Annotated in this window: 50 protein-coding genes and 1 riboswitch (2 of these 51 only partly in view); of the genes, 29 read left to right on the top strand and 21 right to left on the bottom strand. The window is 70.4% G+C overall.

The window, feature by feature from the left end:
- On the top strand, nt 1–742 hold the 3' portion of the coding sequence (locus tag ABID77_RS13910; RefSeq protein ID WP_429596737.1) for an acyl-CoA dehydrogenase. Its footprint begins 458 nt before the window's first position; only the last 742 of its 1,200 coding nucleotides appear in the window; the start codon falls outside the window, past its left edge; it ends in the stop codon at nt 740–742.
- An 11-nt stretch (nt 743–753) separates the two neighbouring features.
- Nucleotides 754–2,007, top strand: coding sequence for a CaiB/BaiF CoA transferase family protein (locus ABID77_RS13915; protein WP_429596740.1), 1,254 nt, complete (start codon nt 754–756; stop codon nt 2,005–2,007).
- Between the two features lie 16 nt (nt 2,008–2,023).
- Here ABID77_RS13915 and ABID77_RS13920 read toward each other — a convergent pair whose 3' ends face one another.
- Nucleotides 2,024–2,497 (bottom strand): hypothetical protein, encoded by a 474-nt coding sequence (locus ABID77_RS13920; protein ID WP_429596743.1) that lies wholly within the window; start codon nt 2,495–2,497, stop codon nt 2,024–2,026.
- A gap of 72 nt (nt 2,498–2,569) precedes the next feature.
- Between ABID77_RS13920 and ABID77_RS13925 the strand changes: the two genes are divergently transcribed.
- Nucleotides 2,570–3,157, top strand: a complete 588-nt coding sequence (locus ABID77_RS13925; RefSeq protein WP_429596746.1) for a DUF427 domain-containing protein — start codon at nt 2,570–2,572, stop codon at nt 3,155–3,157.
- Between the two features lie 34 nt (nt 3,158–3,191).
- Here the strand turns inward: ABID77_RS13925 and ABID77_RS13930 are convergent, their stop codons facing one another.
- Genes ABID77_RS13930 through ABID77_RS13940 form a run of 3 tightly spaced genes read right to left on the bottom strand, consistent with a single transcriptional unit; the run spans nt 3,192 to nt 6,165 of the window.
- Nucleotides 3,192–4,184, bottom strand: coding sequence for a glutaminase (locus ABID77_RS13930; protein ID WP_429596750.1), 993 nt, complete (start codon nt 4,182–4,184; stop codon nt 3,192–3,194).
- A complete protein-coding gene (locus ABID77_RS13935) occupies nt 4,181–5,197 on the bottom strand; it encodes a DMT family transporter (RefSeq protein ID WP_429596753.1) in 1,017 nt (338 codons plus the stop codon). The genes ABID77_RS13930 and ABID77_RS13935 overlap by 4 nt, the downstream gene beginning before the upstream one ends.
- Before the next feature lie 11 nt (nt 5,198–5,208).
- Entirely contained in the window at nt 5,209–6,165 is a 957-nt protein-coding gene (locus ABID77_RS13940; RefSeq protein WP_429596756.1) for a LysR family transcriptional regulator, read from the bottom strand.
- A gap of 106 nt (nt 6,166–6,271) precedes the next feature.
- On the opposite strand from ABID77_RS13940, the gene ABID77_RS13945 reads away from it, so the two are divergent.
- The 5 genes from ABID77_RS13945 (at nt 6,272) to ABID77_RS13965 (ending at nt 11,261) form a co-directional block, all read left to right on the top strand.
- Nucleotides 6,272–7,387: an aryl-sulfate sulfotransferase gene (locus tag ABID77_RS13945; RefSeq protein ID WP_429596759.1), complete on the top strand. Its 1,116-nt coding sequence runs from the start codon at nt 6,272–6,274 to the stop codon at nt 7,385–7,387.
- Nucleotides 7,388–7,434: 47 nt separating this feature from the next.
- Entirely contained in the window at nt 7,435–8,400 is a 966-nt protein-coding gene (locus tag ABID77_RS13950) for an ABC transporter substrate-binding protein (RefSeq protein WP_429596762.1), read from the top strand.
- 164 nt (nt 8,401–8,564) lie between these two features.
- On the top strand, nt 8,565–9,311 hold the full coding sequence (locus ABID77_RS13955) for an ABC transporter ATP-binding protein (protein ID WP_429596765.1): 747 nt from the start codon (nt 8,565–8,567) through the stop codon (nt 9,309–9,311).
- A gap of 52 nt (nt 9,312–9,363) precedes the next feature.
- Nucleotides 9,364–10,242, top strand: a complete 879-nt coding sequence (locus ABID77_RS13960) for an ABC transporter permease (RefSeq protein WP_429596768.1) — start codon at nt 9,364–9,366, stop codon at nt 10,240–10,242.
- A gap of 62 nt (nt 10,243–10,304) precedes the next feature.
- Nucleotides 10,305–11,261 carry an isopenicillin N synthase family dioxygenase gene (locus tag ABID77_RS13965; protein ID WP_429596770.1) on the top strand — a complete coding sequence of 319 codons (957 nt, stop codon included), beginning with the start codon at nt 10,305–10,307 and terminating at the stop codon, nt 11,259–11,261.
- 43 nt (nt 11,262–11,304) lie between these two features.
- On the opposite strand, the gene ABID77_RS13970 is transcribed toward ABID77_RS13965, so the two are convergent.
- From ABID77_RS13970 to ABID77_RS13980, 3 genes are all read right to left on the bottom strand, one after another.
- On the bottom strand, nt 11,305–11,814 hold the full coding sequence (locus ABID77_RS13970; RefSeq protein WP_429596773.1) for a flavin reductase family protein: 510 nt from the start codon (nt 11,812–11,814) through the stop codon (nt 11,305–11,307).
- A 227-nt stretch (nt 11,815–12,041) separates the two neighbouring features.
- A complete protein-coding gene (locus ABID77_RS13975) occupies nt 12,042–13,271 on the bottom strand; it encodes a nucleoside recognition domain-containing protein (RefSeq protein ID WP_429596776.1) in 1,230 nt (409 codons plus the stop codon).
- 22 nt (nt 13,272–13,293) lie between these two features.
- The gene (locus ABID77_RS13980) at nt 13,294–14,100 is read right to left on the bottom strand and encodes a metallophosphoesterase (RefSeq protein ID WP_429596779.1); all 807 of its coding nucleotides are present in this window, start codon (nt 14,098–14,100) and stop codon (nt 13,294–13,296) included.
- Between the two features lie 153 nt (nt 14,101–14,253).
- Here ABID77_RS13980 and ABID77_RS13985 point away from each other — a divergent pair, with 153 nt between their 5' ends.
- Complete coding sequence (locus ABID77_RS13985; protein ID WP_429596782.1) at nt 14,254–14,430, top strand: hypothetical protein; 177 nt, start codon at nt 14,254–14,256, stop codon at nt 14,428–14,430.
- 31 nt (nt 14,431–14,461) lie between these two features.
- On the opposite strand, the gene ABID77_RS13990 is transcribed toward ABID77_RS13985, so the two are convergent.
- Nucleotides 14,462–15,451 carry a LysR family transcriptional regulator gene (locus tag ABID77_RS13990; protein ID WP_429596785.1) on the bottom strand — a complete coding sequence of 330 codons (990 nt, stop codon included), beginning with the start codon at nt 15,449–15,451 and terminating at the stop codon, nt 14,462–14,464.
- A 116-nt stretch (nt 15,452–15,567) separates the two neighbouring features.
- Here ABID77_RS13990 and ABID77_RS13995 point away from each other — a divergent pair, with 116 nt between their 5' ends.
- Nucleotides 15,568–16,113 (top strand): hypothetical protein, encoded by a 546-nt coding sequence (locus ABID77_RS13995; protein ID WP_429596788.1) that lies wholly within the window; start codon nt 15,568–15,570, stop codon nt 16,111–16,113.
- Between the two features lie 129 nt (nt 16,114–16,242).
- Here the strand turns inward: ABID77_RS13995 and ABID77_RS14000 are convergent, their stop codons facing one another.
- The 3 genes from ABID77_RS14000 to ABID77_RS14010 all read right to left on the bottom strand — a co-directional run bounded on the left by ABID77_RS14000 (nt 16,243) and on the right by ABID77_RS14010 (nt 19,869).
- Nucleotides 16,243–18,111 (bottom strand): phosphoenolpyruvate carboxykinase (GTP), encoded by a 1,869-nt coding sequence (locus ABID77_RS14000; RefSeq protein ID WP_429596791.1) that lies wholly within the window; start codon nt 18,109–18,111, stop codon nt 16,243–16,245.
- A 255-nt stretch (nt 18,112–18,366) separates the two neighbouring features.
- The gene (locus ABID77_RS14005) at nt 18,367–18,519 is read right to left on the bottom strand and encodes a hypothetical protein (protein WP_429596794.1); all 153 of its coding nucleotides are present in this window, start codon (nt 18,517–18,519) and stop codon (nt 18,367–18,369) included.
- Between the two features lie 147 nt (nt 18,520–18,666).
- Nucleotides 18,667–19,869: a threonine ammonia-lyase gene (locus ABID77_RS14010; protein WP_429596796.1), complete on the bottom strand. Its 1,203-nt coding sequence runs from the start codon at nt 19,867–19,869 to the stop codon at nt 18,667–18,669.
- A gap of 83 nt (nt 19,870–19,952) precedes the next feature.
- On the opposite strand from ABID77_RS14010, the gene ABID77_RS14015 reads away from it, so the two are divergent.
- Nucleotides 19,953–22,280, top strand: a complete 2,328-nt coding sequence (locus ABID77_RS14015) for an ATP-binding protein (RefSeq protein ID WP_429596799.1) — start codon at nt 19,953–19,955, stop codon at nt 22,278–22,280.
- A gap of 22 nt (nt 22,281–22,302) precedes the next feature.
- Here ABID77_RS14015 and recQ read toward each other — a convergent pair whose 3' ends face one another.
- Nucleotides 22,303–24,207 carry a DNA helicase RecQ gene (recQ, locus tag ABID77_RS14020; protein ID WP_429597326.1) on the bottom strand — a complete coding sequence of 635 codons (1,905 nt, stop codon included), beginning with the start codon at nt 24,205–24,207 and terminating at the stop codon, nt 22,303–22,305.
- A 242-nt stretch (nt 24,208–24,449) separates the two neighbouring features.
- Between recQ and ABID77_RS14025 the strand changes: the two genes are divergently transcribed.
- The 4 genes from ABID77_RS14025 to ABID77_RS14040 all read left to right on the top strand — a co-directional run bounded on the left by ABID77_RS14025 (nt 24,450) and on the right by ABID77_RS14040 (nt 27,550).
- A complete protein-coding gene (locus ABID77_RS14025) occupies nt 24,450–25,451 on the top strand; it encodes a M35 family metallo-endopeptidase (protein WP_429596802.1) in 1,002 nt (333 codons plus the stop codon).
- 31 nt (nt 25,452–25,482) lie between these two features.
- On the top strand, nt 25,483–25,860 hold the full coding sequence (locus ABID77_RS14030) for a hypothetical protein (protein WP_429596805.1): 378 nt from the start codon (nt 25,483–25,485) through the stop codon (nt 25,858–25,860).
- 91 nt (nt 25,861–25,951) lie between these two features.
- Nucleotides 25,952–26,227 (top strand): hypothetical protein, encoded by a 276-nt coding sequence (locus ABID77_RS14035; RefSeq protein ID WP_429596808.1) that lies wholly within the window; start codon nt 25,952–25,954, stop codon nt 26,225–26,227.
- 231 nt (nt 26,228–26,458) lie between these two features.
- On the top strand, nt 26,459–27,550 hold the full coding sequence (locus tag ABID77_RS14040; protein ID WP_429596811.1) for a homocysteine S-methyltransferase family protein: 1,092 nt from the start codon (nt 26,459–26,461) through the stop codon (nt 27,548–27,550).
- An 88-nt stretch (nt 27,551–27,638) separates the two neighbouring features.
- Here the strand turns inward: ABID77_RS14040 and ABID77_RS14045 are convergent, their stop codons facing one another.
- The gene (locus ABID77_RS14045; protein WP_429596814.1) at nt 27,639–28,526 is read right to left on the bottom strand and encodes a LysR family transcriptional regulator; all 888 of its coding nucleotides are present in this window, start codon (nt 28,524–28,526) and stop codon (nt 27,639–27,641) included.
- Between the two features lie 129 nt (nt 28,527–28,655).
- On the opposite strand from ABID77_RS14045, the gene ABID77_RS14050 reads away from it, so the two are divergent.
- The 3 genes from ABID77_RS14050 (at nt 28,656) to metH (ending at nt 34,377) form a co-directional block, all read left to right on the top strand.
- Nucleotides 28,656–29,090, top strand: coding sequence for a PACE efflux transporter (locus ABID77_RS14050; protein ID WP_429596817.1), 435 nt, complete (start codon nt 28,656–28,658; stop codon nt 29,088–29,090).
- Nucleotides 29,091–29,140: 50 nt separating this feature from the next.
- Nucleotides 29,141–31,426: an ATP-dependent DNA helicase DinG gene (gene dinG / locus ABID77_RS14055; protein WP_429596820.1), complete on the top strand. Its 2,286-nt coding sequence runs from the start codon at nt 29,141–29,143 to the stop codon at nt 31,424–31,426.
- Nucleotides 31,427–31,475: 49 nt separating this feature from the next.
- A riboswitch (S-adenosyl-L-homocysteine riboswitch) is annotated at nt 31,476–31,554 on the top strand.
- 108 nt (nt 31,555–31,662) lie between these two features.
- A complete protein-coding gene (gene metH / locus ABID77_RS14060) occupies nt 31,663–34,377 on the top strand; it encodes a methionine synthase (RefSeq protein ID WP_429597329.1) in 2,715 nt (904 codons plus the stop codon).
- Nucleotides 34,378–34,402: 25 nt separating this feature from the next.
- Here metH and ABID77_RS14065 read toward each other — a convergent pair whose 3' ends face one another.
- Complete coding sequence (locus ABID77_RS14065) at nt 34,403–35,296, bottom strand: gamma-glutamyl-gamma-aminobutyrate hydrolase family protein (protein ID WP_429596823.1); 894 nt, start codon at nt 35,294–35,296, stop codon at nt 34,403–34,405.
- A 486-nt stretch (nt 35,297–35,782) separates the two neighbouring features.
- Here ABID77_RS14065 and ABID77_RS14070 point away from each other — a divergent pair, with 486 nt between their 5' ends.
- From ABID77_RS14070 to ABID77_RS14085, 4 genes are read left to right on the top strand one after another with little or no spacing between them, the layout of a single operon-like run.
- Nucleotides 35,783–36,049: a hypothetical protein gene (locus ABID77_RS14070; protein ID WP_429596826.1), complete on the top strand. Its 267-nt coding sequence runs from the start codon at nt 35,783–35,785 to the stop codon at nt 36,047–36,049.
- Nucleotides 36,050–36,108: 59 nt separating this feature from the next.
- On the top strand, nt 36,109–36,378 hold the full coding sequence (gene infA / locus ABID77_RS14075) for a translation initiation factor IF-1 (RefSeq protein ID WP_429596829.1): 270 nt from the start codon (nt 36,109–36,111) through the stop codon (nt 36,376–36,378).
- Between the two features lie 19 nt (nt 36,379–36,397).
- A complete protein-coding gene (dbpA, locus tag ABID77_RS14080) occupies nt 36,398–37,807 on the top strand; it encodes an ATP-dependent RNA helicase DbpA (RefSeq protein WP_429596832.1) in 1,410 nt (469 codons plus the stop codon).
- A 37-nt stretch (nt 37,808–37,844) separates the two neighbouring features.
- On the top strand, nt 37,845–38,015 hold the full coding sequence (locus ABID77_RS14085; RefSeq protein WP_429596835.1) for a hypothetical protein: 171 nt from the start codon (nt 37,845–37,847) through the stop codon (nt 38,013–38,015).
- A gap of 143 nt (nt 38,016–38,158) precedes the next feature.
- On the opposite strand, the gene ABID77_RS14090 is transcribed toward ABID77_RS14085, so the two are convergent.
- The gene (locus tag ABID77_RS14090; protein WP_429596838.1) at nt 38,159–39,484 is read right to left on the bottom strand and encodes an Nramp family divalent metal transporter; all 1,326 of its coding nucleotides are present in this window, start codon (nt 39,482–39,484) and stop codon (nt 38,159–38,161) included.
- A gap of 143 nt (nt 39,485–39,627) precedes the next feature.
- On the opposite strand from ABID77_RS14090, the gene ABID77_RS14095 reads away from it, so the two are divergent.
- Nucleotides 39,628–42,069: a catalase gene (locus ABID77_RS14095; RefSeq protein ID WP_429596840.1), complete on the top strand. Its 2,442-nt coding sequence runs from the start codon at nt 39,628–39,630 to the stop codon at nt 42,067–42,069.
- A gap of 179 nt (nt 42,070–42,248) precedes the next feature.
- Nucleotides 42,249–43,049, top strand: coding sequence for a transglutaminase-like domain-containing protein (locus tag ABID77_RS14100; protein ID WP_429596844.1), 801 nt, complete (start codon nt 42,249–42,251; stop codon nt 43,047–43,049).
- Nucleotides 43,050–43,081: 32 nt separating this feature from the next.
- Here the strand turns inward: ABID77_RS14100 and ABID77_RS14105 are convergent, their stop codons facing one another.
- Complete coding sequence (locus tag ABID77_RS14105) at nt 43,082–44,389, bottom strand: YihY/virulence factor BrkB family protein (RefSeq protein WP_429596847.1); 1,308 nt, start codon at nt 44,387–44,389, stop codon at nt 43,082–43,084.
- 142 nt (nt 44,390–44,531) lie between these two features.
- Nucleotides 44,532–46,187: a CHAD domain-containing protein gene (locus ABID77_RS14110; protein WP_429596850.1), complete on the bottom strand. Its 1,656-nt coding sequence runs from the start codon at nt 46,185–46,187 to the stop codon at nt 44,532–44,534.
- Between the two features lie 124 nt (nt 46,188–46,311).
- Between ABID77_RS14110 and ABID77_RS14115 the strand changes: the two genes are divergently transcribed.
- The gene (locus ABID77_RS14115; protein WP_429596853.1) at nt 46,312–46,626 is read left to right on the top strand and encodes a hypothetical protein; all 315 of its coding nucleotides are present in this window, start codon (nt 46,312–46,314) and stop codon (nt 46,624–46,626) included.
- 170 nt (nt 46,627–46,796) lie between these two features.
- The gene (gene glgX / locus ABID77_RS14120) at nt 46,797–48,986 is read left to right on the top strand and encodes a glycogen debranching protein GlgX (RefSeq protein ID WP_429596856.1); all 2,190 of its coding nucleotides are present in this window, start codon (nt 46,797–46,799) and stop codon (nt 48,984–48,986) included.
- An 85-nt stretch (nt 48,987–49,071) separates the two neighbouring features.
- On the opposite strand, the gene ABID77_RS14125 is transcribed toward glgX, so the two are convergent.
- Nucleotides 49,072–49,305, bottom strand: a complete 234-nt coding sequence (locus ABID77_RS14125) for a DUF3606 domain-containing protein (protein WP_429596859.1) — start codon at nt 49,303–49,305, stop codon at nt 49,072–49,074.
- A 175-nt stretch (nt 49,306–49,480) separates the two neighbouring features.
- Between ABID77_RS14125 and ABID77_RS14130 the strand changes: the two genes are divergently transcribed.
- The gene (locus ABID77_RS14130) at nt 49,481–49,957 is read left to right on the top strand and encodes an FKBP-type peptidyl-prolyl cis-trans isomerase (protein ID WP_429596862.1); all 477 of its coding nucleotides are present in this window, start codon (nt 49,481–49,483) and stop codon (nt 49,955–49,957) included.
- Between the two features lie 154 nt (nt 49,958–50,111).
- Here ABID77_RS14130 and ABID77_RS14135 read toward each other — a convergent pair whose 3' ends face one another.
- The 3 genes from ABID77_RS14135 to moaC form a co-directional block, all read right to left on the bottom strand.
- A complete protein-coding gene (locus ABID77_RS14135; RefSeq protein ID WP_429596864.1) occupies nt 50,112–51,275 on the bottom strand; it encodes a polysaccharide deacetylase family protein in 1,164 nt (387 codons plus the stop codon).
- 8 nt (nt 51,276–51,283) lie between these two features.
- Entirely contained in the window at nt 51,284–52,312 is a 1,029-nt protein-coding gene (locus tag ABID77_RS14140) for a glycosyltransferase family 4 protein (protein ID WP_429596867.1), read from the bottom strand.
- A gap of 375 nt (nt 52,313–52,687) precedes the next feature.
- Nucleotides 52,688–53,188: a cyclic pyranopterin monophosphate synthase MoaC gene (gene moaC / locus ABID77_RS14145; RefSeq protein WP_429596870.1), complete on the bottom strand. Its 501-nt coding sequence runs from the start codon at nt 53,186–53,188 to the stop codon at nt 52,688–52,690.
- A gap of 188 nt (nt 53,189–53,376) precedes the next feature.
- Here moaC and ABID77_RS14150 point away from each other — a divergent pair, with 188 nt between their 5' ends.
- Both ABID77_RS14150 and ABID77_RS14155 read left to right on the top strand, forming a co-directional pair.
- A complete protein-coding gene (locus tag ABID77_RS14150) occupies nt 53,377–54,981 on the top strand; it encodes a M48 family metalloprotease (protein ID WP_429596873.1) in 1,605 nt (534 codons plus the stop codon).
- Between the two features lie 147 nt (nt 54,982–55,128).
- Nucleotides 55,129–56,176, top strand: partial view of an amino acid adenylation domain-containing protein gene (locus tag ABID77_RS14155; protein ID WP_429596877.1) — the 5' end (the start) only. 4,331 nt of this gene lie beyond the right edge of the window; the window shows 1,048 of its 5,379 coding nt (coding positions 1–1,048); its start codon is at nt 55,129–55,131; its stop codon lies beyond the right edge, outside the window.

The raw sequence follows: 56,176 nt of genomic DNA on the forward strand, positions 1-56,176 counted from the left end.
CCGCGCCAAGAAGGTGCCGGGCGGCTATTCGCTGTCGGGCAGCAAGATGTGGATCAGCAACTCGCCGCTGGCCGACGTCTTCGTGGTGTGGGCCAAGGAGGTCAGCGAGGCCGGCGCCGTCGGCCCGATCCGCGGCTTCGTGCTGGAGAAGGGCATGGCCGGCCTCAGCGCCCCGGCGATCCACGGCAAGGTCGGCCTGCGCGCCAGCATCACCGGCGAGATCGTGATGGACGGCGTCTTCTGCCCCGAGGAGAACGCGTTCCCCGAGGTGCAGGGCCTCAAGGGCCCGTTCACCTGCCTCAACAGCGCCCGCTACGGCATCTCCTGGGGCGCGCTCGGCGCGGCCGAGGACTGCATGCACCGCGCCCGCCAGTACACGCTCGACCGCAAGCAGTTCGGCCGCCCGCTGGCGGCCAACCAGCTGATCCAGAAGAAGCTGGCCGACATGCAGACCGAGATCGCGCTGGGCCTGCAGGGCAGCCTGCGCCTGGGCCGCATGAAGGACGAGGGCACGGCCTCGGTCGAGATCACCTCGATCATGAAGCGCAACAATTGCGGCAAGGCGCTCGACATCGCCCGCCTGGCGCGCGACATGATGGGCGGCAACGGCATCAGCGACGAGTTCGGCGTCGCGCGCCACCTGGTGAACCTGGAGGTGGTCAACACCTACGAGGGCACGCACGACATCCACGCGCTGATCCTGGGCCGCGCGATCACCGGCATCGCGGCGTTCTCGAACTGAGTCGCGCGCGGATGACGACGGACAAGACCGCGGGCGCCCTCGCGGGCATCAAGGTGCTCGACCTCTCCCGCGTGCTCGCGGGCCCGTGGTGCACGCAGATCCTCGCGGACCTGGGCGCCGACGTCGTGAAGATCGAGCGGCCCGGCGTGGGCGACGACACGCGCGCCTGGGGCCCGCCGTTCCTGAAGGACGCCGAGGGCCGCGACACCGACCAGGCCACCTACTTCACGGCCTGCAACCGCAACAAGCGCTCGGTCACCGTCGACATGGCCACGCCCGAGGGGCAGGCGCTGCTGCAGCGCATGGCCGCGCGGAGCGACATCGTGGTGGAGAACTTCAAGACCGGGGGTCTCGCGCAGTACGGCCTCGACTTCGAAAGCCTGCGCGCGGCCAACCCGCGCCTCGTCTACTGCAGCATCACCGGCTTCGGCCACGACGGGCCGCACGCCAACCGCGCCGGCTACGACCTGATGATCCAGGCCACCAGCGGGATGATGAGCATCACCGGCCGTCCGGACGACGCGCCCGGCGGCGGGCCGTTGCGCGTGGGCGTGGCGCTCACCGACCTGTTCACCGGCGTCTACGCCAGCACGGCCATCCTCGCCGCGCTGGAGGTGCGCCATCGCACCGGTCGAGGCCAGCACATCGACATGGCGCTGCTCGACGTCGGCATGGCGATCCTGGCCAACCAGGCCAGCGCCTTCCTCAACACCGGCGGCGTGCCGCAGCGCCAGGGCAACAGCCACCCGAGTCTGGCGCCCTACCAGGACTTCCCGACCCAGGACGGCGCGATGCTGCTGGCCATCGGCAACAACGGCCAGTTCGCCCGCTTCTGCGAGGCCGCCGGGCATCCGGAGTGGTCGGCCGACGAGCGCTTCGCCACCAACACGCTGCGCGTGACGCACCGCGCGGTGCTGATCCCGGCGATGCGGGAGGTCACGCGCACGCGCACCACGGCCGACTGGATCGCGCTGCTGGAGGACAAGGCCGTGCCCTGCGGGCCGATCAACGACATCGCGCAGGCCTTCGACGACCCGCAGGTGAAGGCGCGCGGCCTGGCCGTGGCGCTGCCGCGCGACGGCCGGGCGCTGGGCGACGGCATCGAGCGCATCGTCGGCGTCGCCAGTCCGTTGCGGCTGGCGGACAACCCGCCGGTGCTGCGCCACGCGCCGCCGGCCCTGGGCCAGCACACCGACGAGGTGCTCGCCGAGTTCGGGCTCGACGCCGCGCAACGCGCGGCATTGCGCGCGGCCGGCGCGATCTGAAAGTGTCGGCAGGGTCTCAGCGCGGCCGCTCGTAGCCGTTCTCGATCCACGCGGCGGCGGCGTCGGCCGTCAGCCTGAAGGTCGGCGGCACGCGGATCTCGGCGAGCGTGTCGCCGTGCGCGTCCTGGGCGCTGAGCACGGCGTGCGGGTTGTCCTCGTCCGGCACGATGCGCAGCGCCACGCGGATGCGCTCGGAACCGTCGCCCACGTTCACGTGCTTGTTCAGCCGCGCGTGCAGCTGCTGCTCGTGGCGGCGCAGGACCTCGTTGGCGGTTTTGACCAGGGTGTGGAAGGCGGGCGCGTCGAGCGGCTTGGGGTTCTTCTTGTCGCGGCCCATGGTCCAGGGGCCGACCAGCGCGGGCTCGGGGTCGCCGTGGCGCGTCATGGCCACGGCCCAGCCGTCGTCGTCCTCGTTCTTGATGACCTGCGCGGTCCAGGCTTCGTCGCGCCAGCGGGTGGCTTCCTGAATGGGTTCGAGTTCGTCGTTCATGGGGCGACCGTACTACGGGCCGGGGCCGATGTCGGCATGATGGGGTGGAAGTCCTCACAGGAGATTGCCGCCATGACCGCCGACGCATCCGCTTCCCGCGACGACGACGACGAACAGGAACGCCGCGCCTGGGCGCGCTCGCTGTGGCGCCACGTGGGCGACGTGCGCCCGCCGTTCGCCGTCGCGCCCGGTCCCGGCCAGGTGTCGGTCTGGGATTTCCCCCGCCCGCCGCGCATCGCGCCCGACGCGCGCGAGGTCGTCGTCCACGCCGGCGACGTCGAGATCGCCCGCACCCGGCGCGCCCTGTGCGTGCGGGAGACCGCCAGCCCGCCGACCTGGTACCTGCCGCGCGCCGACGTGCGCCAGGACCTGATCGTGCCGGCCGCCGGCGACTCGTTCTGCGAGTGGAAGGGCACGGCGCGCTATGCGTCGGTGCTGCTGCCGGACGGCCGGCGCTTCGAGGCCGTGGCTTGGTGGTATCCGGCGCCGCTGCCGCACTACGCCGCCCTGGCCGGCCACGTCGCCTTCTACCCGCAGCCGCTCGACTGCCGCGTCGACGGCCTGCGCGTGGTGCCCCAGCCCGGCCGTTTCTACGCCGGCTGGATCACGCCCGAGCTGGTCGGCCCGTTCAAGGGCGCGCCGGGGTCGGAAGGCTGGTGAGCGGGCTGGTCGCGCGGCAACGCGCGGCGCCGGCTCAGAACACCGACAACCCCGTCTTCCCCACGAACAGCTCCAGCGCCTTCAGCCCCAGCAGCGAGTTGCCGGCGGCGTCGAGCGCGGGCGACCAGACGCACAGGGTGAGCCGGTCGGGCACCACGGCGACGATGCCGCCGCCCACGCCGCTCTTGCAGGGCAGGCCGATGGAAAAGGCGACGTCGCCGGCGGCGTCGTAGGTGCCGCAGGTCAGCATCAGCGCGTTGATGCGGCGGGCCTGGCAGTCGGTGACGACGGCCTCGGCATCGGTGCCACCACCGTCGGCACGCTCGCCACTCAGCGGATGGATGCCGTCGCGGCAAAGGAAGCCGGCCGCGCGCGCGAGCTGCGCGCAGCTCATGCGGATCGCGCACTGGTGGAAGTACATGTCCAGCACGTCGGCCACGTCGTTGTCGATCTTGCCGAAGCTCTTCATGAAGTTGACCAGGGCGACGTTGCGGAAGCCCGTCGCCGCCTCGGACGCGGCGACTTCCGCGTCGAACGCGACCGCCTCGCCGGCGAGGTCCGACATCAGCGCCAGGATGTCGTCGCGGGCGTCGCGCGGTCCGCCGCCGGGACGGTCGCCGTCGCCCTCGCACGCGCCGGCGCGCGCCTGCGTGACCAGCCGGTCGGCCACCGCCAGCGCGCCGGCATTGATGAACGGGTTGCGCGGGCGTCCGGCCTCGAACTCCAGCTGCACCAGCGAGTTGAACGGGTTGCCCGAGGGCTCGCGGCCGATGCGTTCCCACAGCCGGTCGCCCAGGCAGCGCATGGCCAGCGTCAGCGTGAAGAGCTTGGACACGCTCTGGATCGAGAACGGCTCGCGCGCGTCGCCGGCGCAAGCCTCCTCGCCGTCGTGGGTGCGCAGGGCGATGCCGAAGCGCTCGGCCGGCACGCGCGCGAGTGCGGGGATGTAGCTGGCCACGGTGCCGGCGGCCCCCAGCAGCGGGCGGATCTCGGCGTCGATCTCGTCGAGGACGGTCTGGAAGTTCATCGGGGTCGGATGGTCGTGGGGGCGGGCGCGGCCGGGTCGGCGGGCGGCGCGGCCGAGGCGGGCATGACCGCCGTCGCCGTCGCCGTCGCCGTCGCCGGCGCCCCGGCCGGGCGCGGCGCCGTGCCGCGGTTGACCATCACCACGCCCAGGCCGACGCCGGCGAGCGCCAGCAGCAGTTGCAGGGTGAGCGGCTCGCCCAGCAGCGCGACGCCGAACACCAGCGCGAACACCGGCGTCAGGAAGGTGAAGGAGGCGATGCGCGTGGCCGGGTAATGGCGCAGCAGCCACATCCACGCCAGGTAGCTGGCGAAGGCGCCGATGCCGGTCTGCAGCGCGATGGAGCCCCAGGCGGCGGCCGAGTACGACAGGCCGCGCGCCTCGCCCGTCAGCAGCGACAGCACCGGCGTCACCGCCGCCGTGACGGCGATCTGATAGAAGAGCGTCTTCTCCGCACTGGCGGTCGCGAGGCGGGTGGTGCGGATCGCCAGCGTCGTCAGGCCCCACAGCACGCCGCCGGCGAGCCCGAGGGCGTCGCCGCGCCACCGGCCGGTGCCCGCGCCGTGGCCGAACAGGCTCTCGCCGAAGGCCACCACCACGCCGGCGAAGGCCAGCGCCAGCCCCAGCCACTGCACGCCGCGCAGGCGCTCGCCCGGCACGAAGCGCGGCAGCAGCAGCGCCACGACGAAGGGCGCGGTGTAGAGGAACACCGTCAGGCGCGAGGCGCTGGTGTGCTGCAGCCCGACGTAGATGCAGACGAACTCGCCCGCGAACAGCGATCCCACCAGCAGTCCGCCGGCGAGCGTGCCGTCGCGGCCGAACAGCGCGATGCCGCGCGCGCGGCACCACGCCATCAGCAGCAGCACCGCGCCGGCCATGCGCAGCGAGGCCTGCCACATGGGCGGCACCTCGGCCACGGTGGACTTGATGAGGATCTGCTGCAGCCCCCAGAACGCGCAGCAGGCGACCAGCACGCGGATGGCGACGGCGTCGAGGTGGGTCTTGCGTTCGGTCATGGCCGCCGAGCCTACCGCGCGAAGCCGTCCTGGCGCAGCGGCGGACCGAGGGCGTCGAAGCGCTGGCCGATGGCCATCAGCGCCGCCTCCAGGAACTGCAGGAACATGCCCATCGCCACCGACGTCGTCTGGCCGCTGCGCTGGTAGAGGCAGCTGAAGGAGCGCGAGCCGGCATCGGCCAGGGCGGTCCAGACGATGCGGCCCTGCGCCACGTCCTCGGCCACGTTCTCCGGGATCAGGAAGCCGATGCCGGTGCCGCCGGCCACCAGGCGCCGCACCATCGCCACCGAGCTGGTCTCCACCAGCGGGCGGGCGGCGCGGTGCTCGCGCAGGTCGATCTGGTCGACCATCGCGCGCAGCTCGGTGTCGGGCGTGAGCAGGATCAGCGGGTGGTCCAGGCAGTCGCGCAGGCGCGGCAGGCGGCCCGGCGGCGGCGCGAGCGGATGGCCCGGCGCCGTCACCAGGCCGAGCTGCTGCGGGAAGGCGCGCACCTCCTCGATGCCCGGCGGGGGCTTGCGGCGCAGGCAGAAGCCGAGGTCGGCCTCGCCGTTGGCGACCCACTTCAGGATGCTCTCGCCGTTGCCCGAGCGCACGCCGTAGGTCACGCCCGGGTAGCGCTTCATGGCCGCCTCGATCACCTCGGGCACCAGCTGCTCGGCCGACGAGTGCGAGACGGCGAGGTTGATGTGGCCGCGCCGCAGCGAGCGCAGGTCCTCGACCTGGGTCAGCGCGTGGTCGAAGTCGCGCTGGGCGCGGCGCACCGCCGCCACCATGATCTCGCCGGCGGTGGTCAGCTGCATGCCGCGCGGCAGGCGGTCGAACAACGGCGTGCCGACCTGCTCCTCCAGGTTGAGCACCTGCTGGTGCACGGCGGCGGCGGTGAGGTGCAGCGACTCGGCGGCCTTGCGGATCGAGCCGCGCCGGGCCACCTCGTCGAAGCAGCGGAAGTTCTGGGAAATCGAGCGCATCGGGGCACTGTACGGTTTTTGCTGACGCGCCGTTCGAAACAATCAGGTTTTACGGACGCGGACATCGGCATAGATTCGCCCCATCCCAGCTTCCCAGGAGCCCGTCTTGGCCACCACCGTCGACCAGATCACCCAGCGCCGCCGTGGCGTCGGCCTCATCGCCCACGATCCGGCGCTGTCCGCCGGCGGCTACACGCTCATCGCGCCGCAGACGGCCGGCGGCCGCGTCGTCCTGATCGACATCGAAGGCACCGTGGTCCACGAGTGGCGGATGCCGGTGCGCCCCGGTCGCCACGCGGTCATCCTGGAGAACGGCAACCTGGGCTACAACGGCAGCCACGCGAACTCGCCCGACCTCTACGCGGCCTGGTCGATGTGGCACGGCGGCGATTTCTCCGAGGTCACGCCCGAGGGCGAGGTCGTCTGGCACTACGAGGACCCGGCGCACCACCACGACGCGCGCTGGCTCGCCAACGGCAACCTGCTCTACGCCGCCTGCGCCCCGGTGCCGCCCGGTTTCGCCGAGCGCGTGCCCGGCGGCACCGCGCACGGCCCGGACGAGCCGATGGTCGGCGACGTGATCCGCGAGGTGAACCGCGCCGGCGAGCTGGTCTGGGAATGGAAGTCGTGGGAGCACCTCGATCCGGCCGACTTCCCGATCCACCCGGGTTTCGGCCGCTACCACTGGCCGCTGGTCAACGGGCTGGACGTCGACGGCGAGGGCCGCGTGCTCATGAGCCTGCGCACCACCGCCGGCATCATCGGCGTGGACAAGGCCACGGGCGACGTCGCGCTGCACATCCCGCCGAGCGTGGTGTCGCACCAGCACGCGCCAGTGGCGCTGCCCAACGGCCGCATCCTGGCCTTCGACAACGGCAACTTCCGCGCCGGCGCCCACGTCGCCTTCTCGCGCGTGCTGGAGATCGATCCGGCGACGAACGAGGTGACCTGGTCGTACGCCGACGAGATGGTCAACGCCTTCTTCACCGCCTTCATGGGCAACGCGCAGCCGCTGCCCAACGGCAACGTGCACATCACCGAGTCGGCCACGGGCCGGCTGTTCGAGGTCACGCGCGCGGGCGAGGTGGTCTGGGAGTACGTGATCCCCTGGTTTGCCGAATACCCCGACGCCGCCGCGCGCCGGACCGGCCCGGGCCGGCTCAACAGCGTGTTCCAGACCTGGCGCTACGCCGCCGGCCAGATCCCCTGGCTCGCGGCATGAATCCCGCATCGCCTCTTTCCCATCCCCCACGCTCCACGGAATCCGACATGACCGCAGCCCTTTTCCGCCGCACCGCCCTCGCGCTGGCGCTGGCCGCCGTTTCGCTCGCCGCGCTGCCGGCGGCGGCGCAGGACGTCCGGCCGGTGCGCATCCTCACCAACTGGTTCGCGCAGCCCGACCAGGCCGGCTACTGGCAGGCGCAGCAGGACGACCTGGGCCGCGCCGCCGGCCTGAGGATCAGCGTGCTGCAGGGCGGCCCGAAGATCCAGACCATCCCGCAGGTGGCCTCCGGCCAGGCCGAGTTCGGCATCGGCAACGCCGACGACGTGCTGCTCGCGCGATTGCGCGGTGCCCCGGTGCGGGCGGTGTTCGCGCACCTCGACCACGTGCCCTACGCGCTGGTCTATCACGCCGATCCGGCCGTGAAATCCATCGTCGACCTGCAGGGCCGCACCTTCGCGGTCAACGTCGGCAACGCCTACTGGGAATGGACCAAGAAGCAGTACAAGCTCGCCGGCACGCGCGAGATCCCGGTCAGCGGCGACCTGAGCCTGTTCCGCAACGACCCCAGGATGGTGCAGCAGGGCTACTCGCTCTACCTGCCCGCGCGCATGGCCGAGGCCGGCATCCCGGTGCAGTCGATCACGCTGGCCTCGCTGGGCTACCGGCCGTACAACGTCCTCTTCACCACCGACGACATGATCAAGAAGAACCCGGCACTGGTGAAGGCTACCGTCGCCGCCGTGCAGAAGGGCTGGGCCAACTACGTGCGCGACCCCTCGGGACTGAAGCCGATGTTCGCGGAGATGAACAAGCAGATCTCGCCGGCCGTCTACGACGCGGCCAACAAGGAGATGATCGAGAAGCTGATCTCCCACGACCTGGGCCGCATCGGCTGCATGAGCGACGCGCGCTGGAGCGAACTCGCCGGCCAGCTGCGCAGCGTCGCCTTCCTGCCGGCCGGCTTCGACGAGAAGCAGGCCTACGACCGCACGCTGGTCCCCGGGTGCTGAGATGAAGACCACCCCCAGTCTTCGCGCACTCCGTGTCGCTTCGCCAACCCCCTTGCAGGGGGCAACACCGGTGGCCCGGCGGAGCCGGTTCCACGGTGTTTCCGGTATCGCGTCGTGCCGGTTTCATCGGCCTTGGGTGGCGCGTTGCGCCATGGAGCACTGACATGTCCCGTGGTGCCGACATCCATCTGAAAGGCGTCTCCAAGCGCTTCGACAACGGCCTGCGGGCGCTCGACCGGGTCGACCTGGACCTGCGCGCGGGCGAGTTCGTGTCGATCGTCGGGCCGTCGGGCTGCGGCAAGTCGACGCTGCTGCGCATCGTCGCCGGGCTGGTCGCGCCCAGCACCGGCACCTGCGAGCGGCCGGCGGACGTCGAGACCGCCTTCGTGTTTCAGGAGGCCGCGCTGCTGCCCTGGCGCAACGTCGAGCGCAACGCCCAGCTGCTGATGGAACTGGAGGGCCACCCGCCGGACGAGCGCCGCGCGCGCGCCGCCGAGGCGCTGGCGCTGGTCGGGCTGGCGGGCTTCGAGAAGTCCTATCCCCACCACCTCTCGGGCGGCATGCGCATGCGGCTGTCGCTGGCCCGCGCCCTGGCGCTGCGCCCCGGTCTGCTGCTGCTCGACGAGCCGCTCGCCGCCGTCGACGAGCTCACGCGCGACATCCTGCAGGAGGAGCTCTCGGCCCTGTGGCGCCAGGCCGGCTTCACGGCCGTGCTGGTCACGCACAACGTGCACGAGGCGGTGTTCCTGTCCGACCGCGTGGTGGTGATGTCGCCGCGCCCGGGCCGCATCGTCGACGTCGTCGACGTGCCCTTCGCCTTCCCGCGCGCGCCGGAGCTGCGCGCCGCGCCCGAGTTCGCGCGGCTCACCGGCGAGGTCACGGCCGCGCTGCGCCGCCCCATCCCCGCCTGACGTCCGACCGACCCACCGACCGACCGCGCCCTGCGCCACGGAACCCCACGCCATGTCCTCCTCGCCCATCACCGTCATCTCCGGCGCGCGCAAGTCCGCCGGCCGCGGCCCCGCCGCCGACGCCGTCGTGCGGCCGACCTCGCGCGCGGCCGCCTTCGCGCAGGCGGCCTGGCCGGTCGGCGCCGTCGCGGTGCTCGCCATCGCGGCGTGGTGGCTGCTGACCGCCACCGTCTACCAGGGCAAGGGCTACCTGGTGCCGGCGCCGCAGGAGGTGGCGGCGGCCGTGGCCGAGAACGCCGGCGTGCTGGCGCTCGCCACGCTCACCACCCTGAAGGAGGCGACGCTGGGCTACCTGCTGGCGATCGTCGGGGGCATCGGGCTGGCGGCGCTGATGAGCCAGTCGCGCCTGCTCGAACGCAGCATCTACCCGTACGCGGTGCTGCTGCAGACCGTGCCGGTGGTGGCCGTCGCGCCGCTGATCGTGCTCTGGTTCGGCTACAACGACCTGTCGGTGATCGTCATCAGCTTCATCATGGCGCTGTTCCCGGTCGTCAACAACACGCTGCTGGGACTGCGCTCGACCTCGCGCAACCTCACCGAGCTGTTCGCGCTGCACACCACCAGCCGCTTCACGTCCTTCGCCAAGCTGCAGCTGCCCGGCGCGCTGCCGCACATCATCGCGGGGCTGCGCATCTCCGCCGGGCTGTCGGTGATCGGCGCCATCGTGGGCGAGTTCATCATCGGCTCGGGCAACGCGCAGGGCGGCCTGGGCGTGCAGATCGTCTTCGCCCAGGGCCGCATGTACACCGCGCTGCTGTTCGCCGAGGTCATCGCCGCGACGCTGCTGGGCTTCCTGTTCTTCATGGTGGTCAGCGGCATCGGTCGGCTGCTGCTGAAGAACTGGCACGAGTCGGCCGTCGGCAGGGGATGATGGCGGGGGAGGGCGCCGCCCGCGACCGGCACCGCCCGACCGAGATGGAAGGACTTCCCCGCATGACCGCTCCCGACCGCCTGCCCGCCGCGCCCGTCGCTGGCATCCCCCTCGTCGACATCGCCGGCCTGGCCGCGCCCGACGAGGCCGCCCGCCGCGCCGTCGCCGCGCGCATCGGCGCCGCCTGCCGCGACGTCGGCTTCTTCGCCATCGCCGGCCACGGCGTGCCGGCCGCGCTGGTCGAGGCGGCGTTCGCCCAGGGCGCGCGCCTGTTCGCATTGCCCGCCGCGGCCAAGCGTGAAATGGCGATCGACCGGCTCGGCAGCAACCGGGGCTACGTCGGCCTGGGTGTCGAGGCGCTCGACGAAAAAGCGGCGGCCGACCACAAGGAGGCCTTCAACCTGATCTGGAGCGACGACGGCCGCACCCGGCCGGCCAACGTCTGGCCGCCGCTGCCGGACTTCCGCGCCACGCTGCAAGCCTACTTCGACGCGGTGCTCGAGGTCGGCACGCGGCTGCACCGGGCGTTCGCGCTCGACCTGGAGTTGCCGGAGGATTTCTTCGCCGACCGGATCGACCGCCCGCTCGCCACCCTGCGCCTGCTGCGCTATCCGGCGCCGTCGCCGTCCACGGCGGCGGCCGAGGCGGACCGCCCCGGCGCCGGCGTCCACACGGACTACGGCAACGTCACGCTGCTGGCGACCGACGGCGTCGCCGGGCTGCAGGTGCGGCGGCGCGACGGCGGCTGGATCGACGTGCCCGCGCTGCCCGGCGCCTTCGTCTGCAACATCGGCGACTGCCTGATGCGCTGGACCAACGACGTCTACGTCTCGACGCCGCACCGCGTGCGCCGGCCGGCGGCCGAGCGGCATTCGATCGCCTTCTTCCTCGACCCGAACCCGGAGGCGCTGGTCGCCGCGATCCCCTCGTGCGTGCCCGCGGGCGAAGCGCCGCGCCACGCGCCGATCACGACGCACGACTACCTGCAGCAGCGCTTCGCCGCCACGTACGGGCGGTAGCGGGCCGGGTCGGGCCGCCCGGCGACGGCGCGGCGATCCGCCGCTAGATCAGCCGCTCGGTGTAGAAGCGCCCGCCGTGATAGAGCAGCGGCGCCGCGCCCTCGCGGTGCGCGCAGCGCTCGACCTCGCCGACGAAGATGACGTGGTCGCCCTCGTCGTAGCGGCTGCGGTTGAAGCACTCGAAGGTCGCGACGCAGCCGGCGATCACCGGCGCTCCGCTCGCGCCCTCGGTGAACGCGACGTTCAGCCAGCGATCGGTCTTCTTCTGCGCGAACTGCTCGGCCAGGTCCTTCTGATCGGCCGCGAGGATGTTGATCGCGTAGTGCGAACCCGCGCCGAGCGCCGGCATCGAGCTCGAACTGCGCGCCAGGCTCCACAGCACCAGCGGCGGTTCCAGGGAGACCGAGTTGAACGAGCTGGCCGTCAGCCCGACCAGCGCGCCCTCGGCCGTGCGCATGGTGACGATGGTCACGCCCGTGGCGAACATGCCCAGCGCCTGGCGGAATTCAGGGGCCGAGAAGGAGGGCGGCCGGGCCCGGGCGGGAGGTTTCACGGAGAAGCGGGGAGGGAAGAAGGCGGAGACACATTTTGGCCGATCGGGCGCGTCCGCCCCGTCGCGCGGATTTCCGATGACCGCCCCTTTTCCACCCACAGTTCACGAAACCGGCACGGCCCAGGTCAGGGACACCGCGGAACCGGCTTCGCCGGGCCGCCGGTGTCGCACCCGTAAGGGGAGGGCGTTGCTACGCGCAGCGAGCAAGCCTGGGGGCGAGGCCGGTCCTAGCCGAAGAACCAGTAGCAGACGGCGATCGCCGCCACCACGCCCGCCAGCTCGGCCAGCAGCGCGCAGGCCACCGCGTGGCGCGCGCGCTGGATGCCGACGGCGCCGAAGTACACCGCCAGCACGTAGAACGTGGTTTCGGTGCTGCCCTGGATGACGGCCGCGGCGAGCGCCGGGAAGCTGTCGACGCCCTGGGTCTTCATGGTCTCGATGAGCATCGCGCGCGCCGCGCTGCCGGAGAACGGCTTGACCAGCGCGGTCGGCAATGCGTCGACGAAGCGCGCGTCCCAGCCGGTCTGCGCCACCAGCCAGCGGATGCCGCCCAGCGCGACGTCGAGCGCGCCCGAGGCCCGCAACACGCCCACCGCGCACAGCATCGCCACCAGGTAGGGCAGCAGATGCCTGGCGACGTCGAAGCCTTCCTTGGCGCCCTCGATGAAGGCGTCGTAGACCCGCACGCGGCGCAGCGCCCCCGCGACCAGGAAGGCGACGATCATCCCGAACAGCGCCAGGTTGCCCAGCAGCGACGACAGCGCCGCCAGCGCCGCGGCCGACAGCGTGGCCAGCAGCGCCATGAAGCCGCCCAGCGCCAGCGCCAGCGGCAGCAGGTAGGCCAGCACCACCGGGTCCCACAGCCGCAGGCGCTGCACCAGCGCCACCGACAGCAGCCCGACCAGGGTCGAGGCGCTGGTGGCCAGCAGGATCGGCAGGAACACCAGCGTCGGGTCCGGCGCGCCCTGCTGCGCGCGGTACATGAAGATGGTCACCGGCAGCAGGGTCAGCGAGGACGCGTTGAGCACCAGGAACAGGATCTGCGCGTTGCTCGCGGCCTCGGGGCGCGGGTTGAGCGTCTGCAGCTCGCGCATCGCCTTCAGGCCGATCGGCGTGGCCGCGTTGTCCAGCCCCAATGCGTTGGCCGCGAAGTTCATGGTGATGAGGCCGAGCGCCGGATGGCCCGCCGGCACCTCCGGCATCAGGCGCCGGAACAGCGGGCCGAGCAGGCGCGCGAGCCACGCCACCAGCCCGGCGGCCTCGGCGATGCGCAGCAGCCCGAGCCACAGCGTCAGCGTGCCGAACAGCAGCACCATGATCTCCACCGCCAGCCGCGCCATCGCGAACAGGCTCTCGACGATGGCGGCGAAGACGGCCGGATCGCCACCGATCAGCCAGCGTCCCAGCGCGGCGAGCGCGGCGATCAGGAAGAAACCCAGCCAGAGGCCGTTGAGCATGTCGAAGTCTCCCGGGCGCGTTTCAGCGGATGTCGATCAGGCGGTCGGGCCGGAACGCGTCCTGCTCGCCCTTGGACGCGTAGCCCAGCGGGTTGGCGATCACGCGGCAACCGTCCTTCACGTAGTCGAAGGCGCAGTGCAGGTGGCCGTGGAACCAGAAGTCCGCGTGCGGCAGCAGCTCGTCGAACGAGTTGCAGAAGCCCGCCGTGCCCGGGCGCAGGCCGTAGCGTGGGTCGGCGCTGGCCAGCGTGGGCGCGAAATGGGTGACGACCACGGTGGTGCCGTCGAAGGGCGCCGCCAGCGCCTCGCGCAGCCAAGCCTCGCACGCCAGCGCGCGCTCGCGCAGCTGCTCGGCCAGGAAGGGCACGCCCGCGCGGGTGGCGGCGGCCTTCTCCAGGTAGAAGTTGGCCGCCCGCATCGCCTTGCCGCGCTTCTTCAGGCGCTGCGCCGGGTCGTCGCCGGGATCGGCCAGCGCGTCGAAGTCGGCCCACAGCGTGGTGCCGACGAAGCGCACGCCCTCGCGCACCACCGTCTCGCGTTCGAGCCAGCCGATGTCCAGTTCATCGCACAGCGCGCGCAGGCGACCGTCGCGCTCGTCGACGTCGGCGCCGTCGTACTCGTGGTTGCCCGGCACGTAGAGCACCGGCGTCGGCCAGCCGTGCCGGGGTGAGAAGCGTCCCAGGCCGAAGTCGGGCGTCTCCAGCCGCGAGCCCTGCTGGTAGGAGCCGATGTCGCCGGCCAGCACGAGCAGGTCGGCGCCCGGCGCGGGCGCGACGAACAGGTGGGGATGCGACTCCAGATGGAGATCGGAGAGGAGCTGGACCTTCATGGACGCAGTCTAGGGTGTGACGGAATGGGCATCGCGGCCGTTCGCGGAATGACGTTATGCAGGAAGCGCATCGAATGAGGCCCTTGTGGATTAGGGATAACCCTTAATCTAGGGATCTCCTCCACCACAGCGCAGCCCAGGGCTCGCCCGATCATGTTCTCCCGTCTGATGGCCCAAGCGGCCCGTTTCTTCGATGCTTCCTCCTCCGACGTGCCCGCCAGCCCGGCCGCCACGCTGATGGAGAACGCCGACTTCCGCGCCGGGCTCGACGCCCGGCACGCGCAGGACCTGCGCGTCGCCGCCAGCGCCTGGCTGCGCGTGGTGCGCTGAGCGCGCCACTTCCACCGCGAGCGTCGCCGCTTCATTCCGGCACGCCGGACACGTCGTCCGACAGCACCGAGCGCGCGAACGCCGCGCCCGCCGCCCGGATCAGCGCATCGCGCAGCCACTGGTGCGCGTGGCCGTGCTGGGCCCGGCGGTGCCACAGGGCGTCGACGTGCACCAACGGCTGGTCGAAGGGCAGGTCGCGCAGCACCAGTTGCTCGTCGATGCCCGTGACGCTCACGAAATGGCGCGGCAGCACCGTCAGCAGGTTCGAGTTGGCCACCACCCGGCCGGCCGTGAAGAACTGGTTGACCGTGATCACGATGCGCCGCGTGCGCCCCAGCGTGTCGAGCGTCTGGTCGATGAAGCCGTAGGGCCGGCCGGAAAAGCTCACCAGCAGGTGGCGCGCGGCGCAGAAGTCGTCGAGCGTGAGCGGCCCTTCCGCCAGCGGATGGCCGCGCCGCATCACGCACACGTACTGGCCCACGTACAGGCGCTGGGTCTCGAAGGGCACCGCCACGCCCGACTGGCCGCGCGCCGTCAGGCTGGCGATGACGGCCGGGAAGTAGCCCACCGCCATGTCGGCGCCCTCGTTCTCCAGCAGCTGGCGCGGATCGCGCGTGGTCAGCGGCACCACGCGCATCGAGATCGCGGGCGCCTCGGCCTGGGCGATCTGCACCAGGCCCGGGATCAGCTCGGCCGCGGTGGCGTCGGCCATGGCCAGCACGAAGGTGGTGTCGGCGACGGCGGCGTCGAAGGCGTTCGGCGCCAGCGTGTGCTGCAGCTGCAGCAGGGCGTCGCGCACCGCCGGCCATAGCGCGAGCGCGCGCGGCGTGGGCTCGATGCCCGCGCCCGCACGGCGCACCAGGTCGTCGCCCAGCACCTCGCGCAGGCGCCGCAGGGCGTTGCTCACGGCCGGCTGGGTCAGCGAGAGGTTGCGCGCGGCGCGGGTCAGGTTGCGCTCGGCCATGACCTCGTCGAAGACGCGCAGCAGGTTCAGGTCCAGCGTGCGAAAGTTGACATCCATCATCCTGGTGAATGATATCCATCATGAATCTAAAGTGGATAGGCACTAGGGTAACCCCTAATATCACCCCATCGGCACTCGCCAACCACCGTCTAACTCCACCGAAGGGACGCACCATGACCAGCTTTGTCCACGTCGACCAACCCACCGAACACCCCGGCGTCAGCCGCGCCGAGGCCGCCATCTCGGAAATCCGCAACACCCGCCTCGACACCGTCGGCGCCGCCGGCCTCGTGGCCCTGCTGCTGTCCGTGATCGTCGCCGCCCTCGTGGTGGGCGCCGACCACCTCGCCGACAGCCTCGAGGACGGCGGCCTGCTGGCCGGCTGGCTCGTGATGTGGGCCGTGGTCTTCGTCGTGCTGGCGCTCGTCGCCACCCGCGTCGGCGCCCAGGTCACCCGTGCCCGCGCCGGCTGGAACGCCTACGCGCAGCGCCGCGCCGCGGCCGCCGCCGACGCCAAGTTCCTGGCCTACGCCCGCTACGACACCCGCGTCATGCAGGAACTGCAGGCCGCCACGACGCGCCACGAAGCCTCGCAGAGCGCCGCCCTGGTGCCGGCCCGCGAACTGGCCCGCCAGCTCGTCGCCGAGCGCTCGGCCGCCGCCGAAGTGCCCACGCTGTACGAAGCCATGCGCCGCGTGAACCTCGGCAAGTACTACTGAGCCGAACCGCGACACGGGGACGCCGCAGCGCAGTGAGCCCCAACGCAAAAAGCCCCGCATCGCGGGGCTTTTTGCGTTGGGGCGTTCGTTCGAGCGAGGCGACCGCCCGGACGGTCGCCCCGGAGACGATCAGGCCGCCAGCCGTTCCTCGATCGCCGCCTTGGTGGCCGGCAGCTCGGCGGGCAGGTGGTGCGCCAGCTGCGCGAACAGCTCGTCGTGCAGCTTCAGCTCGGCCTCCCAGGCCGGCCGGTCCATGCTGGTGACGGATTCGAACTGCTCGGCGCTGAAGTCCAGGCCGGTCCAGGTCAGGTCGTCGTAGCGCGGCGAGACGCCGAAGACGTGGTCGGCGCCCGAGGCCTTGCCCTCGATGCGGTCGATCATCCACTCGAGCACGCGCATGTTCTCGCCGTAGCCGGGCCAGACGAACTTGCCGTCGGCGCCCTTCCTGAACCAGTTGGTGGTGTAGATCTTCGGCAGCGTGGCGCCGGCGGCCTCAAGCTTCTTGCCCAGGTCGAGCCAGTGCTGGAAGTAGTCGCTCATGTTGTAGCCCATGAACGGCAGCATGGCGAAGGGGTCGCGGCGCACCACGCCGGCCTGGCCGGTGGCCGCGGCGGTGGTCTCCGAGCCCATGGTCGCGGCCATGTAGACGCCCTCGACCCAGTCGCGCGCCTCCGTCACCAGCGGCACGGTGGTCGAGCGGCGGCCGCCGAAGATGAAGGCGTCGATCTTCACGCCGGCCGGATCGTCCCAGGCCTCGTCGAGCGCGGGGTTGTTGGTCGCGGCGACGGTGAAGCGGGCGTTGGGGTGCGCGGCCTTGGCGCCGGTTTCCTTGGCGATGGCGGGCGTCCAGTCCTTGCCCTGCCAGTCGATCAGGTGGGCTGGCAGCGCCTTGCCTTCGACATCCTGTTCCATGCCTTCCCACCACACGTCGCCGTCGTCCGTCAGCGCGACGTTGGTGAAGATCACGCCCTCGTCGAGGCTGCGCATGCAGTTCGGGTTGGTGGTGTGGTTGGTACCGGGCGCGACGCCGAAGTAGCCGGCTTCCGGATTGATGGCGCGCAGCGAACCGTCGGCCTGCGGCTTGATCCAGGCGATGTCGTCGCCGATGGTCGTGACCTTCCAGCCCTCGAAGCCGGCCGGCGGCACGAGCATCGAGAAGTTGGTCTTGCCGCAGGCGCTCGGGAACGCGGCGGCGACGTGGTATTTCCGGCCCTCGGGATTGGTCACGCCCAGGATCAGCATGTGCTCGGCCAGCCAGCCCTCGTCGCGGGCCATGGTCGAGGCGATGCGCAGGGCGAAGCACTTCTTGCCCAGCAGCGCGTTGCCGCCGTAGCCCGAGCCGTAGCTCCAGATCTCGCGCGTCTCGGGGTAGTGGACGATGTACTTGGTCTTGTTGCAGGGCCAGGCCACGTCCTTCTGACCCGGCTGCAGCGGCGCGCCCACGGTGTGGACGCAGGGCACGAACTCGCCCTCGGTGCCCAGCACGTCGTACACGGCGCGGCCCATGCGGGTCATGATCTTCATGTTGACGGCCACGTACGGGCTGTCGGAGAGCTCGATGCCGACGTGGGCGATGGGCGAGCCCAGCGGTCCCATCGAGAACGGCACGACGTACATCGTGCGGCCTTCCATGCAGCCGTCGAACAGCGGCTGCAGGGTGGCGCGCATCTGGTCGGGCGCCATCCAGTTGTTGGTCGGGCCGGCGTGCTCCTTCTCGGCCGAGCAGATGTAGGTGCGGTCCTCGACGCGGGCCACGTCGCTCGGATCGGACGATGCGAGGTAGGAGTTCGGACGCTTCGTCGCGTCGAGCTTCCTGAAGGTGCCGGCCTCGACCAGCTGGCGGCACAGGGCGTCGTACTCGGCATCGCTGCCGTCGCACCAGTGGATGCGGTCGGGGCGGCACAGGGCGGCCATGTCGGCCACCCAGGCGATCAGCCCGGCATGCTTGACGTAGGAGGGGGCCTGGAGGGTCAGGCCCCTCATCACGGGTTCGTTCATCGCTGGAATCTCCGGAGTTGAAAAATCGTCTTTTTCAGCGGGGCTCGGGCGCCGGGAGCGCGAAGGGCCGCTGGAGAAAACGTCTTTCCTACGGAAACGAGAACTGAAGCCTTTGGTTTTACCGACCTTACCCATCTCGGCGCGGTCGGTCACGCGGGATGGCCTGGGGTGTGCCTGTCCGGACGTGTGAAATTCCCGCAATCGGCGGGTGCCGCCGTGGCGCGGTCGGCGGGCGAGGGACCCGCCAGGGGGTCGTCAGGCCAGGAAGACGGCGATGGAGGCGAGCAGCAGCATCAGCACGCCGCCCACGATCGGCAGCACGATCGGCATCAGCGGCACGATCGACTCGACGGCGTCTTTCTCGACGATGGCGTCGTGGCCGGGCTCGACGGGGGTGGGGGTGGACATCGGGAGATTCCTTCGGGTTCGCAAGAGTCGGGGCATTCTAAGGAGCGATGCCGGCGCGCCGCCCCCGGGTATCGCCCCATGCCGGCACGCGCGACAAGGTCATCCGCTTCGGAGGAATCCGGAAGTCGTTCGACCCGGCGTCGCGCCTCAGTGCTGTTCCTCGGCCTCGAAACCGGCCGCGTGCAGGGCGTCCAGCACGGTGGCCAGGTGCGCGCGGCCGCGGGTCTGCAGCACCAGTTCGATCTCCACGTTCTGCGCCGCCAGCATGGTGAAGGCGCGCTGGTGGTGCACCTCGTCGATGTTGGCGCCGGCCTCGGCCACGGTGGCCGTGATGCGCGCGAGCATGCCCGGCACGTCGCGCGCGCTCACGCGCAGGCGGGCGAGGCGACCGGCGCGCACCATGCCGCGCTCGATGATGGCGGCCAGCAGTAGCGGGTCGATGTTGCCGCCCGAGAGCACCAGCCCGACCCGCTTGCCCCGGAAGCGCTCGGGGTGACGCAGCAGCGCGGCCAGGCCGGCGGCGCCGGCGCCCTCGACCAGCGTCTTCTCGATCTCCAGCAGCATCAGCACGGCCTGCTCGATGTCGCCCTCGTCGACCAGCAGCAGGTCGTCGACGTGCCCCCTGATGATGGCCAGGGTGCGCTCGCCGGGCGTGCCCACGGCGATGCCCTCGGCGATGGTGCTGGTGCCCAGGGCGTGCTGCGTGCCGTGCACGGCGTTGACCATCGTCGGAAAGCGCATCGTCTGCACGCCGACGATCTCGATGTCCGGCCGGCGCGAGCGTGCCGCGACCGCCATCCCCGCGATCAGCCCGCCGCCGCCCACCGACACCACCAGCGCGTCGAGGTCGGGCACGGCGTCGAGCATCTCCAGCGCCACGGTGCCCTGGCCGGCGATGATCTCGTCGTCGTCGTAGGGATGGACGAAGGCCAGGCCCTCGCGCTCGGCCAGCGCGAAGGCGTGGGCGCGGGCGGCGTCGAGGGTGTCGCCGTGGAGCACCACCTCGGCGCCGAAGCCGCGCGTGCGCTCGATCTTCACCCCCGGCGTGAAGCGCGGCATGACGATCAGCGCCCGCACGCCCAGGCGCTGCGCGTGGTAGGCCACGCCCTGGGCGTGGTTGCCGGCCGACATGGCGATCACGCCGCGCGTCGGGTTTTCCGTGGTCAGCTCGACGAGCTTGTTGCAGGCGCCGCGCTCCTTGAACGAGGCGGTGAACTGGAGGTTCTCGAACTTCAGGAAGACCTGGGCGCCGACGATGTCCGAGAGCGTGCGCGATTCGACACACGGCGTCGCCAGAATCTGTCCGCGCAGGCGCTCGGCGGCATGCTCGATGTCTTGGATCTGGATCATCCGGGACATTGTGGCGTCTCTTCCCGGAACCCATGGTCTGCGTTATGGTCGCGCTGAATTCCCTAATAGCTGGAGGTTGTCCGATGGTCAAGCGTTCCGGGGTCGACATGGCGGCCGCGCCTTCGCGCGGGCAGGCGCTGCCGTCGCCCGGCCTCAAGGAAGCGCCGGTGCTGGAGCTGATGTGTTCGCACTTCGTGCTCACGCTCGCGGCCAAGCAGGGTCCGCGCTTCAACGTGCGCCGCGACCTCAACGGCCTGCTGTCGCTGGCCGGCCGCCACCTGGTCTGGCCGGCGCAGGTGCTGCAGCGGCTGCGCGAGTTCCTGGGGCGGCGCTGCGCCGGCAACGAGGTCTGGAAGGGCGTCGAGCACTTCGACGGCCGCACGCTGCTGGAGCGCCACGGCGTCTGGCGCGGCCCCTACGAGGAAGGCACGCTCTTCTTCTATCTCGACGAATACGCCAAGGACCAGCCCAAGGACCTGCTGGCCGTGCTCTCGGTCACGCGCGACTGGCTGACCAACGCATTGCGCAAGCAGTCGACCCTGGTCGAGAAGAACATCGACGCGCTCGCCGGCCTGCTGCAACTCAACAAGGCCGAGCGGGCGCTGCTGCTCTACGGCACCCTGGCGCGCTACCAGCGCGACCTGCGCTCGCTGCTGGTGGAGTTCAAGGTCAACAACGCCCCGGAGGCCTACGCCGCCATCGCCGAGGTGGCCGGCGTGCCCGCCAGCGACGTGGGCGAGGCCCTGCGCGCGGGCTCGCGGCTCGAACGCATCGGGCTGATCGAGAACCTGATCTCCGAGCACAACATCACCGACCTGGCCGACCTGATGAAGGTCAGCGAGAAGCTGCCGCCGGTGCTCATGCGCGAGTACCGCGACCAGAGCGAGCTGATGGCCGTGTTCACGCGACCCTCGGCCAAGAGCACGCTCACGCCGGAGGACTTCTCCTTCGCCGCCGAGGACACGCACATGCTCGTCACGCTGCTGCGCGCGGCCGTCGCGCGCAAGGAGCCGGGCGTCAACGTGCTGCTCTACGGGCCGCCGGGCACCGGCAAGACCGAGCTGGCCAAGGTGGTGGCGCAGGCCGCCGGGCTCGACCTGTTCGAGGTCGAGTACGCCGACCGCGACGGCAACTCGCTCTCCGGGCGCGACCGCTACCGCTCGCTGCAGATCGCGCAGGTGTTCCTCAAGGGCAGCGCGCAGGCGGCGCTGCTGTTCGACGAGGTCGAGGACGTGTTCCCGCCGATCAGCACCGAGGCCGCGCAGTTCATGGCGCGCGCCGACCAGGTGCCCTCGCCGCCGAGCGGCAGCGTCAGCGGCAAGGCCTGGGTCAACCAGATCCTCGAATCCAACGCCGTGCCCACGCTGTGGGTCACCAACCGCATCGAGCAGATCGACCCGGCGTTCCGCCGCCGCTTCGCCTACCACCTGGAGTTGAAGTCGCCGCCGCCCGGCGCGCGCGAGCAGCTGGTGAAAAAGACGCTCGAGGGCGTGGTCGTCTCCGACGCCTTCACCGCCAAGCTCGCCGGCCGCAAGGGCCTGACGCCGGCGCAGATCCGTACGGCGGTGCGCTTCGCGGTGCTGGCGCGCACCGACGACGACGCCTCGGTCGAGGGCCTGATCGAGCGCCAGCTGCGCAACGCCGACCTCGCCCTGGGCACCACCGACCGCCAGGCCGGCGAGCGCCGCGCCGTGACGACCTACGACCTCGACATGCTCAACGTCGAGACGCGCTTCGAGATCCCGCGCATCGTCGAGGCGTTGCGCGCGCGCGGCCACGGCACGCTGTGCTTCTACGGCGCGCCGGGCACCGGCAAGACCGCGCTGGCCGAGCACATCGCGCGTGCCATCGACCGACCGCTGATCGTCAAGCAGGCCAGCGACCTGATGAGCAAGTACGTCGGCGAGACCGAGCAGAACATGGCCGCCATGTTCCGCGAGGCCGAGGCCGAGCGCGCCGTGCTGCTGCTCGACGAGGCCGACAGCTTCCTGCAGGACCGGCGCGGCGCGCAGCGCACCTACGAGGTCACCGAGGTCAACGAGATGCTCCAGGGCATGGAGCGCTTCGACGGCATCTTCGTGTGCACCACCAACCTGCTCGACCGCCTCGACCAGGCGGCGCTGCGCCGCTTCACCTTCAAGATCAGGTTCATGCCGCTGACCGCGCCGCAGCGCGAGCGCATGTTCGCCACCGAGGCGCTCGCGGGCGACGCGGCGCTCCTGACTGGCGAGCTGCGCGCCCGGCTGGCCAGGCTCGACCAGCTCTGCCCCGGCGACTTCGCCGCCGTCAAGCGCCAGACCGACATCCTCGCGGCCGAGTTCTCGGCCGCCGAATTCCTCGATCAGCTCGAGGCCGAGCACCGCATCAAGCCGGAGGTGCGGGAGGCGCGGGGGATGGGGTTCGTGCAGTAGCGCGTCGTCGCCGTGGCGATGCTCACTGGTTCGCGCACGCCCGCAGCACCTCCACCCCGTACTTCTCCAGCTTCGTCACCCCGATCCCGCTGACGCCCTGCAGGTCGGCCAGGGTGGCGGGGGCGCGCTGGGCGATGGCGGCGAGGGTGGCGTCGTGGAAGATGACGTAGGCGGGCAGGTTGCCTTCGCGCGCCACCTCGGCGCGCCAAGCCTTGAGGGCGGCGAAGCGCTGCTGGGCGGCGGCGTCGAGTCCTTCGGCCGCCGGCGACGGCGCGCCGCGCGCGATCCGTTCGCGGCGCACCCGACCGCCCGACGAAGCGCCGCGCCCGGCCGGCGCCGACACCGATTCGCGCAATGCGACGCGCGCCTCGCCCTTGAGCACGGCGCGCGAGGCGTCGGTCAGCCGCAGGGTGTTGAAGTGCTGCGTGTCGACCGCCACCGCGCCGATGGCGATGAGCTGGCGCAGCACGCCGCGCAGCTGCACCTCGCTGAATTCCGCGCCGATGCCGAAGGTGCTGACCTGCTCGTGATCGAACTGCTTGACCTTCTCGGTCGCCTTGCCGCGCAGGATGTCCATGATGTGCCCGGCGCCGAAGCTGATGCCGCTGCTCTGCTGCACCCGGTAGATGGTGGAGAGCAGCTTGCGCGCGGCGTCCGTGGCGTCCCAGACCGCCGGCGGCTCCAGGCAGTTGTCGCAGTTGCCGCAGGGCGTGCTGTGCTCGCCGAAGTAGGCCAGCAGCCGCACGCGCCGGCAGTCGGTGGCCTCGGCCAGCGCCAGCAGGGCGTCGAGCTTGCCGCGCATGACCTGCTTGAAGTCCTCGCCGGCCGGGCTCTCGTCGATCATGCGGCGCTGGTTCACCACGTCCTGCAGGCCGTAGACCATCCAGGCATCGGCCGCGGCGCCGTCGCGCCCGGCGCGGCCGGTCTCCTGGTAGTAGCCCTCGATGTTCTTGGGCATGTCGAGGTGCCCGACGAAGCGCACGTCGGGCTTGTCGATGCCCATGCCGAAGGCGATGGTGGCGACGATCACGATGCCGTCCTCGCGCAGGAAGCGGTCCTGGTGCTTCTGGCGCACCGCGGCGTCCAGGCCGGCGTGGTAGGGCAGGGCGTTGACGCCGGCGGCCGCCAGCGCCGCGGCCACCTCCTCGACGCGCTTCCTCGACTGGCAATAGACCACGCCCGCCTCGCCCGCGTGCTCGCGCTCGATGAAGCGCAGCAGCTGCGTGGTGGCGTCCTTCTTCTCGACGATGGTGTAGCGGATGTTCGGGCGATCGAAGCTGCTGACGAACTGGCGCGCCTCCTCCAATTGCAGCCGCTCGACGATGTCGGCGCGCGTGAGGTCGTCGGCCGTGGCGGTCAGGGCGATGCGCGGCACGCCGGCATAGCGCTCGTGCAGCACGGTCAGCGCGCGGTACTCGGGGCGGAAGTCGTGGCCCCACTGGCTCACGCAGTGCGCCTCGTCGATGGCGAACAGGCTGAGCCGGCCTTTCGCGTGCAGGGCGTCGAGCTGCGCCAGGAAGCGCGGCGTGGTCACGCGCTCGGGCGCGGCGTAGAGCAGCGTCACCTCGCCGCTGGCCATGCGCCGCTCCACGTCCTGCGTCTGCGGCCAGTCGAGCGTGGAGTTCAGGAACGCGGCGTCCACGCCGGCCTGGTGCAGCGCGCCGACCTGGTCGTGCATCAATGCGATCAGCGGCGAGACCACCACCGTCACGCCGTGGCCGGCGCGCTGGCGCGCGATCGCCGGGATCTGGTAGCAGAGCGACTTGCCGCCGCCCGTGGGCATCAGCACCAGCGCGTCGCCGCCGTGCGTCACGTGGTCGACGATGGCCGCCTGGGCGCCGCGGAACTGCTCGTACCCGAAGACCTGGTGGAGGATCTCGCGCGGGTCGGTGGAGGAAGAGGTGGAAGGCGAGGCGGACAAGGGAATCGTTGCGTGGCGTGGGGAACGGGCAGGCCGGCCGGGGCCGATTGTCGTCGCCCGTCCTTTCCTCGGGAGCGGGCCGGGTGACTTCGGCCCGATGGGCGCGCGGTCGAGCGCGTGCGGTCCAAAAACAAAATCCGATCCGAGTTTGACGAATCGGCGTTCGGCCCAAGGTCCGCCGAATGAAAAGTTGCGAAAGCAATTTCCCACTGCCCATTCAATTTCCTGTTTAGACAGGGAGCACGAAGATGATGCGGAAGACATGGGTGGTGGGCGACCGGCTTGTTCCGGGTGGCACGGTATTGCCCTATGAGGGGCCCATGATGGATATCCATGGACACCGCGCCGCGCTGATCGGCGGGCGCGTGTATTGCGAAGGTTGCAACAGCGTCGGTCTCATCGCCAAGGCGGGCGGGCCCTACAGGAGCCGGTTTCATGGCGCAGAGATGGCGTTGGAAGGCGACGTGGCGATCTGCCGCTGCCCGGTTCCGCCGCCGCTCGTCTCGATGCTGCCGCATTCGGTGAACTGCGACGACCGCCTGGACGCCGCCGTCGGGGTCTTCGACCCGAGCTTCACTGCGCTGCCCGGCTGGTTTTCCGGCGACATGGAACCGGTCCGGGCGAGCAGCAAGGTGGTCGACGGCTTGGTGAAGCATCCGCCCGAGGCCGAGCAGACGGAGAACATCTGTCCGAACATGACCAACAGGGAGTTCTGCGATCTGGTGCTCGGGCTGCGGGCTGAGGCTGTAAAGATGGTCGAACGACGCTCCAAAGATCTAGAACTCTGGGGTAAGCCTGAAAAGGCTCGAGTCAAGCAATGGTTTGGCACAGACGATGAAAAGACGAGGCAGTACTTGCAAAGCGGACTTTTCAAATGTCTGCACGTGCTTACGGCTCTCACCGGTGACAACTTCGTTCGCTATTCGGAGCAGCTGATGCGCAATGTCGGATGCACACCTTCAGGAAATAAAAAAGGACTGCTCGCCGAGGTCTGCAAGCCAGATATCGCAACCCACACGATCGGCATTGCAATCGAATTCTGTGGCCTTCGCCCTCGATCGGCAGAATCGGACTCGCAGTTGCAGACATTGATCCATGAGGTCACACATTTCGATGGCGTCTTTGGTTCAGTTGACGACATCTATAAAATGAAGGAAAGTCTGGCAATTGCCAATGATACGAGGAGGGCTCTTAAGAATGCGGATAGTTTAGTAGGCTATATCGCATATGGAGTCAGCTATGTTGGATAAACGACTGATTCCTCTTTGCATAGGAATACTGATGGCGGGTTCTGTGCATGCCTGCTCGAGAGCATTCGCCATCGACCTGGATTTTGCGGCAGGCTCCGCCGATCTCGAGAAAACCGAGATCGTGAGATTGACGGCATGGCTCGACAAGTGGCGAACCGTCTTCACTCGTTTCGAGCGCGTCATGGTCGACGGTATCGCGCTCGAAGGCACTCAGGACGCCAAGGCACTTTCGAGGCGTCGCGCGGAAGTCACGACGCGTGCCGTTCGTCAATTGCTCGAGAGCGTGCCGATCTACGAAAGCTCGCATTTGAATTCGCCATTCCCGGCCTTCAAGGGAGGAAACTATGCTGGGATCGATCTGGTGCCTTTTCAGGAGGATCTGCCCGAATGTGGCAAGCCGATCAAGTAGGCGGCCCATTGCACGATTTAAGGCTTTCACTCGGAATGCCAGTGCTGTGCGACGCGGGACAATTACCGCAGCCTGATCGGATAGGTGATGCATGACGAAAAGGCTTATTGCTTTGCTGCTTTGGCTCGCACTGATGCCGAGCGGTGCCCATGCATGTTCGATCGTGATTCAGATCACGCTCGATTTCCCCGCGCAATCTGCTGAACTCGATCGGACCCAGATCATTCGCCTCGCGAATTGGCTGGATCAAGCTCGGAGTTGGTACGAGTATGAGAGCGCTGAAGTCGAAGGTTCATCCAGCACGGAATCACCAGACAGCAAGAACTTGGCGCTGCGAAGGGCAGAGGCCACCGTTCATGCGTCGTAAAGTCTTTACGAGGGCTTGGCCACTCGATCCAGCGGCTATGCTTATTCGCCATCCATACAGTCCCAGCCTCACGCTGCCGTCGTCCAATTGATCATCTCGAATCCTCCGAAATGCGGAGCGACTCCGATCCCTGGCTTCAAACGCTGACGGCGTCGAATGGCAGAGGTAGCGGCAGCGACGGCAGTGGCACCCCCAAGGCAAGGCCATGACGGGCTTTTTACAATCGCGCCCATGAAGCCCGTCGTCTACACCCGCGCCCAGCAGCTCCCCGCCATCCTCGCCGAACGCATCGCCATCCTCGACGGCGCCATGGGCACCATGATCCAGCGCTTCAAGCTCAGCGAGGCGCAGTACCGGGGCGAGGGCTACGACGGTCCGGGCAGCACGGGCGAGCGGTTCACGGACTTCGAGCGCGACGTCAAGGGCAACAACGAACTGCTCTCGCTGACCCGGCCGGACGTCATCCGCGACATCCACGAGGCCTACCTCGCCGCCGGCGCCGACCTGATCGAGACCAACACCTTCGGCGCCACCACCGTCGCGCAGGAGGACTACAAGATGGCGCACCTCGCGCGCGAGATGAACCTCGTCTCCGCCCGGCTCGCCCGCGCCGCCTGCGACAAGTTCAGCACGCCGGACAAGCCGCGCTTCGTCGCCGGCGCCCTCGGCCCGACGCCCAAGACCGCTAGCATCAGCCCCGACGTCAACGACCCCGGCGCCCGCAACGTCGACTTCGAGACCCTGCGCGCGGCCTACTACGAACAGACCGAGGCCCTGGTCGAGGGCGGCGCCGACGTCATCCTGGTCGAGACCATCTTCGACACCCTCAACGCCAAGGCGGCGCTGTTCGCCGTCGACGAGTACTTCGAAGCCAGCGGCGAGCGCCTGCCGATCCTCATCAGCGGCACCGTGACCGACGCCTCCGGCCGCATCCTCAGCGGCCAGACCGTGACCGCCTTCTGGCACAGCGTGCGCCATGCCCAGCCGCTGGCCGTGGGCCTGAACTGCGCGCTCGGTGCCGCACTGATGCGCCCCTACATCCAGGAGCTCGCCCGCGTGGCCGGCGACACCTTCATCAGCTGCTACCCCAACGCCGGGCTGCCCAACCCGATGAGCGACACCGGCTTCGACGAGACGCCCGAGGTCACCTCGCGCCTGCTGCACGAGTTCGCGGCCGACGGTCTGGTCAACATCGTGGGCGGCTGCTGCGGCACCACGCCCGACCACATCGGCGCCATCGGACGCGCGGTCGCGCCGCTGCCGGGGCGCACGATCGGGCGCGGCGTGTTCTACCGCGAGCCGGACGAGGCACCGGTCGCCTGACTACCGGACACGGCGGTGGCGGCCCCGGCCGCCGGGCGCGTCGCGATGCGCCTCGCGCGGCCGTCGCCGGTGCGGCGTGCGAGGTCGTTCAATCCTTCCGCCGCGCGATCAACGCCACGAAGCGCTGCGCGCCCAGCCCCAGCGGCCGCTCGCGCGACCACACCACGTCGACCCACAGGTCGAGCCCGTTGCTGAGGTTCTCGAACGGGATCTCCACCAGCGCGCCGGCGGCGACGTGCGGCTGGGCGAACGCGCGCGGCAGCCAGCCCCAGCCGAGCCCGGCGGTGATCAGGCTCAGCGCCGCCAGCGCGTTGTCGGTGCGCCAGACGTGGCGCGCGAAGACGAAGCGCGGGTCGCTGATCGCGAGGTCGCGCCCGGCCACGACGATCTGGCGCGTGGTGCGCAGGTGCTCCTCGCGCAGGCGCCCGCCGGCGGCGGCGAGCACCGGATGGCCGGGCGCCATCACGGCCACCAGCAGGTCGCTGGCCACCTCCTGGAAATCCTCGCGGCCGTCCAGGCTCGGGCGTTCGAAGACCAGCGCCAGCTGCGCGCGCCCGGCGTGCAGCAGCGCCAGCGCGTCGCCCTGCGGCGCCGCCAGCACTTCCACCTCCAGCAGCGGATGCTCCTGCGCCAGGGCGGCCAGCGCGACGCTCCACGGCGCGGCCAGCAGTTCGGGCGCGATGGCCAGCGTCAGGCGGTGCTCGAGCCCCTGCGTGAGCGACAGCGCCTGCACCTGCAGTTGCCTGAGCTGCGCGGCGAGCAGTCGCGCCTGCGGTTCGAGCGAGCGCGCGGCGGCGGTCGGCTTCGGCTCGCGGCCGGCGCGGTCGAACAGCACCAGGTCTAGCTCGGCCTCCAGCCCGGCGATGGTCATGCTGACGGCCGAGGGCACGCGGCGCAACGCACGCGCGGCCGCCGAAAAAGAACCGTGGTCCAGCACGGCCAGGAAGACCTGCACGTTGTCGCTCGAAAACGCCATGGGAAAGGTTCCTCGTCGATCGCCGTGGCGGATCGACCTGTCTGAAAAACTGAAAGAAGCCGACTTTTTATATCAGCGCGTCGCACATAGAGTCATGGCTCGTCCATGACATCCCAGGAGAAGAGCACCATGCAAGGCATCAAGCGCCGCGTCGTCTACATCACGCTGTACGAAGGCATCGCCATCGTCGTGGCCAGCTTCGGCCTGGCGGCGATGTCGGGGCAGGGCGTGGGCCACGCCGGTCCGCTGGCGGTGCTGGCCTCGGCCATCGCGGTGGTCTGGAACCTGGTGTTCAACGCCCTGTTCGAGCGCTGGGAGCGCCGCCAGGCGGTGCGCGGGCGCGGCCTGGGGCGGCGCATCGCGCACGCCATTGGCTTCGAGGGCGGACTGATCGCCTTCCTGGTGCCGGCCATCGCCTGGTGGCTCGACATCAGCCTGTGGCAGGCCCTGCTGATGGACCTGGGGCTGGTGGTGTTCTTCCTGGTCTACACCTTCGTCTTCAACTGGGTGTTCGACGCCGTCTTCGGATTGCCGGCGTCGGCCGGCGCCGCGCAGCCGGCCTGACCGGACGCCGCACGGCCGGTCCGGCGGGCCGGCCGTGCAAGACTCGACGCATGTCCTCGCCGTCCGTTCCGCCGTCCGCCTCCGTTCCTCCCGTGTCCTCCACCGCCGATGCCCTGGCCGCGACCGCCTTGGCGGCCTTCGACCACGCGGTGCGCGCCGGCGCCGGCCTGCGCGGGCGCGAGGGCCAGCGGCGCATGGCGGAGAAGGTGGCGGCCACGCTGGCGCGGGCCACGCTCGGCAAGCTCGACGAGCCGGAACTCGACGCCGACGGCGGCGCGGCCGGTGCCGCCGCGCCGGACCCGGTGCGCGCCATCGCGGTGATCCAGGCCGGCACCGGCGTGGGCAAGTCGCTGGCGTACTGCGCGCCGGCCATCGCGCTGGCGCTGGCGCGCAACACGCGCGTCGTCGTCTCCACGGCCACCGTGGCGCTGCAGGAGCAGCTGGTGGCCAAGGACCTGCCGGCGCTGGCTGCGCTGATGCCGCAGCCGTTCCGCTTCGCGTTGGCCAAGGGGCGCGGGCGCTACGTGTGCCAGCTCAAGCTGTCGCGCCTGGCCGGCGAGGTCGTGCCGGCGCATGGCGACGAGGACGACGCCATCGACCCCACCGCCGACCTGTTCGCCGACGACGAGCCCACCGCCCGCGCGCCCCGGCCGCAGCACGAGATCGCCGCGCGCCTGCAGTTCTACGGCGGCATCGCGCGGGCGCTGGCCAGCGGCGCCTGGGACGGCGACCGCGACGCGCTGGACACGCCGCCGGCGCCCGAGGTGTGGTCGGCCATGGCCGCCGACGCGGCGTCCTGCACCGGGCAGCACTGTCCGGCGTTCAACGGCTGCGCCTACTACGAGCGGCGCAAGACGCTGGTCGGCGCGCAGGTCATCGTGGTCAACCACGACCTGCTGCTGTCGTCGCTGGGCAACCGGCTGCTGCCCGAGCTGGACAACTGCCTGCTGGTGCTCGACGAGGCGCACCACCTGCCGGCGACGGCGCTGGCGCAGTTTGCCTGCCGCATGGACCTGGGCCACCACGGCTGGATCGAGCGGCTGGCGCAGCGCGCCGTCGCCGTCGGCGTGCGGCTGGAGGTCATGGATGTGGCCGACATCCCCGGCCACGCGGCGCAGGTGCGCCAGGCGATGCAGCAGGTCGAGCGCCTGGTGATGGACCTCTATGGCGAGACCCTGCGCGCGACCGCCGGCAGCGGGCGCGGCCCGGGTTGCGCCCGCGTGCCGCGCGGCGAGCTGCCCGAGGCGCTGTGCGAGCCGCTCGAACGCGTCGCGCGCCACGCCGACGGCTTCATCGAATGCCTGCGCGCCATCGCCCGCGCCCTGCGCGCCGAGCTGCGCGACAACCCCGGCCAGGCGCGCGCGCTGTCGTCGATGTACGCGCAGCTCGGCGCGCTCGCGCCCCGGCTGGAGCAGATGCTCGACACCGCCCGGCTGCTGCTGCGCGAGACCGCCGCCGACGCCGTGCCGGCGGCCAAGTGGTTCACCCTCGAGGTCGAGGGCGAGCGGTCGATCCTGCAGGCCCACGCCAGCCCGCTGCTGCCCGGCGCCACCCTGCGCCACCACCTGTGGGGCCGGGTGCGCGGCGCGGTGCTGACCTCGGCCACGCTCACGAGCTGCGGCCAGTTCGACTTCTTCCTGCGCGAGTCGGGCCTGCAGGGCGACGACGCGGCCAGCACGCTGGAGGTCGCCAGCCCCTTCGACTACGCCGCGCAGGGCCGCCTCGTCGCCGTCGAGACCCGGGCCGATCCGCGCGACGCCGTCGCCTACGTCGCCGAGATGGCGCAGGCCCTGGCGCGCGACCTGGCCACGGTGCGCCACGGCGCGCTGGTGCTGTTCACCTCGCGCGACCAGTTGCGCCAGGCGGTCGAGGCGCTCACGCCCGTCCTGCGCCCGCGCGTGCTGACGCAGACGGCGCTGCCGCGCCAGGTGCTGCTGGCCACGCACCGCCAGCGCGTGGCCGACGGGCAGCCCTCGATCATCTTCGGCATGCAGTCCTTCGGCGAGGGGCTGGACCTGCCGGGACGGCTGTGCGAGTCGGTCTTCATCGCCAAGCTGCCCTTCGCGCCGCCGGACGACCCGGTGGGCGAGGCGCGCGCCGAGTGGCTGCGCGCCGTCGGACGCGATCCGTTCTCCGAGCTGGTGGTGCCCGCCACCGCGATCCGGCTGGCGCAATGGGTCGGCCGCGCGATCCGCAGCGAGGACGACCGCGCGAGCGTCTACTGCTACGACCGGCGGCTCGTTCGCACGGCCTACGGACAGCGGCTGCTCGCCGGCCTGCCGCCGTTCGCGCGCACGACCGTGGCCGCCGAGTCCCGCGCCGCGCTCGCGCCCTAGCCGGAGCGCCCGGCCGCGCGCGGCCCGGGCGATGCGCCTAAAATCGCCTCTCCCCGAGGAGCGTTGCAGCGGCCGGCTTGCGCCCCGCCAGGCTCGGGCCGCCTTTTTTGCAACGACGCTCGCCTGAACCTCCGTCCGCGAACCAGGTGAGCCCCATGTCGTCGTCCTCCGCCCCCGTCCCCGCCACTTCCCCTTCTTCCTCGCCCGCTCCCGCCGCCGGGCCGGACGTCCCGGCCATGAAGCTCTCGGGCCTGGAGCCGGTGCAGATCGGCGCGGGCACGCTGTTCGTCAACATTGGCGAGCGCACCAACGTCACCGGCTCCAAGGCCTTCGCGCGGATGATCCTCAACGGCCAGTTCGAGGAGGCCCTGGCCGTGGCGCGCCAGCAGGTGGAGAACGGCGCGCAGGTGATCGACATCAACATGGACGAGGCCATGCTCGACAGCAAGGCCGCGATGGTGCGCTTCCTCAACCTGATCGCCTCCGAGCCCGACATCGCGCGCGTGCCGATCATGGTGGACAGCTCGAAGTGGGAGGTCATCGAGGCCGGCCTGCGCTGCATCCAGGGCAAGGGCATCGTCAACTCGATCAGCATGAAGGAGGGCGAGGACGCCTTCCGCCACCAGGCGCGCCTGCTGCGCCGCTACGGCGCGGCGGCGGTGGTGATGGCCTTCGACGAGACCGGCCAGGCCGACACCTACGCGCGCAAGGTCGAGATCTGCCAGCGCGCCTACCGCATCCTGGTCGACGAGATCGGCTTCCCGCCCGAGGACATCATCTTCGACCCCAACATCTTCGCGGTGGCCACCGGCATCGAGGAGCACAACAACTACGCGGTCGACTTCATCGAGGCGACGCGCTGGATCAAGCAGAACCTGCCGGGCGCCAAGGTGTCGGGCGGCGTCTCCAACGTGAGCTTCAGCTTCCGCGGCAACGACCCGGTGCGCGAGGCCATCCACACCGTGTTCCTGTATCACGCGATCCAGGCCGGCATGGACATGGGCATCGTCAACGCCGGCATGGTGGGGGTCTACGACGACCTGGAGCCGACATTGCGCGAGCGCGTGGAGGACGTGGTGCTCAACCGCCGACCCGACGCCGGCGAGCGCCTGGTCGAGGTCGCCGAGACCGCCAAGAGCGGCGCCAAGGACGAGAGCAAGCGCAACGACTGGCGCGGCACGCCCGAGGCCCCCGTGAGCGTGGGCGACCGGCTCGCCCACGCGCTGGTCCACGGCATCACCGAATTCATCGTCGAGGACACCGAGGAGGCCTACCGCGCCATCCTGGCCGGCGGCGGACGCCCGCTGCATGTCATCGAGGGTCCGCTCATGGACGGCATGAACGTGGTGGGCGACCTGTTCGGCGCCGGCAAGATGTTCCTGCCGCAGGTGGTGAAGTCGGCCCGCGTCATGAAGCAGGCCGTGGCGCACCTGCTGCCCTACATCGAGGAGGAGAAGCTGCGCGACGAGGCCGCCGGGCGCGACGTGCGCACCAAGGGCAAGATCGTCATCGCCACCGTCAAGGGCGACGTCCACGACATCGGCAAGAACATCGTCACGGTGGTCCTGCAATGCAACAACTTCGAGGTCGTGAACATGGGCGTGATGGTCCCGTGCCACGAGATCCTGGCGCGCGCCAAGGTCGAGGGCGCGGACATCGTCGGCCTCTCCGGCCTCATCACGCCGAGCCTGGAGGAGATGCAGTACGTGGCCGGCGAGATGCAGCGCGACGACCATTTCCGCGTCAGGAAGATCCCGCTGATGATCGGCGGCGCCACCACCAGCCGCGTGCACACGGCGGTCAAGATCGCGCCGCACTACGAAGGCCCCGTGGTCTACGTGCCCGACGCCTCTCGCAGCGTGAGCGTGGCGCAGTCGCTGCTCTCCGACCAGGCCGCGAAGTACATCGACGAGCTCAACGTCGACTACGACAAGGTGCGCCAGCAGCACGCCAACAAGAAGCAGGTGACGCTGTGGCCGCTGGCCAGGGCGCGCGCCAACAAAACGCCCATCGACTGGAACACCTACGTGCCGCCGGTGCCCAAGTTCATCGGTCGGCGCGTGTTCCGCAACTTCGACCTTACCGAGCTGGCGAAGTACATCGACTGGGGTCCGTTCTTCCAGACCTGGGACCTCGCCGGGCCGTTCCCGGCCATCCTGAAGGACGAGGTGGTCGGCACCGAGGCCGTGCGCGTCTACGCCGACGGCCAGCGCATGTTGAAGCGCCTGATCGAGGGCCGATGGCTCAGCGCCAGCGGCATCGTCGGCTTCTGGCCCGCCAACACCGTGGGCGACGACGACATCGCGCTCTACACCGACGAGACGCGCGGCGAGGTCGCCATGACCTGGTACGGCATGCGCCAGCAGACCGAGAAGCAGGCGATCGAGGGCGTGATGCGCCCGAGCCGCTGCCTGGCCGACTTCGTCGCGCCCGCGTCGAGCGGTCTGAAGGACTACGTGGGCATGTTCGCCGTCACGGCCGGCCTGGGCGTGGAAAAGAAGGAGAAGTACTTCGTCGACGACCTCGACGACTACTCGGCCATCATGCTCAAGGCGCTGGCCGACCGCCTGGCCGAGGCCTTCGCCGAGGCCCTGCACCACCGCGTGCGCACCGACCTCTGGGGCTACGCCGCCGGCGAAGGCCTGAGCAACGAGGAGATGATCGCGGAGAAGTACCGCGGCATCCGCCCGGCGCCGGGCTACCCGGCCTGCCCGGACCACAGCGTCAAGCGCGCGATGTTCGACGTCATGCAGTGCGCCGACATCGGCATGACCCTGACCGAGAGCCTGGCCATGACGCCGGCGGCCAGCGTCAGCGGCTTCTTCCTGGCGCACCCCGACGCGACCTACTTCAACGTCGGCAAGATCGGCCACGACCAGCTCGCCGACCAGGCCGCGCGCCGCCATCGGCCCGAATCGGAGCTGGAGCGCCTGCTGGCGCCGAACCTGTAAGGGCGGGGCGGGGCGCCGCCGGGACTCAGCGCCGCCGCAGCAGCAGCGCCTGGCGCAGCATGCGCGCGGCGCGGTCGCGGATCTTGCCGGGCATGCCGCGATGCGGCCGCGCGGGCTGCACCTGGGCGCCGCGGCAGGCGGCGAGGAAGTCGTCGAGGATCGCGGTGTCGTCCACCGTGCTGACGGTGCTGCCCTGGCGATGGAATTCCGGATGCCACTGCGTCGCGGCGATGTAGCCGCCGCCCGCGCGCCCGGCGACGCGGCGGATCGCCTCGGGCACGCGGTCGGGGTAGCTCCAGGCCTCGACCTCGAAGCCCGGCGCCAGGTCCTTGATGCCCTGGTGATGGATGCTGTTGACGCGCGCGTGCGCCACGCCGGGGTACATCCGCGACAGCCGGGTGCCCTCGACCAGCTCGATGTCGTGGAAGTTCTGGTCGTAGCTCACCGGGTCGCGATGGCGCAGTGCGTTGGGGTGCTGGGTCTCGATGTCCTGGAACAGCGTGCCGCCGAAGGCCACGTTGATCAGCTGCAGCCCCCGGCAGACGCCGAAGATCGGCTTGCCGGCCTGCTCGAAGGCCTCCACCAGCGCCAGGTCGTAGAGGTCGCGGATGCGGTCGCCGACCCAGGCCTCGCGCAGCGGCACCTCGCCGTAGCTGCCGGGCCAGACGTCGGCGCCGCCGTGCATCACCACGCCGTCGAGCCATTCGGCGTAGTGCGACAGCTTGGTGTCGCCGCGCGCCGTCGCGCCGGTGGGGCAGGGCACCATCACGACCATCGCCCCGGCGGACATCAGCCAGTGCGCGATCGACTGCTCGACGTACTGCAGGGTCTTGTTGGTGAACAGCGGACGCGACGGGTCGGCGTGCTGGAAACAGGCGGAGAGGCCGATCTTGAGGCGGCCGGCGACGGTCTGTGGCATGGTGGGACGACCCGCCGGGCGGGCGCGAGGACAGCGAGGAAATCCATTGTGACGAGGTCGGGCCGGGCGCGGGTCGGACGGCATCCCCAATGTCTCCCGAGCGCGACAGCCGGGTCCCGGCGGTCTCCCGCATCGATTGACGGGATCGATGCGACCGGCACGATGGCTCGGTAAAAGCTATAATCCCGGGTTCGTTTCGATATCACGACGAAGCATTTCGTCTTTCTTGCTGGTCGGTCCGGCGATCCCGTCACCAGGGTCACCGGGCACCCTCTCTTTCAAGCCAGCCGCACAGTGTGTTGGAGCGCCACGGTCCTTGCGGATCCGGCGCCCATGTTTGCCACCACTGCCTTCGTTCCTGTTGAAGCGAACCGCGCGCTCGCAAAGCGCCGCGGCCGGCCCGTACCGACGCCCATCACGGCCGCCCGCGTCCCGTTCTCAACTGTATTTCAGCGCATTCGCGGCGTCGCGGTGCGCAAGGCTTTCATGGACATCATTCAACACAGCGTGGCGATGGGCAAGTACCTCGTCTCGCCCCTGATCAAGCACCTCGACGACGGCCGTTTCGCCGCCTCGGTCTCGATCCGTTCCGGCCGCGGCAGCGGCATGCACGACCGCGTGATGCGCTTCACGCCGCGCTTCGCCAGCCATTCGGCCGCCCTGCGCTATGCCGTCGACGAAGGACTGGGCTGGGTGCGCGAACGCACCGGCTCGCGCGTTGTATCGGCACTGCCGGCCTCCTGCGCCGCCTGAGCGCGACGCCCGCACAACCGTTCCCGTCATCACCGCCAACACACACACAGAGGTAATTCATGGCCAAGGAAGAACTCATCGAAATGAACGGCGCAGTGACCGAAGTCCTGCCCGACTCGCGCTACCGCGTCACGCTCGACAACGGGCACCAGCTGATCGCCTACAGCGGCGGCAAGATGCGCAAGCACCACATCCGCATCCTGGCCGGCGACAAGGTGTCGCTGGAGCTGTCGCCCTACGACCTGACCAAGGGCCGCATCACGTTCCGCCACCTGGAGCGCCGTGGCCCGCCGCCGGTCAATTCCGGCAACAACTCGCAGCGTCGCTGATCCACCGGTGACATCGCCCGTGACAGGTTCCGCCGCCGACGCCGCGGCGGGGTTCGGCACGCTGCCGCTCGCGCCGCAGACGCTCGCCAACCTCGCGCAGCTCGGCTATGCGCGGATGACGCCGATCCAGGCCGCCAGCCTGCCGGTGGCGCTGCTGGGCCACGACCTGATCGCGCAGGCCAAGACCGGCAGCGGCAAGACCGCCGCCTTCGCGCTGGCCCTGCTGGCCAACCTCAACCCGCGCCGCTTCGCCGTCCAGGCGATGGTGCTGTGCCCGACGCGCGAGCTGGCCGACCAGGTCACGACCGAGATCCGCCGCCTGGCGCGCGCGGAGGAGAACGTGAAGGTCGTGACGCTGTGCGGCGGCGTCGCCCTGCGCGGCCAGACCGCCAGCCTGGAGCACGGCGCGCACATCGTGGTGGGCACGCCCGGGCGGATCATGGACCACCTCGAGCGCGGCAGCCTCGACCTGCAGGCGCTCAACACGCTGGTGCTCGACGAGGCCGACCGCATGCTCGACATGGGCTTCCTCGAGGACATCCGGACCGTCGTGCGCCAGTGCCCGCCGCAGCGCCAGACCCTGCTGTTCTCGGCCACGTACCCCGAAGGCATCGCCGAGATCGCCGACCGTTTCATGAAGGCGCCCCGGCGCATCACGGTCGCGTCCCAGCACGAGGAAGGCCGCATCGTCCAGCACTGGTACGAGGTCCGCAACGACGAGCGGCTGCACGCCGTGTCGCTGCTGCTCGACCACTTCCGCCCGCAGAGCACCCTGGCGTTCTGCAACACCAAGCAGCAGTGCCGCGACCTCGTCGCCGTGCTCCAGGCGCAGGGCTTCAGCGCCATGGCGCTGTTCGGCGAACTGGAGCAGCGCGAGCGCGACCAGGTGCTGGTGCAGTTCGCCAACCGCAGCTGCTCCGTGCTGGTGGCCACCGACGTCGCCGCGCGCGGCCTGGACATCGCCCAGCTCGAGGCCGTGATCAACGTCGACGTCACGCCCGACGCCGAGGTCCACGTCCACCGCATCGGCCGCACCGGCCGGGCCGGCGCCGAGGGCCTGGCGCTCAACCTGGCGAGCATGGACGAGATGGGCTTCGTCGGGAAGATCGAGCAGCTCCAGGGCCGCGAATCGGCCTGGCGGCCGCTGTCGGACCTCACGCCCGGCGTCGGCGAGCCGTTGCGCCCGCCCATGTCCACGCTGCAGATCGTCGGCGGCCGCAAGGAGAAGATCCGCGCCGGCGACGTGCTGGGCGCGCTGACCGGCGAGGCCGGCTTCACCCGCGAGCAGGTCGGCAAGATCAACGTCAACGAGTTCTCCACCTACGTGGCGGTCGACCGGCGCATCGCGCGCGAGGCCGCCCACAGGCTGTCCACCGGCCGCGTCAAGGGCAAGTCCGTCAAGGTGCGGCTGCTCGACGATGTGGCCTAATCACGCCCTTCGCACATTTCCACAGCAGAGTCTCAAGATGCCCCAAAAGATCCGTACCGAAGCCGACCGCATGGCCACCCCGCGTCCTACGCCCGTCGCCGGCTACAACATCCCCAAGAGCGGTGGCGGCCAGAAGGTCAGCCTGGAGCGCGGCACCGCCACGCGCAGCAAGAAGAACCCCGGCAAGCGTCCCAAGAAGGGCGGCTGAAGCCCGCGGCGCCGCCTCTTTGGCGGCACCCGGCACCCCGTCGGCGACGACGAGAAAGCGCTCCACGGAGCGCTTTTTTCATGAGCGTGCTGCATGGCCATCGGTGCCTTCCCGCGCGCCGGTCATCCCGGCGGAGAGGCCGTTCAACCATTGCCGCCCAGCACGGTCCCCACCAGCCACACGTTGGCCACGGCGATCACGCCGAACAGGGCCCAGGCGGCGACTTTCATGGCGCGGCCGTTGGCGAACTCGCCCATCAGCGCGCGGTCGCTCGACAGCCGCACCAGCGGCCAGATCGCGAAGGGCAGCTGGAAGCTCAGCACCACCTGGCTGAGCACCAGCATGCGGCCGATGGCGTCGTCGCCGAACCACCAGACCCCCGCGAACGCCGGCACCAGCGCCAGGCCGCGCGTGATCAGGCGGCGCTGCCAGCACGGGATCTTCAGGTCGAGGAAGCCCTCCATCACGATCTGGCCGGCGATGGTGCCGGTGAAGGTCGAGCTCTGCCCCGAGGCCAGCAGCGCGATGCCGAACAGCGCGGCGGCGAAGGCGCTGCCCACCAGCGGCTCGATGAGGTGGTAGGCGTCCTCGATGCTCGTGACCTCGCGGTGGCCGCTGGCGTTGAAGGCGCTGGCCGCCAGCACCATGATCGCGGCGTTGACCAGCAGCGCCAGCGACAGCGAGACGATCGCGTCCCAGGTGCAGAAGCGGATCGCCTCGCGCCGCGCGGCGTCGGTCGGCGCCACCAGCCGGGTCTGCACGATCGACGAGTGCAGGTAGAGGTTGTGCGGCATCACCGTGGCACCCACGATGCCGATGGCCAGGTAGAGCGCCCCGGGCTGCTGCAGCCGCTCCAGGCTGGGCGCGAAGCCCATCGCGACGCCGAACCAGTTGGGCTGCGCCATCGCCAGCTCGACGGCGAAGCAGCCGGCGATGGTCGCCACCAGCGCCAGGACGATCGCCTCCACGCGCCGGAAGCCCGCGCCCTGCAGGCCCAGCACCAGGATCGTGTCGAAGGCCGTGATGGCGATGCCGGTGGTGACCGAGACGCCGAAGAGCAGGTGCAATGCCAGCGCGCTGCCCAGCACCTCGGCCAGGTCGCAGGCGACGATGGCGAGCTCGGCGCCCAGCCACAGGAAGCGGTTGACCGCGGGCGAGTAGCGCTCCCGGCACAGCCGCGCCAGGTCCTTCTGCGCCACCAGGCCCAGGCGCACGCACAGGGTCTGCAGCAGCATCGCCGCCAGGCTCGCGAGCAGCACGACGAACAGCAGCCCGTAGCCGAAGCGCGAGCCGGCCTCGATGTCGGTGGCCCAGTTGCCCGGGTCCATGTAGCCCACCGACACCAGCAGGCCGGGGCCGGCGTAGCGCCAGAGCTTGCGGTGGAAGGGGAGGGCGGGATCGACGGCGACGCTGCCCTTGACTTCGGAGGGACAGAACGGCGCCGTGGCGGTGCGCGGCAGGAACGACATGCGGCGGATGATAGGTGTCCGGATGTGTCGGACCGATGCGCAAGCCGCTCGCGGGGATCGTCGCAACGTCCTACATGGCGACGCCGGGGAGCTCCTTAGCTTGTCGTGAAACCCCGTCCCACGACACATTCGAAAGCTCCTTCATGGCTCCCTCCAGCAAGGCGTCCGCGCCTTCCTCCGTTCCCGCCTCGGTCGCGACCGCCGCCCAGGCCGCGGCCCGCAACACCGACAGCGGCCCGGCCCATCCCGCACCGCCCGGCGCCGCCGCCGGCGACCTGCCGGCCCAAAAGGCCGCCGACACGCAGGCGCTCGCCGCCGCCATGCCCGCCAACACCAACAAGGCGCTCGAGCACGGCCTGGACAACGCCGTCGCCGCGCCCCAGGGCCTGACCGCCACGCCGCCCTCGCGCCTGCCCACCGGCAGCACGCTGTCGGAGAGCAACGCGTCGGCCAAGGTCGGCACCGTCGCCACCGAAGGCGTCAACGCCACCATCGGCACGCTCGACCGCGTGCGCGTCGATTCGTCCGGCCAGGCGCTGACGACCAACCAGGGCGTGAAGATCGCCGACAACCAGAACTCGCTCAAGGCCGGCCTGCGCGGCCCGGCGCTGCTGGAAGACTTCATCCTGCGCGAGAAGATCACCCACTTCGACCACGAGCGCATCCCCGAGCGCATCGTGCACGCCCGCGGATCGGGCGCGCACGGCTACTTCGAGGCCTACGAGTCGCTGGCCAAGTACACCAAGGCGTCGCTGTTCGCCGAGGCCGGCAAGATCACGCCGGTGTTCGTGCGCTTCTCGACCGTCGCCGGCGAGCGCGGCTCCAAGGACACGGCGCGCGACGTGCGCGGCTTCGCCGTCAAGTTCTACACCGACGAAGGCAACTGGGATCTGGTGGGCAACAACATGCCGGTGTTCTTCATCCAGGACGCCATCAAGTTCCCCGACCTGATCCACGCCGTCAAGCCCGAGCCGCACCACGGCATGCCGCAGGCGGCCTCGGCGCACGACACCTTCTGGGACTTCGCCTCGCTGATGCCCGAATCGACCCACATGCTGATGTGGCAGATGAGCGACCGCGCGCTGCCGCGCAGCTACCGGATGATGCAGGGCTTCGGCGTGCACACCTTCCGGCTGGTCAACGCCGAGGGCGAATCGGTGTTCGTGAAGTTCCACTGGCAGCCCAAGCTCGGCACGCACTCGCTGGTGTGGGACGAGGCGGTGAAGATCTCCGGCGCCGATCCGGACTTCCACCGCCGCGACCTGTGGGAAGCCATTGACGGCGGCGAGTACCCCGAGTGGGAACTGGGTCTGCAGATCTTCACCGAGGAAGAGGCCGAGGGCTTCAGCTTCGACGTGCTGGACTCGACCAAGGTGATTCCGGAGGAACTGGTGCCGGTGCAGATCGTCGGGCGCATGGTGCTCAACCGCAACCCGGACAACTTCTTCGCCGAGACCGAGCAGGTCGCCTTCTGCACGGCGCACATCGTGCCGGGCCTGGACTTCACCAACGACCCGCTGCTGGCCGGCCGCATCCACTCCTACGTGGACACGCAGATCAGCCGCCTGGGCGGGCCGAACTTCCACGAGCTGCCGATCAACGCCCCGATCGCGCCGGTGCACAACAACCAGCGCGACGGCATGCACCGCCAGGCCATCCCGCGCGGCCGCGTCTCCTACGAACCCAACTCGCTCGCCGGCGGCTCGCCGTTCCAGGCCGGCGCGACCCAGGGCTTCCAGAGCGTCGCCCGGCGCATCGACCGTGCCGAGTCGAGCGACAAGGTGCGCGGCAAGCCCGAGAAGTTCGCCGACCACTACACGCAGGCCACGCTGTTCTTCGAAAGCCAGACACCGGTCGAGCAGGCGCACATCGCCGCGGCCTTCCGTTTCGAGCTGTCGAAGGTGGCGGTGCCGGCGATCCGCCAGCGCGTGATCGCCAGCCTGGTCAACGCCTCGCCGGCCCTGGCCGCCGAAGTGGCCGAGGGCCTGGGCATCGAGGTGCCCGCGGCCCTGCCGAAGGCGCTGGAGACCCCCGCCACGCCCGAGGTCGAGCAGTCGCCCGCGCTGTCGCTGCTGGCACGTCCCGGCGACGGCGGCATCCGCACGCGCAAGATCGCCATCCTGGTGGCGCACGGGATCGACGGCGCCTCCGCCGTGGCGGTCCACAAGGCCCTGTTCGACGCCGGTGCCGTGCCGCGCTTCGTCGCGCCGCGCCTGGGCACCGTGAAGACGGCCGACGGCACGCCGATCGAGGCCGACGCCACGATGGAGAACAGCCCGGGCTTCCTGTTCGACGCCCTGGTGCTGCCCGACGGCGCCGCCGGTGTCGAACTGCTGGCCGCCGACGGCCACACGGGCGAGTTCGTGAAGGACCAGTACCGCCACTGCAAGACCCTGTTCGCGCTGGGCGCGTCGCAGGCCCTGCTGACGGACGCGGGCATTCCGCTGACGCTGCCCGACGGCACGGACGACCTGGGCCTGATCCTGGCCGACGCGACGGACGTCGATGCGGCGACGGCCGCGTTCATCGCCGCCGTCGGTCAACCGCGCCACGCCGCGCGCGAGACCGATCCGCCGCTGGTATAAGGCCCGCATCGGTGTCCGGCGCCCAGGCGCCGCGGACCTTACGTCGATCGATCGAAGACGCCGTCCCCCGGGACGGCGTCTTTTTTCGTGCGTGCCGTCCGATCGACAGGTGTCGCACGGGCTTGGCACACTTGTTGAATGCCTCTCCATCCACCCGTCTTCTTTCTCCAGGATTCCCCATGAAGCTCAAAGCCAACTGCACCATGACCGTGAAAGCCGGCGCCGACTGCCCGGTGGTCGCCATGCTCCGCCCGCGCAGCGGACTGGCGCAATGGATGATCAGCGAGCGCTACGAGCTCGAACCCTGGGTGCGCACGGTCGAGTACGTCGACAGCTACGGCAACCTCGGCCAGCGCTTCGTGATCCCGCAGGGCGAGATGCGCATCGAGGTCGAGATGGTGATGGAGACCGAGGACGACATCCGCGTCACGCCCGGCGCGCCGCGCACCCTGGTGGAGGACCTGCCCGACGACGCGTTGCTCTACCTGCTGCAGAGCCGCTACTGCCCGTCCGACAAGATGGAGGCCAAGGCGATGGAGATCGTGGGCGACGCCACGCCGGGCTACGACCAGGTCGAGGCCATCCGCGCCTGGATCCACGACAACCTCGACTACCGCTACGGCGTGAGCAACGGCACCACCGATGCGCTCGACTCGCTGGCCCACGGCGCGGGCGTCTGCCGCGATTTCTCGCACATCGGCGTGGCGCTGACGCGGGCGCTGAAGATCCCGGCGCGCATGGTGGTGGGCTATCTCCACAAGCTCGATCCGATGGACATGCACGCCTGGTTCGAGGCCTTCGTCGACGGGCGCTGGTACACCTTCGACGCCACCCAGTCCGAGCCGCGCGGCGGCCGCATCGTGGTGGCCTACGGGCGCGACGCGGCCGACGTGGCCTTCGTCTCCAACTACGGGCCGCTGGAGATGGGCGAGATGAAGGTGACGGTCGATCTGATCGAGCCGTCGCAGACGGGCGACTGAGGCGGTCGGCCGCGGCGCGGCGCTGGCGCCGCTCAGCGCCGCTGGCGCTTGAGCCTGGCGACGGCCTTGTGGCCCTGGCGCGCCGTCCGGCGCTGGCGTTTCTCCCAGTGCGTCGCCACCGTGGCCGCGAAGGTCGCCACGCCCAGCAGGATCACCTGGCGCGCGAGGCCGGCGGTGGCCGCGTGCAGGCGGGCCTCGACCTCGCGCTGCGCCTCGACGGTGCGGCGCACGGCGTCGGCGTCGCTCGACAGGCGGGAGGTGCCGACGCCGCCGGCGCCAGGGCCGGCCGATGCCGCGCCGTCGCCGGCGGCCGTCACGGCCAGCGCCGAGCGTGCCGTCTCGTGCGGCGCCGCGCCCGGCACCACGGCGTCGGTGCCAGCCTCCTTGACCGCCGCGACGGCCTGGGTGGCGGCGGCGGCCTTGACGCCCGCGACCGAGCCGTGCTCGTTGGCGTAGACCTTGGTGAACTCCGCTCCCAGCAGGAAGATCTGCGCCGCGTAGTACACCCACGCCAGCAGCACCACCAGCGAGCCGGCGGCGGCGAAGGACTCGTTGACGCCGCTCTTGCCGATGTAGAGCCCGATCAGCGTCTTGCCGATCTCGAACAGCACCGCCGTGACGATGGCGCCGATCCAGACGTCGTGCCACTCGATCTTGGCCGTCGGCATGAGCTTGAAGATCATCGCGAACAGCACCGTGGTGATGCTGATGGACACCGCGATGTTGAGTCCCATGAGCAGCAGCTCCCAGCCCGGCAGCAGCCCGCCGGCCCAGCTGCCGAAGGCCGCCACGCTCGCGCTGACCAGCAGCGACACCATCAGCAGGAAGGCCAGCCCCAGGATCAGGCCGAAGGACAGCACCCGTGCGCGCAGCAGGCCCCAGACGCCGCTGGGCTTCTCGCGCTCGGGCACGTGCCAGATGCGGTCGAGCGAGCTCTGCAGCTCGCCGAACACGGTGGTGGCGCCGACGATCAGCACCGCGATGCTGATGAGGCCGGCGATCAGGCCCTTGGCGGGTTCGTCGGCGCTCTTGATGAGGCCCTGGACCGCGATGGCGCCCTCGCGCCCGATCAGGCCCTGGAGCTGCGTCACGATCTCGCCCTGCACCGCCTCGCGCCCGAAGATCGCGCCGGCCACCGCGATGACGATCACCAGCAGCGGCGCCAGCGAGAACATCGTGTAGTAGGAGATGGCCGCCCCCATGCTCGGGGCGAGGTCGTCGATCCAGGCCATGACGGCCTTGCGCGCCAGATCGAAGAAGTACCTGAGCTTCGAGCCCTTGGCGGCCGCGGACGACGCGCCGGGTCGCGCGGGCGCGGGAACGGATGGGGCGGATGACATGACGGAAAACTCCCTGGTATGGCGGCGTGCAGTCCCGACCCTAGAAGCCTGCGCGCCGACAGGACGCCGGACGATGTGAGCGCTTCGTGTCAGCGGGCGACCGTCCGGGCACCGCGCTCGGGTCGCGCCACGCCGCGCCGCGCTACTTCGTTCCGCCGCCCTTCTTCCAGAACTTCGGCGCCTTGGCGATGCCGCGCAGCGCTTGGTGGCTGGTCGCCGTGGCCGCCTCCTGCCGCGCGCTCAGCCAGCCGACGGCGAACCACGCGCGCGGATCGGTCGCGGCGGCGGCGCGGAAGGCCTCGAGCGCGGAGGCCTCGTCGTTCGCCTCGCCCAGGGCGTCCTGGGCCGGTGCGAGCCGCGCCAGGTAGCGCTCGGCACCCTCGGTGTCGAACAGCGGCGCGACGAACTCGGTCAGGTAGCGCAGGCGCTTGAGCTTCTTGCGCACGCCGTGGCGGGCCTCGGCGTCGAGGGTGTCGAAGCGCTTCGCGTCCTCGACCAGGCGGCGGTGCAGCTTGCGCAGGCGCCGCGCCAGGGCACGGTGGGCCTCGGCGGCGTCCAGCGGCTCCGGCGGCGCGGCCGACTCGCCGTCGCCATCGCCGTCGCGATCGGCGTCGCCCGTGGGCACCGGCGTCGCCGGCGTGTCGCCGGCCGCGAAGCCGATCAGCCCGACCAGCGCGGCCTGGAAGGCCGGGGCGCGCACGAGGTCGCCGGGCGCCGGCGCGTCGGCGGGCGCGGCGTCCAGGGTGGAGGGCGGCGCGCCGGCGGCGTCGAGCCGCGGGCCGAGCTTCTCGGCGCGCAGTTCCTGGTCGCGCCGCGCGCCGAGGCCGCGGAAGGCCTCGACCAGCGGCGCTTCCCAGGCGGGGTCGAAGCCGGGGCCGAGCGCGTCGAGTTCGCGCAGCGCCGTGCGCAGGCGGCGGATGCCCACGCGCAGCTGGTGCACCACCTCGGCGGCGGCGTGGCCGGCGGCGATCTCGCTGGCGTTGGGCAGCATCTGCGCCAGGCAGGCCGCGACGACGGCGCGCTGGATCGCCGGGCCGTCCGGAGCGGTCCGGCGTCCGGCCTGGGCCCTGGCTTTGGACTTGCCCTTGCCCTTGGCGGCGTCCTTGGCGGCGATCGCGAAGCGCGGCGGGCGCGCCTTCACGGCCGGGGCCGCGTCGATGCCGGCCATCAGCCGCTCGCCGCGCTCGGCCTTCGACACCGTGCTCAGCCACAGGCCGTGGGCCTGCGACCACTGGCGGGCCAGCGCGACCAGGCCGGCGATGTCGCCCTCGACCAGTTCGAGTTCGAGTTCGCACACCGGCGAACGGCGCGGGGCGTCGCTGCCGGCCGGCGTGGCGACGACGTGGCCCAGGTCCAGCGCCAGCTCGACGGTGGCGACGGCCCCGTCGTGCGGGGCGGCCACGTCGACGTGACGCGCGAGGCGCCAGATGTCGGTGCCGTAGGTCTCGATCAGGGGCTTGTCGGCCTCGTCGAGCAGGCGCGCGATGCGTTCGCCCACGGGCGTGTCGGCATGACGCCGCACGTCGGGCCGAGGCGGCTCGCCGCCCTGCACCGGACCCAGGTCGGCGTTGTGCTCCAGCCGGTGCAGCGGGCCGTCGCCGAGCGCCTTGGCCGTCTGCACCCAGCGGTCGCCTTCCTGGCGCAGGCGCAGCACGGCGCCGTGTGCGGCCAGCACGCCGTCGGCGGTGTCGAAATAGCGGGCGCGCAGGCGCGTGCGGCGCGCCGGCGCGCTGCGCAGGTCGGCCTTGAGGGCGGCGAGGCGGTCGGCCGGGATCTGGAACTTGAACTCGATTTCCATGGCGGGTGGGGAAGGGTGCGAAAGACGTGCGGAAGGGTGGATCGATTCATGGTCGCACGCGGACCCTCCGGATTTGATGAAAGGCCGCGCGTCATGGCGGGGCAGCGCCGACGATGATGCGGCCATGACCGACGACTACCAGATCGACATCCCGCCCTCCTTCCTCGCCCTCTACGCCGACGCGCAGCGCCAGCGCCTGCGCGAACCCATCGCCACCGTGCGCGCGCGCTACGAGGTCTGCGAGGACCTGGCCACGGCGCTCGTCGAGCACGCGCGCGTCCTGTCGCACGTCGAGGTGCCCTCGGAGGACGAGGTGCTGCAGCGCGTCCACGCCGGGCTGCGCGTGCCGGCGTCGGGCGTGTCGATGGACGAGGCGCGCTGGATCGTGCTGCGGCTGGCGGAACTGCTGGGTTGGCAGACGCCGTCGCTCGACGTCTGAGCGGCGTCCGGCGGCACGCTCGCGGCGTTTTCCCGTTCTCCGGCGGGGGGCGGTGCCTTCGGCCTACGACGGTTACAGCCAACGGCTTTGCCGGGGGGTGGCGGGTTCTTGCAGAGTCACGGCGTTCCTCGTTTCTCCCGCCTCTCCCGCATCCATCCACCCATCCATCCATGACCGCTCCGACGACCTCTCCCACGGCCGCTGCCCCCGCCACCGACTCGCCCGCCTTCGCGCTCGAGGAAGGCGTCTCCCATCCCCGGGGCGCCACCTACAACGGCCGGGGCGTGAACTTCGCCCTGTTCTCGGCGCACGCCACCAAGGTCGAGGTGTGCATCTACGACGACAGCGGCACGACCGAGATCGCCCGCATCGCGCTGCCCGAGTACACCGACGAGGTCTGGCACGGCTTCGTGCCGGGCCTGAAGCCCGGCACCCGCTACGGCTATCGCGTCCACGGTCCCTACGAACCGTCGAAGGGTCACCGCTTCAATCCCAACAAGCTGCTGATGGACCCGTACGCAAAGGCGCACATGGGCGAACTCCGATGGGGTCCGGAGGTCTTCGGCTACACCGTCGGCCACCCCGACGGCGACCTGAGCTTCGACGAGCGCGACAGCGCGCCCTTCGTGCCCAAGTGCGTGGTCGTCGACTCGCGCTTCGAATGGAAGCAGACCGACACCGTGCGCGTGCCCTGGAACGAGACCGTCTTCTACGAGACGCACGTCAAGGGCTACACCATGCGCCATCCGAAGGTGCCCGAGAACTTCCGCGGCACCTTCGCCGGCATGACCGACGAGGTCGTCGCCTCGATCAAGGACCTGGGCGTGACCAGCGTCGAGCTGCTGCCGATCCAGATGTTCCTCAACCAGCCCTTCCTGCTGGAGAAGGGCCTGACCAATTTCTGGGGCTACGACACGATGGGCTTCTTCGCGCTCGACCAGCGCTACATGGACGGCCCCGAGATCGACGAGTTCAAGGCCATGGTCGACCGCTTCCACGCCCACGGCCTGGAAGTCATCATGGACGTGGTCTACAACCACACGCCCGAGGGCAACGAGATGGGCCCGACCCTGTCGTTCAAGGGCATCGACAACGCCAGCTACTACCGCCTGATGCCCGGCGGCGACGACGGCAAGGAAGGCCCCGGCCCGCGCTACTACATCAACGACACCGGCACCGGCAACACCCTGAACCTGAGCCACCCGCGCGTGCTGCAGATGGTGACCGACAGCCTGCGCTACTGGGTCACGGAGATGCGCGTCGACGGCTTCCGCTTCGACCTGGCGACCATCCTGGCGCGCGAACCGCACGGCTTCGACGAGGGCGGCGGTTTCCTCGACAGCTGCCGGCAGGACCCGGTGCTCTCCAGCGTCAAGCTCATCGCCGAGCCCTGGGACATCGGCCCGGGCGGCTACCAGGTCGGCGGCTTCCCGCCCGGCTGGGCCGAATGGAACGACCAGTTCCGCGACACCGTGCGCGCCTTCTGGAAGGGCGACGAGGCGATGGCGCCCGCGCTGGCGCAGTGCCTGACGGCCAGCGGCAGCCGCTTCAACAAGCGCGGCCGCCGGCCCTGGGCCAGCGTCAACTTCATCACCGCCCACGACGGCTTCACGCTGGCCGACACCGTCAGCTACAACGAGAAGCACAACGAGGCCAACAACGAGAACAACCGCGACGGCCACTCCGACAACCGCTCGTGGAACTGCGGCGTCGAAGGCCCGACCGACGACGAGGGCGTGCTCGCCCTGCGCGCGCGCCAGCAGCGCAACCAGCTCGCCACGCTGCTGCTGTCGCAAGGCACGCCGATGGTGCTGGCCGGCGACGAGTTCGGCCGTTCCCAGCAGGGCAACAACAACGCCTACTGCCAGGACGACGACATCTCGTGGGTCCAGTGGCAGGACATCGGCGAGCGCGGCGAGGCACTGCGCGACTTCACGAAACGCCTGACCGCGCTGCGCCGCAAGCTGCCGGTGCTGCGCCGCAACCGCTTCCTGACCGGCCAGTGGAGCGAGGCCGCGCAGGTCAAGGACTCGACCTGGTTCGCGCCCGACGGCAACGAGATGGTCGCCCTGCACTGGGAGGACCCGCAGACGCGCTGCTTCGGCCTGCTGCTCGAAGGCACCGCGCCGTCGTCGTCGCTGCCGCGCGCGGCCCACGACGACAGCGTGCTGATCGTCTTCAACTCGTGGGAAGGCGCGATCGACTTCGTGCTGCCCTCGCGCGGCGAGGCCTTCGCCGGCAAGGGCTGGACGCGCGTGATCGACACCGCGCTCGACGTCCAGGAGGACGTGCCCTTCGAGCCCGGCCAGCGCTACACCGTGACCGGGCGCTCGCTGCTGGTGTTCACGTCGCCGGCCTGAGGCCGCGACCGGGCGCGGGCCCATGAAGAAAGGCGGTGCATCGGCACCGCCTTTCTTCGTTCCGGAGACGGCGGACCGTCGCCGTTCAGCTCGCGCCGCCGGCTTCCTCGACCCGGTCGGTGTTGGTGGTGCTGCGCGTGCCCTTCAGGTGCATCTCGACGTCGGTGGCGCGGTCGCCGACCTCGGCCACGGCGTCCTTGAGCTGCTGGGTCGTGGTGTCGAGCTTCTTCGCCCATTCCTCCAGGGCGGCGTCGGACTGGACGTCGATGGTGTCGGGGCCCGTGGCATTGGGCGCGATGGGGGTGTCGTTGTCGGACATGGGAAATTCCTTGGAAAGGGATCGGAACGGCCGCGCGGAGGCGGAAGGAAGCTTCAACCTAATCCCGCCCGGCGCGGCGTGCTGTAGGCCGGGCGGACCGGTCGCGCGTCTGCCGACACCGACGCCGCATCCCGGACGGCAGCGGGGTCGTGGCACCCATGGACAATCGCCTCCCATGCACATCCGAAAAGACACCGCCATCACCCTCCGCTACAAGGTCGCCGACGCCAACGGCAAGCTCATCGAGGAGGCCCCGGAGCCCATGACCTACCTGCACGGCGGCTACGACAACACGCTGCCGAAGATCGAGGAAGCGCTTGAGGGCAAGGAGGTCGGCTACGGCGTCACGCTGCAGCTCAGGCCCGAGGACGCCTTCGGCGAGCGCGACGCGGCGCTCGAACGCACCATCCCCAAGAGCGAATTCCCGCCGGGCGTGAAGGTCGGCGGCCAGCTCGAAGGCCGTGACGAGGAGGGCCGGCCGCAGGTCTTCACCGTCAAGAAGATCAAGGGCGACAAGGTGCTGCTTGACGGCAACCACCCGCTCGCCGGCCGGGAGCTGCGCTTCACGCTCAAGGTGATCGACGTGCGCGAGGCCACGCCCGAGGAGATCGCGCACCGCCACGTCCACGGCGCCCACGGCCACCATCACTGAGAAGGCACCCATCGATCTTCTGCGCGTCCCGATCTCGCACCTGCGGTCCTCACCGTACGGGAGTACGGCTCCGGTCCTCGATGCGACCTCGGGCCTGCTCGACAACGATCGCTGCGTACCTTCTTCCAATCGCCCGGTGCCCGGTGCCCGGTGCTCAGGAGCTCAGGACCTTCGACTTGACGAACAGCGCGGCCTTCTTCAGGTTGCGCAGGCGGTCCGACAGGCTGGTCGGCTTCAGGTAGGCCCGGGTGGCGGGCACGTAGGTCATGGCCCAGGCCTGGCGCATGAAAGGCGCGTTGGCCTTGAGCGCGCCGCCCTTGTCGGTCTCGGAGGCCAGGTAGTTGCCGTTGTGCGAGCGCAGGATGATCTGCGAGGCGTTGACCGGGATGCTGTCGAATAGCGAATACATGTCGCGTTCGTCGCAGAGGCGCACCGTCTCGTCGGCATCGGGATTCACGCTCAGGTAGCGGCCCTCGGCCGTGCGCAGCACGATCTTGCCCTTGCCCTTGTCCTCCATGAAGAACTGCACCCGGTCGTCCTTGATGGAACGGCCCGACCAGTCCAGGGCCGCGCGCTCGCCGTCCGCGTAGCGCAGGAACCGGCCGTTGTGGCCCTTCAGGCCGAAGGTGTCGGCCGCGGGCGAGGTCAGCTGCGGGTCGTCGATCTCGTCGAGGCCGACGAAGCGGTAGCCCAGCGCCTGCAGCTTCGGGATCAGGTGACGGGTGAGTTCCAGCGTCCGGCTCTTCGCGGCGACGGTGTCCATGTCGGCGATGCCGTCGTGCATCACGATGATACCCTTGCCCTTCTGCTCGATGTCCTTCAGGTAGACCTCCGCGGCCTCCTCGACCGACTTGCCCAGCTTCCAGTAGTAGCAGTCGATGCCGGCGATGTTCCAGTACACCGGGCCGACGTGGCGGTACGAGCTGCGCGGGTCGACGTTCAGTTCGGCGGCCACCTCGGGCGACCACTTGCCGTAGGTGGCGCGGAAGTAGGTCGGCCGGTCCTTGTTGTACTTCTGGATGACCGTGTTGGTGCGGATGACCTGGTCGCGCACGTCGCCGTTGACCGACACGTAGTAGGGCATGTCGGGATGCTCGAACGTGTGGTTGCCGATGATGTGGCCCTGCGCGTGCAGTTCGTCGAGGACCTCGGGGTGCTCGACGGCGAACTTGCCCACCACGAAGAAGGTGGCGCGCACGCCGTGCCCGTGCAGGAAGCGCCCGATCGCCGCGCTGGCGGGGCCGGGGCCGTCGTCGTAGGTCAGGCAGAGCGTCTTGTCGGGCAGGTCGACGTCGACGATGTTGCGGGGGGCCAGCATCGGGTTCCTTACATCTTGCCCAGTTCGAGGGCGACCCTCGACGGGGAGCGCGAAAACACGTCGAGGTACTTGCGCGCCACGTTGCGCTTCGAATGGTCCCGCAGGTAGGCGATGCGGCCCTCGGACATCGGGTCGAACTCGGGCGCCTCCAGGGCGTCCCGCATCAGGGTGGCCAGCGCGTCGACGTCGCCCATCGGGAACACCTCGGCATGGCGGTCGACCGCCTCGGTGAGACCGCCGGCATCGGCCACCAGCATCTTGCAGCCGCAGGCCAGGCCCTCGAGCGCCACGATGCCGAAGCCCTCGTTGCCGGTCGACGGGATGATCATCGTGCGATGGCGGTTCAGGACCCGCGCCAGCGGCTCGTCGCGCAGCAGGCCCAGGAACGTGACCTGATCGGCCAGACCCAGCGCGCGGACCTTGGCCTCGAGCCGTTCGGCCTCCGGTCCATAGCCCACGATGCTCAGCGTGAACGGCTGGCGCAGCCGGGTGCAGGCGTCGATCAGCATGTCGCAGCCCTTCTGCGTCACCAGACGACCGACGAAGACGAAGTCGCGCGTGCGCTGCTCGTCCGCGTAGAGCTTGAAGAGCTCGTCGTTGTAGCAGTTGTAGATCACCGTCGAGGGCGCCGGTAGCGCCTTCGCGACGCTGCGGCTGACCGAGATGTTGGTCGTCGCCTTGCGGATGACCAGGCTCTTGAGCCGCGTCTTGAGGCCCAGCGACTCCATGAGGTGGAAGTCGTTGTGCGAGATCATCCAGCGCTTGAGCGGATTGAAGAACAGCAGCCAGATGCCCTTGAGCGTGATGTTGGGCATGTAGAAGATGTCGCTCCACAGGAACAGCCGGATCTGGCTGAACCGGTCGCCGGAATGGAAGATCTCGATGCCCTCCAGCGGCGCGCTGCCGGTCTGGGACTGCTCCGTCACCACCTTGACCTGGTGGCCGGCGCGCACGAATTCCTTGGCGAGGAACAGCGTGTGGTTTTCGATGCCGCCAATGGCGGGATAAAAAACTGAGCTGTAGATCAGTATTTTCATCCGTGTCGCTTTCCGTTCTGGGCATGTTGGAAGGTTTCCGCTGCTTGCGAAGCGGAGTGCCGGCAGAACCGATCGCATCGAAGGAACATCTCGAAACCTCCTGGGTTACATCCTCTGCATGTAACCAGTCGAAAGATTCGCGAAATTTTCCTCAAACTTTGCTCTTACTTTTTCTGGCCGCGTCAGCAAGGCTAAACGAAAGTAGTAAGGATTTCTCACATTCGGATTCATTCAAGGGAAAACGTTAGGGCTTCCGGAACGTGTCATGGACGCTTCTCAATCCTCGGGCAGGGCGAAACCGGACGCGAAGCGCCCATCCACGGCCCGTCGCATCGTGAATCTGGTGCGATCCGTTGCAGAACGCAACCGCGGCGGTCAGGACGTGCTCGTCCAGCTGCCCGACTTGCCCCCGTGCTTCTCCCGCACCTGGACGTCCGTGATGCGCATGCCGCGGTCGACCGCCTTGCACATGTCGTAGATGGTGAGGAGGGCGACCTGCACGGCGGTGAGGGCCTCCATCTCGACACCGGTCGGGCCGACCGTCTCGACGGTCGCGGTGCAGACGACCCGGGGCGCTCCGTCGGTCGCGTCGGCCGGGCCGCCGGCGGTCTCGAACGCCACCGCGACCCGCGTGAGCGCCAGCGGGTGGCACAGCGGGATCAGGTCGCTGGTCTTCTTGGCGCCCTGGATGCCGGCGATGCGGGCGATGCCGAGCACGTCGCCCTTCTTCGCCGTGCCGGACTCGATCAGCGCCAGCGTGGCCGCCAGCATCTCGATGCGGCCGCTGGCGACGGCGATGCGGTGGGTGGCGGGCTTGGCGGCGACGTCCACCATGTGGGCCTGGCCCTGGGCGTCGAAGTGGGTGAGGGAGCTCATGGATTTCCAGGGTGCGCGGCGCGTTCGGGATGAACGTTCACGGCGGGTATGCATCATAAAAACATGACGTGCCGCAACGCCCGGCTGCTTCCAGGGACGATGCCCGCGGCGGCGGGCGATGCGCCCGGCCATGGGACACTGGGGCGGATCGGCGCCCCGGACCGCACTCGATTCCTCCAGCTTCATCCATGACGAAAAAAGCCTCCTTCCGGCGCCGCGCCTGGCGCCGCCTCGGCATCGGCGCCCTGGTGGTGGCGCAGCTGATGGCCGGTGCGTCGCCCGCGCAGGCGCAGCTGCCCGGCATGGGCGACGGCGGCGAGATGACGGCCGCGGCCGAGCGCCGGCTGGGCGACCAGATCGCGCGCGAGCTCTTCCGCGATCCCGACTACATCGACGACCCGGTCATCGGCGACTACGTGCAGGGCATCTGGCAGCGGCTGATGGCGGCGGCGCGCCTGCGCGGGGAGCTGACGCCCGAACTCGACGAGCGCTTCGCCTGGGTGGTGCTGATGGGGCGCGACCGCAGCATCAACGCCTTCGCGTTGCCCGGCGGCTACCTCGGCCTGCACCTGGGGCTGGTGGCGGTCACCGACAGCGCCGACGAACTCGCCACGGTGCTCGGCCACGAGCTCTCGCACGTCACGCAGCGCCACATCGCGCGCCTCATGGCCAGGCAGGGCCGCCAGCTGCCGATGATGCTCGCGGCCATGGTGCTGGGTGCCATCGCCGCGAGCAAGAGCCGCACCGGCGACGCCGGCCAAGCCATGATCATGGGCGGCCAGGCGCTGATGATGCAGAACCAGCTCGACTTCTCGCGCGACATGGAGCGCGAGGCCGACCGGGTGGGCTTCGGCGTCATGACGCAGGCCGGCTTCGCGCCGCAGGGCGCGGCCTCGATGTTCGAGAAGCTGCAGTACGCCTCGCGCCTCAACGACAACGGCTCCTACCCCTACCTGCGCAGCCATCCGCTCAACAGCGAGCGCATCTCGGACATGCAGGCGCGCTTCCAGTTCCGCGATGGCGCGGATGCCCTTCCCGTCGCCGCGTCCGTCGCCACCCCCGGCGCGACCGCGTCCCCGCCGGTCGCGGCGCGCGCGCCGAAGATGGACCACGCCCTGATCGCCGCCCGCGCCCGGGTGCTCTCGCGCCCGGGTGTCGACGTGCTGCGCCTGTGGATCGACGCCACCTCCGGGGGCGACTTCGAGCGCCGCACGCCGGTGCAGCAGGCCGCGCTGCTCTACGCGGGCGCCCTGGCGGCGAGCGAACTGCGCGACCCGCGCACGGCGCGCGCGCTGGCCGACCGGCTGGCCGCTCGCACGGCCGACGACGCGGCGGCGGCGCGTCTGGCGCGTCTGCTGCAGGCCGAACTCGCGCTGGCCGCCGGCGATGCCGCACGGGCGCAGGCGCTGCTCGACGTCCGCAGCCGCGAGCGCGCCGAGATGCTGCTGTCGGCCCAGGCGGCCCTCGCGCTGCGCCGGCCGGCGCCCATGGTGGCGCCGCTGCGCGACCGGGTGGCCACGCACCCGCGCGACGCCACCGCCTGGCGCACCCTGGCCAACCTCTATGGAGCGCAGAACGACACCCTGCGCGCCATCCGCGCCGATGCCGAATCCCAGGTCGCGACGCTGGACTACGCCGCCGCGCGCGATCGGCTGAAGGCGGCGCAGGAACTCGTCGCGCGCGGTTCGGCGGGCGCGGCGGTCGACCATTACGAAGCCTCGATCGTCGACGCGCGCGCCCGCGCGGTCGATGCGCTGTTGCGCGAACAGCAGGCCGAACCGCCTGCGCGTTGACGGGCCCGGGTCGCACGACGGGTGGCCGTCCGTCGCGGATCGACACGTCTTTGTGCGCATTCCGGCTGTGCGTATTTGTGACAACCGTCACAGTTGCGAGCCGCAAACGTCAGCGATAGTCAACTCCCGCCCAAAATAGCGCCCATTTTGTCTTCCACCTCCCTCTCCTCGCTCTTCCTGGCGCAATGCGCGATGCAGGGCGACAAGCCGGCCTACGTCTTCCTGCGCGACGACCTCTCGGCCTCCGAATCCATCGACTTCTCACGTCTCGGCCGCGAGGTCCACGACCTGGCCGGGCGCCTCGGCGCCGTGGTGCCGGCGGGCGGCCGCGTCCTGCTGGCCTTCCCGCCCGGGCTGGACTTCGTGCGTGCCTTCTGGGCCTGCCTGCAGGCCGGCTGCGTGGCCGTGCCGGTGCCCGCGCCCGACCCCGTGCGCCTGCTGCACGGCGTGCCGCGGCTGCGCGCCATCATCGAGGACACCGGCGCCGCGCTGGTCCTGACCTCGGGCGACCTGCTGGCGGCGGCGCGCCGCGTGCTGGAGCCGGCCCTGTGGGCCATGGCGCCCTGGACGGCGCTGGCCGACCTCGCGGCTGCCGCGCCCGACGGTGCCCCGGCCGCCGCTCCTGCCGCCACCGCCGCACCGACCGGCGACGCGCTGGCCTACCTGCAGTACACCTCCGGCTCGACCATGGCGCCGCGCGGCGTGCGCATCACGCACGCGCAGGCGATCGCCAACATGCACGCGCTCAACGAGGTCGGCGGCGTCGGACCCGACAGCCGCAGCCTGGTCTGGCTGCCGCATTTCCACGACTACGGGCTGGTGCACGGCGTGCTCGCGCCGATGGCCGGCGGCCTGACGAGCTGGCTGATGTCGCCGCTGACCTTCCTGCGCCGCCCGCTGCGCTGGCTCGACGCGCTGGCGTCGCTGCGCATCACGCACTCGGGCGCGCCGGCCTCGGCCTATGTGGCCTGCCTGCGCGCGCTCGACGGCCGGCCGCTGGAACGCGACCTGTCGGCCCTGGTCTCGCTCAACTGCGGCGCCGAGCCGATCCGCGCCGACACCGTGGCCGAGGTGCTCGCGGTCTTCGGCGCCGCCGGCATGCGGCCCGAGGCCTTCATGCCGGCCTACGGGCTGGCCGAGGCGGTGCTGGGGGTGAGCGCGTCGCCGCGCGACCGGCCGGCGACGACGCTCGCGC

This window comes from Variovorax sp. PvP013 (genome assembly GCF_050435945.1).
Classification (GTDB): domain Bacteria; phylum Pseudomonadota; class Gammaproteobacteria; order Burkholderiales; family Burkholderiaceae_C; genus Variovorax.

Bases quoted from the DNA above. Each gene is read 5' to 3' on its own strand.
- ABID77_RS13915 (WP_429596740.1), top strand. From the start codon at position 754: ATGACGACGGACAAGACCGCGGGCGCCCTCGCGGGCATCAAGGTGCTC.
- ABID77_RS13920 (WP_429596743.1), bottom strand. From the start codon at position 2,497: ATGAACGACGAACTCGAACCCATTCAGGAAGCCACCCGCTGGCGCGAC.
- ABID77_RS13925 (WP_429596746.1), top strand. From the start codon at position 2,570: ATGACCGCCGACGCATCCGCTTCCCGCGACGACGACGACGAACAGGAA.
- ABID77_RS13930 (WP_429596750.1), bottom strand. From the start codon at position 4,184: ATGAACTTCCAGACCGTCCTCGACGAGATCGACGCCGAGATCCGCCCG.
- ABID77_RS13935 (WP_429596753.1), bottom strand. From the start codon at position 5,197: ATGACCGAACGCAAGACCCACCTCGACGCCGTCGCCATCCGCGTGCTG.
- ABID77_RS13940 (WP_429596756.1), bottom strand. From the start codon at position 6,165: ATGCGCTCGATTTCCCAGAACTTCCGCTGCTTCGACGAGGTGGCCCGG.
- ABID77_RS13950 (WP_429596762.1), top strand. From the start codon at position 7,435: ATGACCGCAGCCCTTTTCCGCCGCACCGCCCTCGCGCTGGCGCTGGCC.
- ABID77_RS13955 (WP_429596765.1), top strand. From the start codon at position 8,565: ATGTCCCGTGGTGCCGACATCCATCTGAAAGGCGTCTCCAAGCGCTTC.
- ABID77_RS13960 (WP_429596768.1), top strand. From the start codon at position 9,364: ATGTCCTCCTCGCCCATCACCGTCATCTCCGGCGCGCGCAAGTCCGCC.
- ABID77_RS13965 (WP_429596770.1), top strand. From the start codon at position 10,305: ATGACCGCTCCCGACCGCCTGCCCGCCGCGCCCGTCGCTGGCATCCCC.
- ABID77_RS13975 (WP_429596776.1), bottom strand. From the start codon at position 13,271: ATGCTCAACGGCCTCTGGCTGGGTTTCTTCCTGATCGCCGCGCTCGCC.
- ABID77_RS13980 (WP_429596779.1), bottom strand. From the start codon at position 14,100: ATGAAGGTCCAGCTCCTCTCCGATCTCCATCTGGAGTCGCATCCCCAC.
- ABID77_RS13985 (WP_429596782.1), top strand. From the start codon at position 14,254: ATGTTCTCCCGTCTGATGGCCCAAGCGGCCCGTTTCTTCGATGCTTCC.
- ABID77_RS13990 (WP_429596785.1), bottom strand. From the start codon at position 15,451: ATGGATGTCAACTTTCGCACGCTGGACCTGAACCTGCTGCGCGTCTTC.
- ABID77_RS13995 (WP_429596788.1), top strand. From the start codon at position 15,568: ATGACCAGCTTTGTCCACGTCGACCAACCCACCGAACACCCCGGCGTC.
- ABID77_RS14000 (WP_429596791.1), bottom strand. From the start codon at position 18,111: ATGAACGAACCCGTGATGAGGGGCCTGACCCTCCAGGCCCCCTCCTAC.
- ABID77_RS14005 (WP_429596794.1), bottom strand. From the start codon at position 18,519: ATGTCCACCCCCACCCCCGTCGAGCCCGGCCACGACGCCATCGTCGAG.
- ABID77_RS14010 (WP_429596796.1), bottom strand. From the start codon at position 19,869: ATGATCCAGATCCAAGACATCGAGCATGCCGCCGAGCGCCTGCGCGGA.
- ABID77_RS14015 (WP_429596799.1), top strand. From the start codon at position 19,953: ATGGTCAAGCGTTCCGGGGTCGACATGGCGGCCGCGCCTTCGCGCGGG.
- ABID77_RS14025 (WP_429596802.1), top strand. From the start codon at position 24,450: ATGATGCGGAAGACATGGGTGGTGGGCGACCGGCTTGTTCCGGGTGGC.
- ABID77_RS14030 (WP_429596805.1), top strand. From the start codon at position 25,483: ATGGCGGGTTCTGTGCATGCCTGCTCGAGAGCATTCGCCATCGACCTG.
- ABID77_RS14035 (WP_429596808.1), top strand. From the start codon at position 25,952: ATGACGAAAAGGCTTATTGCTTTGCTGCTTTGGCTCGCACTGATGCCG.
- ABID77_RS14040 (WP_429596811.1), top strand. From the start codon at position 26,459: ATGAAGCCCGTCGTCTACACCCGCGCCCAGCAGCTCCCCGCCATCCTC.
- ABID77_RS14045 (WP_429596814.1), bottom strand. From the start codon at position 28,526: ATGGCGTTTTCGAGCGACAACGTGCAGGTCTTCCTGGCCGTGCTGGAC.
- ABID77_RS14050 (WP_429596817.1), top strand. From the start codon at position 28,656: ATGCAAGGCATCAAGCGCCGCGTCGTCTACATCACGCTGTACGAAGGC.
- dinG (WP_429596820.1), top strand. From the start codon at position 29,141: ATGTCCTCGCCGTCCGTTCCGCCGTCCGCCTCCGTTCCTCCCGTGTCC.
- metH (WP_429597329.1), top strand. From the start codon at position 31,663: ATGAAGCTCTCGGGCCTGGAGCCGGTGCAGATCGGCGCGGGCACGCTG.
- ABID77_RS14065 (WP_429596823.1), bottom strand. From the start codon at position 35,296: ATGCCACAGACCGTCGCCGGCCGCCTCAAGATCGGCCTCTCCGCCTGT.
- ABID77_RS14070 (WP_429596826.1), top strand. From the start codon at position 35,783: ATGGACATCATTCAACACAGCGTGGCGATGGGCAAGTACCTCGTCTCG.
- infA (WP_429596829.1), top strand. From the start codon at position 36,109: ATGGCCAAGGAAGAACTCATCGAAATGAACGGCGCAGTGACCGAAGTC.
- ABID77_RS14085 (WP_429596835.1), top strand. From the start codon at position 37,845: ATGCCCCAAAAGATCCGTACCGAAGCCGACCGCATGGCCACCCCGCGT.
- ABID77_RS14090 (WP_429596838.1), bottom strand. From the start codon at position 39,484: ATGTCGTTCCTGCCGCGCACCGCCACGGCGCCGTTCTGTCCCTCCGAA.
- ABID77_RS14095 (WP_429596840.1), top strand. From the start codon at position 39,628: ATGGCTCCCTCCAGCAAGGCGTCCGCGCCTTCCTCCGTTCCCGCCTCG.
- ABID77_RS14100 (WP_429596844.1), top strand. From the start codon at position 42,249: ATGAAGCTCAAAGCCAACTGCACCATGACCGTGAAAGCCGGCGCCGAC.
- ABID77_RS14105 (WP_429596847.1), bottom strand. From the start codon at position 44,389: ATGTCATCCGCCCCATCCGTTCCCGCGCCCGCGCGACCCGGCGCGTCG.
- ABID77_RS14110 (WP_429596850.1), bottom strand. From the start codon at position 46,187: ATGGAAATCGAGTTCAAGTTCCAGATCCCGGCCGACCGCCTCGCCGCC.
- ABID77_RS14115 (WP_429596853.1), top strand. From the start codon at position 46,312: ATGACCGACGACTACCAGATCGACATCCCGCCCTCCTTCCTCGCCCTC.
- glgX (WP_429596856.1), top strand. From the start codon at position 46,797: ATGACCGCTCCGACGACCTCTCCCACGGCCGCTGCCCCCGCCACCGAC.
- ABID77_RS14125 (WP_429596859.1), bottom strand. From the start codon at position 49,305: ATGTCCGACAACGACACCCCCATCGCGCCCAATGCCACGGGCCCCGAC.
- ABID77_RS14130 (WP_429596862.1), top strand. From the start codon at position 49,481: ATGCACATCCGAAAAGACACCGCCATCACCCTCCGCTACAAGGTCGCC.
- ABID77_RS14135 (WP_429596864.1), bottom strand. From the start codon at position 51,275: ATGCTGGCCCCCCGCAACATCGTCGACGTCGACCTGCCCGACAAGACG.
- ABID77_RS14140 (WP_429596867.1), bottom strand. From the start codon at position 52,312: ATGAAAATACTGATCTACAGCTCAGTTTTTTATCCCGCCATTGGCGGC.
- moaC (WP_429596870.1), bottom strand. From the start codon at position 53,188: ATGAGCTCCCTCACCCACTTCGACGCCCAGGGCCAGGCCCACATGGTG.
- ABID77_RS14150 (WP_429596873.1), top strand. From the start codon at position 53,377: ATGACGAAAAAAGCCTCCTTCCGGCGCCGCGCCTGGCGCCGCCTCGGC.